The 57,671-nt window shown below is 42.1% G+C and carries 61 protein-coding genes (2 of these 61 only partly in view); 15 read left to right on the forward strand and 46 right to left on the reverse strand.

Annotated features, from left to right (window positions below):
• A protein-coding gene (locus NSU13_RS10860; protein WP_211043277.1) for a YqkE family protein crosses the window boundary here: on the reverse strand, positions 1-23 show its beginning. It extends 202 nt beyond the left edge of the window; only the first 23 of its 225 coding nucleotides appear in the window; it begins with the start codon at positions 21-23; its stop codon lies off the left edge, out of view.
• 123 nt (positions 24-146) lie between these two features.
• Between NSU13_RS10860 and NSU13_RS10865 the strand changes: the two genes are divergently transcribed.
• Entirely contained in the window at positions 147-1,073 is a 927-nt protein-coding gene (locus NSU13_RS10865; RefSeq protein ID WP_335371103.1) for an alpha/beta hydrolase, read from the forward strand.
• A gap of 26 nt (positions 1,074-1,099) precedes the next feature.
• Here the strand turns inward: NSU13_RS10865 and NSU13_RS10870 are convergent, their stop codons facing one another.
• From NSU13_RS10870 to NSU13_RS10890, 5 genes are all read right to left on the reverse strand, one after another.
• Positions 1,100-2,362: a tetratricopeptide repeat protein gene (locus NSU13_RS10870; protein ID WP_070326525.1), complete on the reverse strand. Its 1,263-nt coding sequence runs from the start codon at positions 2,360-2,362 to the stop codon at positions 1,100-1,102.
• 302 nt (positions 2,363-2,664) lie between these two features.
• Complete coding sequence (locus NSU13_RS10875; RefSeq protein WP_061109315.1) at positions 2,665-2,904, reverse strand: YqkC family protein; 240 nt, start codon at positions 2,902-2,904, stop codon at positions 2,665-2,667.
• 12 nt (positions 2,905-2,916) lie between these two features.
• Positions 2,917-3,243: an iron-sulfur cluster biosynthesis family protein gene (locus NSU13_RS10880; protein WP_024428050.1), complete on the reverse strand. Its 327-nt coding sequence runs from the start codon at positions 3,241-3,243 to the stop codon at positions 2,917-2,919.
• A gap of 79 nt (positions 3,244-3,322) precedes the next feature.
• The gene (locus tag NSU13_RS10885) at positions 3,323-4,297 is read right to left on the reverse strand and encodes a GNAT family N-acetyltransferase (protein ID WP_034280332.1); all 975 of its coding nucleotides are present in this window, start codon (positions 4,295-4,297) and stop codon (positions 3,323-3,325) included.
• Positions 4,294-4,773, reverse strand: a complete 480-nt coding sequence (locus tag NSU13_RS10890) for a GNAT family N-acetyltransferase (RefSeq protein WP_024428048.1) — start codon at positions 4,771-4,773, stop codon at positions 4,294-4,296. The genes NSU13_RS10885 and NSU13_RS10890 overlap by 4 nt, the downstream gene beginning before the upstream one ends.
• Positions 4,774-5,052: 279 nt before the next feature.
• Between NSU13_RS10890 and NSU13_RS10895 the strand changes: the two genes are divergently transcribed.
• The 4 genes from NSU13_RS10895 (at position 5,053) to NSU13_RS10910 (ending at position 8,682) form a co-directional block, all read left to right on the forward strand.
• Positions 5,053-5,502 carry a YfmQ family protein gene (locus NSU13_RS10895; RefSeq protein ID WP_024422888.1) on the forward strand — a complete coding sequence of 150 codons (450 nt, stop codon included), beginning with the start codon at positions 5,053-5,055 and terminating at the stop codon, positions 5,500-5,502.
• Between the two features lie 152 nt (positions 5,503-5,654).
• On the forward strand, positions 5,655-6,887 hold the full coding sequence (locus tag NSU13_RS10900) for a DNA polymerase IV (protein WP_211043274.1): 1,233 nt from the start codon (positions 5,655-5,657) through the stop codon (positions 6,885-6,887).
• 15 nt (positions 6,888-6,902) lie between these two features.
• Positions 6,903-7,247 carry a YolD-like family protein gene (locus NSU13_RS10905; RefSeq protein ID WP_034280328.1) on the forward strand — a complete coding sequence of 115 codons (345 nt, stop codon included), beginning with the start codon at positions 6,903-6,905 and terminating at the stop codon, positions 7,245-7,247.
• Between the two features lie 199 nt (positions 7,248-7,446).
• Positions 7,447-8,682, forward strand: a complete 1,236-nt coding sequence (locus tag NSU13_RS10910) for an MFS transporter (protein WP_024428045.1) — start codon at positions 7,447-7,449, stop codon at positions 8,680-8,682.
• Between the two features lie 33 nt (positions 8,683-8,715).
• On the opposite strand, the gene coaA is transcribed toward NSU13_RS10910, so the two are convergent.
• A complete protein-coding gene (coaA, locus tag NSU13_RS10915; protein ID WP_024428044.1) occupies positions 8,716-9,675 on the reverse strand; it encodes a type I pantothenate kinase in 960 nt (319 codons plus the stop codon).
• A gap of 188 nt (positions 9,676-9,863) precedes the next feature.
• Here coaA and NSU13_RS10920 point away from each other — a divergent pair, with 188 nt between their 5' ends.
• Complete coding sequence (locus tag NSU13_RS10920; protein ID WP_061109319.1) at positions 9,864-11,192, forward strand: CoA-disulfide reductase; 1,329 nt, start codon at positions 9,864-9,866, stop codon at positions 11,190-11,192.
• 63 nt (positions 11,193-11,255) lie between these two features.
• Here the strand turns inward: NSU13_RS10920 and NSU13_RS10925 are convergent, their stop codons facing one another.
• Positions 11,256-12,032: an SDR family oxidoreductase gene (locus tag NSU13_RS10925; RefSeq protein ID WP_061109320.1), complete on the reverse strand. Its 777-nt coding sequence runs from the start codon at positions 12,030-12,032 to the stop codon at positions 11,256-11,258.
• 12 nt (positions 12,033-12,044) lie between these two features.
• On the reverse strand, positions 12,045-12,995 hold the full coding sequence (locus NSU13_RS10930) for an MBL fold metallo-hydrolase (RefSeq protein ID WP_211043270.1): 951 nt from the start codon (positions 12,993-12,995) through the stop codon (positions 12,045-12,047).
• Between the two features lie 422 nt (positions 12,996-13,417).
• On the opposite strand from NSU13_RS10930, the gene proC reads away from it, so the two are divergent.
• The gene (gene proC, locus NSU13_RS10935) at positions 13,418-14,245 is read left to right on the forward strand and encodes a pyrroline-5-carboxylate reductase (RefSeq protein ID WP_065214657.1); all 828 of its coding nucleotides are present in this window, start codon (positions 13,418-13,420) and stop codon (positions 14,243-14,245) included.
• 50 nt (positions 14,246-14,295) lie between these two features.
• Here proC and NSU13_RS10940 read toward each other — a convergent pair whose 3' ends face one another.
• The 5 genes from NSU13_RS10940 to NSU13_RS10960 form a co-directional block, all read right to left on the reverse strand.
• Positions 14,296-14,439: a hypothetical protein gene (locus NSU13_RS10940; protein WP_155267113.1), complete on the reverse strand. Its 144-nt coding sequence runs from the start codon at positions 14,437-14,439 to the stop codon at positions 14,296-14,298.
• 12 nt (positions 14,440-14,451) lie between these two features.
• Positions 14,452-14,940 carry a DinB family protein gene (locus tag NSU13_RS10945; protein ID WP_046311693.1) on the reverse strand — a complete coding sequence of 163 codons (489 nt, stop codon included), beginning with the start codon at positions 14,938-14,940 and terminating at the stop codon, positions 14,452-14,454.
• Between the two features lie 19 nt (positions 14,941-14,959).
• Positions 14,960-16,216 carry an MFS transporter gene (locus tag NSU13_RS10950; protein ID WP_034280316.1) on the reverse strand — a complete coding sequence of 419 codons (1,257 nt, stop codon included), beginning with the start codon at positions 16,214-16,216 and terminating at the stop codon, positions 14,960-14,962.
• Entirely contained in the window at positions 16,216-17,565 is a 1,350-nt protein-coding gene (locus tag NSU13_RS10955) for a radical SAM protein (protein ID WP_034280314.1), read from the reverse strand. Before NSU13_RS10955 ends, NSU13_RS10950 begins: the two co-directional genes overlap by 1 nt.
• A gap of 365 nt (positions 17,566-17,930) precedes the next feature.
• The gene (locus tag NSU13_RS10960) at positions 17,931-19,547 is read right to left on the reverse strand and encodes a M20/M25/M40 family metallo-hydrolase (RefSeq protein ID WP_211043265.1); all 1,617 of its coding nucleotides are present in this window, start codon (positions 19,545-19,547) and stop codon (positions 17,931-17,933) included.
• A gap of 140 nt (positions 19,548-19,687) precedes the next feature.
• Between NSU13_RS10960 and namA the strand changes: the two genes are divergently transcribed.
• Positions 19,688-20,704 carry an NADPH dehydrogenase NamA gene (gene namA / locus NSU13_RS10965; protein WP_081124558.1) on the forward strand — a complete coding sequence of 339 codons (1,017 nt, stop codon included), beginning with the start codon at positions 19,688-19,690 and terminating at the stop codon, positions 20,702-20,704.
• Between the two features lie 120 nt (positions 20,705-20,824).
• Positions 20,825-21,589 carry an alpha/beta hydrolase gene (locus tag NSU13_RS10970; protein ID WP_342489514.1) on the forward strand — a complete coding sequence of 255 codons (765 nt, stop codon included), beginning with the start codon at positions 20,825-20,827 and terminating at the stop codon, positions 21,587-21,589.
• A 46-nt stretch (positions 21,590-21,635) separates the two neighbouring features.
• Here NSU13_RS10970 and NSU13_RS10975 read toward each other — a convergent pair whose 3' ends face one another.
• Together NSU13_RS10975 and rnz are read right to left on the reverse strand one after the other, a co-directional pair.
• Complete coding sequence (locus tag NSU13_RS10975; RefSeq protein WP_342489515.1) at positions 21,636-22,943, reverse strand: aminotransferase class I/II-fold pyridoxal phosphate-dependent enzyme; 1,308 nt, start codon at positions 22,941-22,943, stop codon at positions 21,636-21,638.
• Positions 22,944-23,082: 139 nt separating this feature from the next.
• Positions 23,083-24,012 (reverse strand): ribonuclease Z, encoded by a 930-nt coding sequence (rnz, locus tag NSU13_RS10980; RefSeq protein ID WP_041109723.1) that lies wholly within the window; start codon positions 24,010-24,012, stop codon positions 23,083-23,085.
• A 221-nt stretch (positions 24,013-24,233) separates the two neighbouring features.
• On the opposite strand from rnz, the gene zwf reads away from it, so the two are divergent.
• A complete protein-coding gene (gene zwf, locus NSU13_RS10985) occupies positions 24,234-25,709 on the forward strand; it encodes a glucose-6-phosphate dehydrogenase (protein ID WP_024428033.1) in 1,476 nt (491 codons plus the stop codon).
• 47 nt (positions 25,710-25,756) lie between these two features.
• Here the strand turns inward: zwf and NSU13_RS10990 are convergent, their stop codons facing one another.
• From NSU13_RS10990 to NSU13_RS11035, 10 genes are all read right to left on the reverse strand, one after another.
• Positions 25,757-26,479, reverse strand: a complete 723-nt coding sequence (locus NSU13_RS10990; protein ID WP_342489516.1) for a GntR family transcriptional regulator — start codon at positions 26,477-26,479, stop codon at positions 25,757-25,759.
• A 189-nt stretch (positions 26,480-26,668) separates the two neighbouring features.
• Entirely contained in the window at positions 26,669-28,075 is a 1,407-nt protein-coding gene (locus NSU13_RS10995; protein WP_254733929.1) for a glycoside hydrolase family 1 protein, read from the reverse strand.
• Positions 28,059-29,405, reverse strand: a complete 1,347-nt coding sequence (celB, locus tag NSU13_RS11000) for a PTS cellobiose transporter subunit IIC (RefSeq protein ID WP_024428031.1) — start codon at positions 29,403-29,405, stop codon at positions 28,059-28,061. The genes NSU13_RS10995 and celB overlap by 17 nt, the downstream gene beginning before the upstream one ends.
• 25 nt (positions 29,406-29,430) lie before the next feature.
• On the reverse strand, positions 29,431-29,763 hold the full coding sequence (locus tag NSU13_RS11005) for a PTS lactose/cellobiose transporter subunit IIA (RefSeq protein ID WP_024422904.1): 333 nt from the start codon (positions 29,761-29,763) through the stop codon (positions 29,431-29,433).
• 3 nt (positions 29,764-29,766) lie between these two features.
• Positions 29,767-30,078, reverse strand: coding sequence for a PTS sugar transporter subunit IIB (locus tag NSU13_RS11010; RefSeq protein ID WP_024422905.1), 312 nt, complete (start codon positions 30,076-30,078; stop codon positions 29,767-29,769).
• A gap of 337 nt (positions 30,079-30,415) precedes the next feature.
• Complete coding sequence (locus tag NSU13_RS11015; RefSeq protein WP_034280292.1) at positions 30,416-31,201, reverse strand: SDR family oxidoreductase; 786 nt, start codon at positions 31,199-31,201, stop codon at positions 30,416-30,418.
• Between the two features lie 12 nt (positions 31,202-31,213).
• Positions 31,214-32,062, reverse strand: coding sequence for a GRP family sugar transporter (locus NSU13_RS11020; RefSeq protein WP_034280777.1), 849 nt, complete (start codon positions 32,060-32,062; stop codon positions 31,214-31,216).
• Between the two features lie 116 nt (positions 32,063-32,178).
• Entirely contained in the window at positions 32,179-33,588 is a 1,410-nt protein-coding gene (gndA, locus tag NSU13_RS11025; RefSeq protein ID WP_034280291.1) for an NADP-dependent phosphogluconate dehydrogenase, read from the reverse strand.
• 98 nt (positions 33,589-33,686) lie between these two features.
• On the reverse strand, positions 33,687-34,931 hold the full coding sequence (locus NSU13_RS11030) for a DNA polymerase IV (protein WP_342490034.1): 1,245 nt from the start codon (positions 34,929-34,931) through the stop codon (positions 33,687-33,689).
• Positions 34,932-35,080: 149 nt separating this feature from the next.
• Positions 35,081-36,073 (reverse strand): carbon-nitrogen hydrolase family protein, encoded by a 993-nt coding sequence (locus tag NSU13_RS11035; RefSeq protein WP_342489517.1) that lies wholly within the window; start codon positions 36,071-36,073, stop codon positions 35,081-35,083.
• Between the two features lie 180 nt (positions 36,074-36,253).
• Between NSU13_RS11035 and NSU13_RS11040 the strand changes: the two genes are divergently transcribed.
• Positions 36,254-36,535 (forward strand): hypothetical protein, encoded by a 282-nt coding sequence (locus NSU13_RS11040; RefSeq protein WP_024422910.1) that lies wholly within the window; start codon positions 36,254-36,256, stop codon positions 36,533-36,535.
• Positions 36,536-36,601: 66 nt separating this feature from the next.
• Positions 36,602-37,381, forward strand: a complete 780-nt coding sequence (locus tag NSU13_RS11045) for a membrane protein insertase YidC (RefSeq protein ID WP_342490035.1) — start codon at positions 36,602-36,604, stop codon at positions 37,379-37,381.
• A 36-nt stretch (positions 37,382-37,417) separates the two neighbouring features.
• On the opposite strand, the gene NSU13_RS11050 is transcribed toward NSU13_RS11045, so the two are convergent.
• The 4 genes from NSU13_RS11050 to mce are packed head-to-tail and all read right to left on the reverse strand — an operon-like array spanning position 37,418 to position 40,913.
• Positions 37,418-37,882, reverse strand: a complete 465-nt coding sequence (locus tag NSU13_RS11050) for a chemotaxis protein CheW (RefSeq protein WP_034280289.1) — start codon at positions 37,880-37,882, stop codon at positions 37,418-37,420.
• A 14-nt stretch (positions 37,883-37,896) separates the two neighbouring features.
• Entirely contained in the window at positions 37,897-39,018 is a 1,122-nt protein-coding gene (locus tag NSU13_RS11055; RefSeq protein WP_034280287.1) for a tripeptidase T, read from the reverse strand.
• A 16-nt stretch (positions 39,019-39,034) separates the two neighbouring features.
• The gene (locus NSU13_RS11060; RefSeq protein WP_081338913.1) at positions 39,035-40,498 is read right to left on the reverse strand and encodes an acyl-CoA carboxylase subunit beta; all 1,464 of its coding nucleotides are present in this window, start codon (positions 40,496-40,498) and stop codon (positions 39,035-39,037) included.
• Entirely contained in the window at positions 40,491-40,913 is a 423-nt protein-coding gene (gene mce, locus NSU13_RS11065) for a methylmalonyl-CoA epimerase (protein WP_061109331.1), read from the reverse strand. The genes NSU13_RS11060 and mce overlap by 8 nt, the downstream gene beginning before the upstream one ends.
• A 101-nt stretch (positions 40,914-41,014) precedes the next feature.
• Here mce and prli42 point away from each other — a divergent pair, with 101 nt between their 5' ends.
• Positions 41,015-41,107 carry a stressosome-associated protein Prli42 gene (gene prli42, locus NSU13_RS11070; RefSeq protein ID WP_149126490.1) on the forward strand — a complete coding sequence of 31 codons (93 nt, stop codon included), beginning with the start codon at positions 41,015-41,017 and terminating at the stop codon, positions 41,105-41,107.
• 38 nt (positions 41,108-41,145) lie between these two features.
• Here prli42 and NSU13_RS11075 read toward each other — a convergent pair whose 3' ends face one another.
• The 6 genes from NSU13_RS11075 to NSU13_RS11100 all read right to left on the reverse strand — a co-directional run bounded on the left by NSU13_RS11075 (position 41,146) and on the right by NSU13_RS11100 (position 45,665).
• Positions 41,146-41,655 (reverse strand): L,D-transpeptidase, encoded by a 510-nt coding sequence (locus NSU13_RS11075; RefSeq protein WP_034280283.1) that lies wholly within the window; start codon positions 41,653-41,655, stop codon positions 41,146-41,148.
• Positions 41,656-41,707: 52 nt separating this feature from the next.
• Entirely contained in the window at positions 41,708-42,661 is a 954-nt protein-coding gene (locus NSU13_RS11080) for an aromatic acid exporter family protein (RefSeq protein WP_024422917.1), read from the reverse strand.
• A gap of 119 nt (positions 42,662-42,780) precedes the next feature.
• Positions 42,781-43,503 (reverse strand): amino acid ABC transporter ATP-binding protein, encoded by a 723-nt coding sequence (locus tag NSU13_RS11085; RefSeq protein WP_034280282.1) that lies wholly within the window; start codon positions 43,501-43,503, stop codon positions 42,781-42,783.
• Entirely contained in the window at positions 43,496-44,152 is a 657-nt protein-coding gene (locus NSU13_RS11090; RefSeq protein WP_024422919.1) for an amino acid ABC transporter permease, read from the reverse strand. Before NSU13_RS11090 ends, NSU13_RS11085 begins: the two co-directional genes overlap by 8 nt.
• A 115-nt stretch (positions 44,153-44,267) precedes the next feature.
• The gene (locus NSU13_RS11095) at positions 44,268-45,032 is read right to left on the reverse strand and encodes a transporter substrate-binding domain-containing protein (protein ID WP_041086095.1); all 765 of its coding nucleotides are present in this window, start codon (positions 45,030-45,032) and stop codon (positions 44,268-44,270) included.
• A gap of 195 nt (positions 45,033-45,227) precedes the next feature.
• Positions 45,228-45,665 carry a BrxA/BrxB family bacilliredoxin gene (locus NSU13_RS11100; RefSeq protein WP_024428021.1) on the reverse strand — a complete coding sequence of 146 codons (438 nt, stop codon included), beginning with the start codon at positions 45,663-45,665 and terminating at the stop codon, positions 45,228-45,230.
• A 169-nt stretch (positions 45,666-45,834) separates the two neighbouring features.
• Between NSU13_RS11100 and NSU13_RS11105 the strand changes: the two genes are divergently transcribed.
• A complete protein-coding gene (locus NSU13_RS11105; RefSeq protein ID WP_081124563.1) occupies positions 45,835-46,728 on the forward strand; it encodes a YegS/Rv2252/BmrU family lipid kinase in 894 nt (297 codons plus the stop codon).
• Positions 46,729-46,742: 14 nt separating this feature from the next.
• On the opposite strand, the gene NSU13_RS11110 is transcribed toward NSU13_RS11105, so the two are convergent.
• From NSU13_RS11110 to NSU13_RS11150, 9 genes are all read right to left on the reverse strand, one after another.
• Positions 46,743-47,036 carry a YesK-like family protein gene (locus tag NSU13_RS11110; protein WP_024428019.1) on the reverse strand — a complete coding sequence of 98 codons (294 nt, stop codon included), beginning with the start codon at positions 47,034-47,036 and terminating at the stop codon, positions 46,743-46,745.
• 65 nt (positions 47,037-47,101) lie between these two features.
• Complete coding sequence (locus tag NSU13_RS11115) at positions 47,102-48,358, reverse strand: dihydrolipoamide acetyltransferase family protein (protein WP_342489518.1); 1,257 nt, start codon at positions 48,356-48,358, stop codon at positions 47,102-47,104.
• Positions 48,359-48,377: 19 nt separating this feature from the next.
• Entirely contained in the window at positions 48,378-49,361 is a 984-nt protein-coding gene (locus NSU13_RS11120; RefSeq protein ID WP_024422925.1) for an alpha-ketoacid dehydrogenase subunit beta, read from the reverse strand.
• A 12-nt stretch (positions 49,362-49,373) separates the two neighbouring features.
• On the reverse strand, positions 49,374-50,366 hold the full coding sequence (locus NSU13_RS11125) for a thiamine pyrophosphate-dependent dehydrogenase E1 component subunit alpha (RefSeq protein ID WP_034280276.1): 993 nt from the start codon (positions 50,364-50,366) through the stop codon (positions 49,374-49,376).
• A 17-nt stretch (positions 50,367-50,383) separates the two neighbouring features.
• A complete protein-coding gene (lpdA, locus tag NSU13_RS11130) occupies positions 50,384-51,808 on the reverse strand; it encodes a dihydrolipoyl dehydrogenase (protein ID WP_342489519.1) in 1,425 nt (474 codons plus the stop codon).
• Positions 51,798-52,925 (reverse strand): butyrate kinase, encoded by a 1,128-nt coding sequence (gene buk, locus NSU13_RS11135; protein WP_087975822.1) that lies wholly within the window; start codon positions 52,923-52,925, stop codon positions 51,798-51,800. Before buk ends, lpdA begins: the two co-directional genes overlap by 11 nt.
• Before the next feature lie 27 nt (positions 52,926-52,952).
• Positions 52,953-54,047, reverse strand: coding sequence for a branched-chain amino acid dehydrogenase (gene bcd, locus NSU13_RS11140; RefSeq protein ID WP_003215658.1), 1,095 nt, complete (start codon positions 54,045-54,047; stop codon positions 52,953-52,955).
• 26 nt (positions 54,048-54,073) lie between these two features.
• On the reverse strand, positions 54,074-54,967 hold the full coding sequence (gene yqiS / locus NSU13_RS11145; protein WP_041117935.1) for a phosphate butyryltransferase: 894 nt from the start codon (positions 54,965-54,967) through the stop codon (positions 54,074-54,076).
• A gap of 124 nt (positions 54,968-55,091) precedes the next feature.
• On the reverse strand, positions 55,092-57,164 hold the full coding sequence (locus tag NSU13_RS11150; RefSeq protein ID WP_034280272.1) for a sigma-54-dependent Fis family transcriptional regulator: 2,073 nt from the start codon (positions 57,162-57,164) through the stop codon (positions 55,092-55,094).
• A gap of 149 nt (positions 57,165-57,313) precedes the next feature.
• Between NSU13_RS11150 and NSU13_RS11155 the strand changes: the two genes are divergently transcribed.
• Positions 57,314-57,550 (forward strand): DUF2627 domain-containing protein, encoded by a 237-nt coding sequence (locus NSU13_RS11155; protein WP_251232015.1) that lies wholly within the window; start codon positions 57,314-57,316, stop codon positions 57,548-57,550.
• Positions 57,551-57,586: 36 nt separating this feature from the next.
• Here NSU13_RS11155 and NSU13_RS11160 read toward each other — a convergent pair whose 3' ends face one another.
• On the reverse strand, positions 57,587-57,671 hold the 3' end of the coding sequence (locus NSU13_RS11160; protein ID WP_041117937.1) for a glycerophosphodiester phosphodiesterase. Its footprint extends 653 nt past the window's final position; 85 of the gene's 738 nt are visible here — the last part of the coding sequence; its start codon lies beyond the right edge, outside the window — the gene reads right to left on this strand; the stop codon is at positions 57,587-57,589.

The following is a 57,671-nucleotide window of genomic DNA, read 5'->3' on the forward strand; positions in this document are numbered from 1 at the left end:
TGATCTTGTTTGGTCTTTTTCATTGTGCCTCTCTCCTTTTGACTTAGTGTATCATCCGTTTTATTTTCTGAGCAAGAGGCACGCCAATCTCCCAAGATGTGGTATGATCGTCATAGAAAAAACTCCGGAAAGGAAGAATCGGCTAGATGAAGAAATGGATCGCTATATTTGCCTTCATATTATGTCCACTCGCTGCAATTGGTATTTTTTTCACCAATAAAATGATGTATATTCGAAAATTAACGGATAAAGAGCTCATCAAACGAGAATCAGATGGAGGCCATTATCACCACGAGGAATTTCAACAGCTTAAAAAAGAGAAAGTGTGTATTCCTTCAGCATTTGGTTATGATCTCCATGGCTATTTTGTGCCGTATCCCCATACAACACGAACAATCGTCCTTTGCCACGGTGTTACAGTCAGTTTGATTAACTCCGTTAAGTATATGAAATTATTCCAAAAGCTCGGATGGAATGTGATGCTTTATGATCATAGAAGACATGGAATGAGCGGCGGGAAAACCACAAGTTATGGATATTATGAAAAAGAAGATCTAGCAAAGATCGTAAAGTGGCTCAGACAAAAACTCGGAGAAAGTGCCATCATTGGGATACACGGAGAATCAATGGGTGCAGTCACGACCTTGTTATATGCTGCAAAGCCGGAAGCAAACGCCAATTTTTACATAACAGACTGCCCTTTTGCTTCTTTTGAGGACCAGCTTCTTTATCGATTAAAAACAGATTTTCGCCTTTCAGGAAAATGGATTCTTCCACTAAGTGATCAAGTGTTAAAATGGCGGGACGGATACCGCATCCGGCAAGTTTCCCCTCTTGATGTGATCGATCAGGTGAAAGAACCTGTACTTTTTATTCATAGCCGCCATGACGACTATATCCCCTGTGAGCAAAGTCAGCAGTTATATACTCGAAAAAAGGGTGACAAACAGTTATTTATTGCGCCACACGGTGCGCATGCAATGTCTTTTAGCGAAAATAAGGAAGCTTATGAGCAAGAAATTCAAGCATTTCTTCAAAGATTTGAATTGAATGAAAATAAAAGAGGAGAATGAACAGCAGTTCGTCCCCTCTTTTTGAGCTAACTTATGCGATAGTCACCACTGTTGTATGGTGTCTGCCCGCAAGCTCCATATGGCTCTCTTCCGATTGCTGCTGACTCATGACCGATAATCCTGCAGTTGCTGCCAATAAAAGAACTATCAAACTCGTTTTCATATAAATGACCCCCATTTTGGATTTTTGATATGGCTTGAATTTTCCTTTCGTAAAACCGGGTAGATACTTCAAACAGTCCAAGCTCATTGTAATAATGAGCCGCATCAAGTGCCAATTCCTCAATATCTGGGTATAAGCGCTTGTCCTCGAGCAGGTCTAATGTATCGTCTATGATTGTTATGTCTGCATCAACGTACAATGCTTTTAAGAATTGAAATTTGCAGATGTAAATTTCATCTTCTAATTCACAGGCCTTTATAATACCTTGTTGATAGAGGGTTAATGACTCTTCTATTTGTTTTTGTTTAAACAGGATTTGTGTCAGCATAAATAGTGGGTCTAGAGAGCGATTAAGATGGGTTAAATTCTCCTTTTCAAACACTTCAATAGAGTCTTTCAGATAACGCCTTGCTTCCGCAAGATCGTTCATTTGATAATAACAGTTACCTAAGTTGAAAAGGGCCGAACCTATGACTCGAGGGTTTCCAATTGAGCGTGCTCGCTTTAGAGCATTTTTAAAGTAGGGCAATGCATGTTCATAGCATTTCAAATCATCATAGTTTGCACCAATGACAAATTCACAGTGGATGATTCTCAGCGTGTACGTTCTGTAGGCAGAATACGTATCTAACGCTTGCAAGGCATAGTGCATCGAAAAGTGGGTTTGTTTCATGTGGTAGTAAATTTCTGCTAATTTAAAGTAAAATTCTGCTCTTTCTATATCATCTGATATGAGATTGAGCTTTTTTTCTGCTGAGCGGTAATAAGCAATGGCACTTAAATAGTTTCTCTGTTCAAATTCAAACATTCCTGTGAAAAAATGAACATAGTATTCAAGCATATCCGTTAATTTCGTTTGTGAATGTTCAATCGTTTCTAGCAAATTCTTAATCTCTTCATCATTCGAGGCTTTCTTTGCCGGTTCAAAATATTCAAGCATCACCTTGTGGCGAAAATCCATCAGCTGGTAAAACAATAATAAGTTTTGATCCTGCTCCATCTCCAGGATTTCCTGCTCGATCTCCGCCTTCAGCTTCTCTGCTTTCATCACATGAAATCCGCAAATCTGCCTATACCATTCGTTTATTTTGATTCCAACCTGAGGCGATGACAGCTTGAGCTTCAATTCACTTTAGCACCTCCCTTCTCATATACGATACATGTTGTATTCTATCACATTTCCTCGAATGGAAGAAATATGAAATGTCATTTTTCGCAAAGTTTTCGGTATCCCGCAATTAACGCTGCAAATGCCTATTTTTCGGCATTTACAGCCATTATTTTTTTATTTCCAGCTTGCTCATTTTGTCGAATTGTTTGTTAAAAAACGGCTTTTTCCGTTCCCAAAAGATCATTTTCCGGATTAGACAGCCATGCGGTGTGATGAGATGATGAACGCACGAAAAAAACCCTTTCGAAAAAGGGCTTTTATAATACATCTGTTACTTGGTCCATATTCTCTTTGATCCAATTGACAGCTAAATCGAGCGTTGGAAATTCTTCTGTTTCAAATGTGACTTCATCTTGAAGAAGCCAAACGTCCTTTTTCACCGAATCCATTCCACCTATTGACCAGTGCAAAAGGCTATAGGGATGATTGTTATTTAAAAACGACACCCATGTTTTATTTTGTGCCGTATTTTGTATTGCTTTTAGCTTTTGATCCACTACATTTCCACCTTACTTTACAAGTATACCCATTCTCGGGCTGAGTATTTGTTGAGGACTTTTCAACATGAGTGTGTTGGCTTTTTCGTTAAAATCAATCGTCATTTCCTCGTCAAAAAAGACCTTTTGTGCTGTGTGTATGTACAGCTTAAAGAGCTGATTATGCTTGAGTTCTTCCCATTCGCCTGTTCTTTCGCCTGTGAGCCAAATCATTGGGACACCGCTTACCGCACAGCCGCACCCATCTGAATCATATCGAAGGAGCAGTTCTTTTGTTTCATGCCCTGCTTGTTGTTTTGTAAGGAACGCTGCTGCTGGTTCTGTTATATGAATATACATGCCGAACATCCTTTTTTCGTTGATTGTTACATTGTAACATATCAGTCATCAATTAAACATGTTCACGCCCTGTCAGCTCTTATGTCTGATCATTTGTCTTTAACTGGTCTGACCAATTGTACGCTTCTTGTTCAATTTCTTTAATGAGCTCATCTTTTCCTTTGATATAACTTGCCATATCTTCAGGATAGGCTTTTGCCAATTGACGCTTTTTATCTGCATAGACTTTGGCACGGTCAGGTGCAGCTTTTAAATAATCTCGGAACACCAAATGCCTTTTTACATCATCATGTCCGGCTTCATAGGCGTGAACGTGATGTGTTCGGTTCAAGCCGCCTTTTCTAAAAAAACGTCTTCCCTTGAGTCCATTTTCTCCGAGCGGTTCATATCCAAGCTGGCGAAACAGATGGTTACACTCATCTAAGCTGCTGATATGCTTCACCTCTAGCAAGATATCAATAATTGGCTTAGCCGCCATTCCTATGACTGACGTACTGCCAATATGGTGGCCATATACCCAGTTGTCGCCAACTATCTTTTTCAGCTTGTCATGCTCATCTTGAAATTGTTTTGGCCAGCTCGATTGGTATTCAATCACTTCCACCTTTCGAAGCATCAAACGTTCCATCTTTGTTAACATCAGATTGTTTTCCACCTGCAAACGGGCCTTCTGTTTAAACCCTAATTTTTCATAAAGCTTGATTGCTGGTGTATTTGCCTCTGCTGTTGTGAGCTCGATTGTTTTTTGATGCTGGATAATGGATTGCAGGAGCGCTGTCCCGATTCCTTGATTGACATGATGTGGGTGCACAGCTAACCGGCTGAGGATGATCCGATCGTCATGTAGTTCATATGAAGCGATCCCTAACAAATGCCCCTCTTTTTCAAATCCTATGAAAATCTCATCTGTTTCTATTATGTCTTTAACCGTTTCTTTTAAGGGCGGTAAATCTTGATAGCCAATTTGTTCTGCCTCCCGCTGATATGCGGCTAATTGTATATGTAACAGCTCTTTTGCTATTTCTTTATTTTTTTGATCCAGTCTGATGATCATGCTTTCGCCTCCAGCTTTTTCACAAATAGCACCCGGTCTTCATGAATGCCGTCGTAATCTGAAAAAACTGAAATGCCATCCACTGTTTTATCTCCCTTTTCTATCTGAAAACCGAGCTTTGTATGGTAAGCAATCGAGACTTTATTGACAGGAGCTGTGATGGCCTTAATCGTCGTTCTTCCTTCCTTTTCAGCCGCTTCATAAAACGCTTGATAGAGAATTTTGCCAATCTTTAATTTCCGGTGGTCTGGATGTACCCCGACAAAGTGAATATACGCTTCATCTGAATGTGATTGCGATAAAAAACCGACTAAAAAGCCGATCAGTTCACCTTTTTCAACAACAACAAAACTTGTTTGCTGAAAATGTTCGAAAAATAGCTTTGGCAATTTTGCGCGCAAATCTCTGCCTCCCCACCAGCTTTGAATGACGGATGTGACCGCATAAAAATCTGACGGTTTTACTTGACGTATCATGATGACCTCGCCCCTTTTCGTTTTTAGCTGTACCGCTCTTTTTTCACAAAAAATCAACTGTTTCAATAGTCTACCTGTCTGATCAATTGTTTGTAAAGGTGATGTATCAGCCTTTTTTCCTTTCAGCTTTGTTGGTTCTTCGTTCTTTCGCTGTCATCTCCTTTTAAATCTTCACACTTATTTCAAAAAGTTCACTTTTTGTGCGAAAGTTTTATTCTTTTGTTATGTTAAGATGAATCATATAGGAAATGGAACAAACGTTTATTGGAGATGATGATATTGGTTTGGATTGTTACTTCACTTGTTGTGTTTAGTCTTTTAAAGCTGCTTGTCACTTCGCTGCCTTCGGGTGTTGTTGAACGCCTTTTTAGTCGTTATGCGGTGCATGCAAAAGTAACAAGTGATCAAACAACGATGACGTTTCAAGGACGTCCACTCGATGATCAGCAAACATCTGAAATTATTCAACATTTTAATGATGCGATCTTTATTGAACGCTACTATATTTACCCTGGTGATGAAGAGCGTTTTCTTCATCCACAGGAAGGACCGGCGCCGCTTACCATGCAAACAAAGCTTGGCAAGCATGATGTAACCCTTTATCTGTATCATTACGATGACCACGTGGATGTGGTGCGGCAGTTTACCCATAAGCCTAAGAAAAAACTAACGGCCTATCGTTTGCGTTCTGAGCCGCTCCAAACATCCAACAACTTGGCACATGCTTAAAATGACTCATTTTACCCAGATGAGACGAAGTGGAGACACTTCGTCTTTTTTGTATGGATTTACACTCTTCTCTTTGAATGATTTACCAGTATCAATTTCACCTTCTGGCGGTTAAAATGTATACAGAACATACGTTCTAAGAGGTGAAAATCATGAATGAACGAGCCATTCTGCTTGTGGATATGCAGTCGTTTTATGCGTCAGTCGAAAAAGTGGAGGCTCCCCATTTGAAGGATGTGCCGCTCATCGTTTCAGGAGATCCCGAGCGGCGGAGCGGGGTCGTACTTGCGGCCTGCCCGCTCGCTAAAAAACGGGGCGTACAAAATGCATCAAGATTATGGGAAGCAAAGGAGAAATGCCCTGAAGCCGTCGTTGTACGTCCACGTATGCAGCGCTACCTTGATGTCTCTGTCATGATGACAGAACTGCTTGAACAATACACAGATCTTGTCGAACCCTATTCAATTGATGAACAGTTTCTCGATATTACGGGGAGTGTGACACTACTCGGTTCACCCCGCGAGATCGCTCAAAATATACAAACGACCATTATGAACCAGACGGGCATTTACGCACGTGTTGGTATTGGTCCTAATAAAGTGCTCGCTAAAATGGCCTGTGACCATTTTGCTAAAAAAAACACATCTGGCATCTATGAACTTCGTGCAGACCGGGTTGCGGCTGATTTATGGCCGCTTCCGATTGGAAAATTATTTGGTGTCGGCAAACGGATGGAGCACCACTTAAAACGAATGGGCATCAGTACCATCGGGACACTTGCTGCTTATCCGTTAGACCGGCTAAAAAAACGCTGGGGAATCAACGGGGAGCTTCTGCAGCGAACTGCTTTAGGACACGACCCTTCCCCGGTCACTCTTCACACACATGATCAGCAAAAAGCGGTTGGGCATCATATGACCCTTCCCCATGATTATGCGTCCTTTGAGGACATCAAAGTCGCCCTTCTTGAATTGAGTGAAGAAGTGGCAAGACGTGCGCGCTTTAAGCATTATGTTGGGCAAACGGTGTCTGTTGGCGTAAGAGGTGCTGATTTTTCTCATCCGACTGGATTTCATCGACAAATCAAGCTCCATTCACCCACACAGTACGGGACAGATATTGCAGAAGCAGCTATTCAGCTATGCCAGCAGCACTGGGACGGCCAGCCCATTCGCAGTGTAGGTATTACTCTCTCGCAGCTGCAGCCTGACAGCCAATATCAGCTGAGTTTATTTGATCACCATTTTAAAAAAGACAGACTCAGCAAAGTATTTGATGCGATCCATATGAAGTATGGACCTGCTGCACTCTTGCACGCCTCGTCACTAACAAGCGCAGGGCAGGCGTATCACCGCGCCGAAAAAATTGGTGGACATTACAGATAACGGAGGCGAACATCCATGAATCCCAATAAATTAACACCTGGATACAACATCATGTGGGAATCAAGCCGAATGATGCTCCCAGAGCACCGTGAACAGCTGCTTGCTCAAAAACGGAAGAAAAAAGAATACACGCCTCCTCCGCTGAGCACTGATCAGCTAGAGGAAATGAATTTTTTGATCACACAGTCGATTACAGAGGATCAAGCGATTTGCGTGACATATGCTGCAGCAGGTATGAAACAGCAGTTTTGGGGCTGGGTGAAAGCCATTCATTATGAAACCCGGCGCATAAAAATCGTCAATGATGAAGATGTTCTCCACCTGTCCTTGCAGCAAATTGTCGCGATTGATCTTGATTAAATTGTCTTTAAGTGATCGTACGAATCAGCATACTAAAAGACATAGAAGCACCGTGAGAAAAAAACATGCTCTCCAAATTTGCGAGCTATTTGGGGCTCCTCTGTCCTATGGCGGATGTCTCCTCCATCAAATTGTGTATTTAATTTGCACAATTTTTCATGTATGATTGGAACATCTTAACACTCAGGGGAGAAACATCATGAAAAATAACTTACGTACTTTACATCCACTTAGTTGGACGATCATCATCGGCACCATATTCGGCCGAATGGCGACGTCCATGAGCATTCCTTTTTTAGCCGTTTATTTGACACAAGTCAAAGGGGCTTCAGCTTCTTCAGCTGGGTTAATCATTGCCGTCAGCTCCCTTATTGGGATCGTGGCGAGTTTTTACGGCGGCTATGTTTCTGACCGAATCGGCAGGAAAAAGGTCATGCTTCTATCCATCTTCGGCTGGACACTTGTCTTTGTTGGCTTTGCGTTTGCAGATGCCATTTGGGTCTTCTTTCTCATGAACGCTTTAAATGGACTGTGCCGGGCACTGTTTGAACCGACGTCTAAGGCACTCTTATCCGATGTCACCCCATCAAGTATTCGGTTGTTTGTTTTTAATTTACGGTATACGGCCATTAATATCGGGGTGATCTTCGGCCCGCTGCTTGGCTTATATCTAGGATCATCGAAAACAACATTTCCATTTCTTGTCGCTGCCTTCATTTATTTGTTATATGGATTAACACTGGCCTGGCAATTTCAGAAGCATCCAGTTGCTGCTCCAGAAAGTACGAAACAAATCAGCGTCAAAAAAGCCCTTTCCATTATCCAAAAAGATACGGTCTTTAGCATCATCCTCATCGGCGTTACCTTATGTTCGTTCGGGTATTCGCATTTAAGCTCAACGCTACCTCAATACTTATCAGCGTCACCTATGATTGAGGATGGTCCTAAGCTGTTTGGATATCTTTTATCTTTAAATGCAGTGGTTGTCATTGTTGTACAATATCCGCTCATCATGATTGCAAAGCGCTACTCCACCATTTTGTCGCTGACCACCGGGAATATTCTTCTTGCCGGCAGTTTGTTTGCCATTGCTTTTTCACAAAGTCTCGGCATGCTTGCTTTCATCATTGTCGTGTTTACGATTGGGGAGGTTCTGCTATTTGCGATGATGGATCTTTTTGTAGACAATATTGCAAAGCCTGAAGTGAAGGGATCGTACTTTGGGGCGATGGGATTTTCTCAGCTCGGCAGCGTCATCGGACCATTTGTCGGTGGACTGTGCATTGACTATTTTGGCGCAGCCCATCCCCTCTCCATTTTTACGGTCTTGTCAATGATCACCATCGCAGGCGTTCCATTTTTACTCATTGGATATTACCGTCTAAAAAAGCGATCGGCAGCAGCCATAGCTGTTAAAGTAAGTGGAGATCATTAAAAAAACCGCTCTTTCGTTTGAGCGGTTTTTTCTTTATACCCGGCGGATGGCGATCTCTTCCACCTTGTGCTGATCCCCTTTTTTCAAAATGAGATCAGCTCGATATTTTGTCGGTAAAATATTTTGATATAAATTTGGGCGGTTCACGGTATTCCAAATCGTGCTTGCCATTTGATCTGCCTCTTCATCCGTCAAATCTTTATATTGATGAAAGAAGGATTCTGGGTCTTGGAAGGCTGTTTCCCTAAGCAAACGAAATCGTTCTTTATACCATGATTGAATTTGCGTTTCAGCGGCGTCTACATAAATCGAAAAATCAAAGAAATCTGATACAAACACACGCGGTTCATCCTTCAGATCATCCAGCGCTGGTGATTGGAGCACATTGATTCCTTCAATAATGACAATATCCGCATCCTCTACTGTTTCATACACCCCTTCTAGCCGGTCATAGGTCAGATGCGAATATACCGGGGCATGCACAGTTTGTTTACCTGATTTTAATTCATTCAAAAAAGACAGCAGGGCTTTGACATCATAGCTTTCCGGGAAGCCCTTCTTTTCCATCAGCCCTCGATCCTTTAATTCTTTTTGAGGATATAAAAAGCCATCTGTTGTCACAAGACTCACCTTCAGCCCATCTCCAAGCCTCGATAAAAGCGTTTCAATGATACGAGCCGTTGTGCTTTTCCCGACAGCTACACTTCCAGCAATCCCAATTAAAAAGGGAATTTTGGCATGGTGCGGGTAGTTTAAAAAGGCATTCACATGCTGGTTTTTTTGTTTTTCTGCAAAGACATGTAATGTCAAAAAACGAATAAGCGGTATGTAAATATCTCGAACTTCTTCCAGCGATAAATAGTCATTTAACCCTTGCAGCGCTCTCGCTTCCTCTTCTGAAACAGATACCGGCATATATTCTCCAAGAGCTGCCCAAGCCTCTCTCGTATGGCGCGTGTATAGCGTATTAAAATCTAGTCTCGTGTCACTCAAAGTCTTTCCCACCAATCTTCACTAAACTCGTAACCCAAAAAGACGATAATCCGATTGTAGCTTAAAATGAAGGCGCTGTCTTTATTTTTCAACGAAAGTTTACTTCTTTTGCAAAAAAAAGCATTAAAAAAAGGAATATGAGGGTAAATAAGAGTATTCAGTACGATAGATAGAAGGGAGCAAACCAAATGAAATATGTGATGATTGGCGGAGACGCAGCAGGAATGAGCTGCGCTATGCAAATATATAGAGAGGATCCAGATGCACACATTGTTGCTTTTGAAAAAGGAGAGATTTTCTCATATGGACAGTGCGGACTCCCCTATTTGATCGGCGGTCTCATTGATCATCACAGAAAGCTGATCGCACGCAGTGCCGAAACCTTTCGCGAGAAATATGGAATTGACGCCAGATGCTTACACGAAGTGACCTCTATTGACCCAGAGCAAAAAACAGTGTCGGGTCATCATACGAAAACAAAAGAACCCTTTACAGAAAGCTATGACCGCCTCTTAATTGCGACAGGAGCAAGCCCTGTCACACTGGATTTAGACAGCCAGCCATTAGAAGGCGTACACGTATTAAAAACCATCCCGCATGCGCTGTCCATTTTAGACCATTTAAAAAAGGACGTCACACATGTCACGATCATTGGCGGTGGATATATCGGCCTTGAAATGGCTGAAAATTTAAAAGCGCTCGGAAAAAACGTACATATCATTCAGCGGGGAGCAGCACTCGGCCCGGGCTTTGACTCCGATATGGCAAAACACCTTAAAGAAGAGGCTGACGCCAAGGGCATTCACGTATCGCTCGGAGAAACGGTACAGCAATTAGAAGGCAAGTCACATGTCACAGCTGTTATCACAGACAAACAAACCATTCAAACAGATATGGTCATCATGGCCATCGGCGTCACTCCACAAACCTCCTTTTTACATCATACCGGAATCAAGCGCCTTCAAAATGGCGCTATTGCAGTAAATGAATACATGCAAACCAATATAAAAGACATTTATGCTGCCGGTGATTGCGCGGCGACCTACCACCGCATCAAAAAATCACTGGATTATATTCCGCTTGGCACAACTGCGAATAAACAAGGGAGAATCGCAGGATTTCATATGACAGGAACAAACCGGGCATTTCAAGGCGTGACTGGAACAGCCGTCATGAAATTTATGGACGTGACAGCGGGACGAACAGGCTTATCAGAAAAAGAAGCAAAAGAGGCAGACATTCCTTTCTCCGTCATCACCATTGATAGTACAGATCACGCGAAGTATTACCCAGAAGCGCAGAAAATGAAAGTGAAACTGATTTACAGAAGCGATGACCATACCTTGCTTGGTGCCCAAATCATCGGCAGAAACGGTGTAGATAAACGGATCGATATCGTGGCGGCTGCCCTTTACCAAGAGCTGACCATAACAGATCTTGAAGATTTAGATATTAGCTATGCACCGCCTTTTAACAGTGTATGGGACCCGCTTCAGCAAGCGGCAAGACGGATATAGAAAGTGTCACAATGAAGCCTTACCTCAAAAAAAGAAACCAGTTCAAAACCGGTTTCTTTTTTGTTACTTTTTCATCATCGCTTTTCGTGCTGCTTTTTCAAATAAAAATGGGAATAACTGATACAATTTGCTGCCAGCGTTCATCCAGCCGGGCAGATTAATCTCTCTCTTTTTCGTCATCATGGCAGATACGACCTTCCCTGCCACCTTGTCCGCACTCAGCATCATAAAATCAACGTTCTTCACATATTCACCGCTGCGGTCAGCGATGGTAAAGAAGTCTGTGGCAATTGGTCCTGGGTTGACTGTCGTCACGTGAATGCCTGAGTCTGCCAGCTCCATTCTGAGGCTGTTTGAAAATCCAAGAACGGCATGCTTTGATGCGGAATAAATAGCTGATTTGGGTGTCGCAATCTTTCCTGCCTGGGACGCGATATTGATAATATGTCCCTGCCCTCTTTGCTTCATCTCAGGGATGACCTTTTTCGTGCAGGCGATTAAGCCAAACACATTCACCTCAAACATCGACACCATTTCCTCTATGGAGGCATCTTCGACAAGATCGAATACGCCGAAGCCGGCATTGTTGACCAAAATATCGACCGGCCCCACTTCTTCATACGCGCGATCAATGTCCTCAAGCTGGCTGACATCAAGCTGAGCGATGTGACACACCCCGCCAGCACTCATAATTTTTTCTTTCACACTAGTAAGCTTTTCCACTCGTCTTGCTGAAATAATGACCTCTGCGCCTTCTTCTGCTGCCAAGTACGCCATTTTTTCACCAATGCCCCCAGATGCGCCAGTAATCCAAATCCTTTTTCCTGTCAATCGCCCCATGCATTTCACTCCTTAGTTTGCTCTGTAATAGACGATTCCGTCTTTTTGCATTTCTTTAATTTGCCCAGCCTCTAAGAGCACATCCAGCTGACCGACTGTCTCAGACATCGTTAAAAACAAGGCCTCTTCATACATCACAGGAAATAGCTTGCGGCAAAGATGAAAGGCCGTCATTTCTTTTTGTTTAAGCAGCTGATACATCGTATTTGCTCGTTTCTCTTGTTTCTTAAATCTTTCTTCAATCAACTCATGGTGGGACGTGATGAGCTGACCGTGTCCTGGATAAATCGTCTTGATTGGCAGACGCAATAACCGATTGAGTGATGCTTTATATTGAAGCAGTGATTTTTGACGTTCCTCGCCTTCATACGGTGCTTCCATTAACGGATTTGAAGAAATGGTTGTCAAAAGCAGGTCGCCGCCAATAAAATTCCCCGTTCTTTCATCTAAAAAAGAAAGATGAGATTGTGCGTGTCCGGGTGTTTCCATCACAAAGAAGTGTTCATGCCCGCTTAAACGATCACCTTCTTTTATGACCTCATCTACATGTGAAGTACAAGAATATGTATAAGATTGCTTCACCATTTTTTCACACTCATTTTGCCGAAGCGGGACACCTAACTGCTGAAAAAAAGGAATCATAAAGTCCACTTGGCGCTGCTTAAACACTGGATCCTGACTAATATACGGCTCATTTAGCTGGTGTCCGATCACACGGACATGAGGTTTCATCAGATTTAACAGACCGACATGATCTGCATGATGATGGGTCAGCACCACTTGATCAATATCGTCTATCGATAAACGATGTTCCTTTAATTGCGTGACAAAAGCATGCTCTGCCTCTTCTGTCATCGGACCGCAATCTACTAAGGTGACGGCCTCTCCTTTTAATACATATGCATGCACATCCCCAACGGCAAACGGCGTCGGGATGGATAATTGAATGATGTTTTCTTTCACTTTTATACGTCATCTCCTGCTTTTTGACTCATGATTGTGGGTACTTAAGCCTTCATACTTCATTGTATCTTGCAAAAGGCAGACTGTCATGCGGTTTAGATGGGCAATTTTTTAAACTGCCCTATTGACATAAACTTGTCCATCGTTGCATAATGAACAACAAATATATGATGCGCGGGTGATAAGGATTAGTAAGCAAAATAACGATGCAAGAGAGTGAGGTCCGCCGGCTGAAAGACTTCACCATCCTCTTATTTGCTGAACCTGCCCTTTGAGCTGTTAGGCAAACCTAAACGTTTCCCGCGTTAAGGGACTAGAGCTGAGTATGCAGGTTTGCATGCTAATTGAGGGTGGTACCGCGAAAAACCTTTCGTCCTTTTCAGGCGAGAGGTTTTTTTATTTTCTACAAGGAGGAGCAGCTTATGAGTAAAATTGGATTTATCGGTGCAGGCTCAATGGCAGAGTCTATGATCAAAGGTTTATTAAAAAGCGGAATGATGTCGAATGAAGATATCATTGTTACAAACAAAACGAATGAAAAACGATTAGAAGAATTACAGGTACGTTATGGGGTCAAAACGGATTTCGCTCGGTCCTTTATTTATGAAGAAGCGGATATTCTCGTTTTTGCCTTAAAACCGAAGGATGCAGAAAGCGGAATTTCTGAAGTCCAGCCTCATTTACATGGACAGCTGATCATTTCTATTTTAGCTGGTATTTCCATTGAAACGATTCAACACTATGCTGGCGGAAAGACAGCAGTCGTTCGTGCGATGCCAAATACATCAGCGGCGATTCAGCAGTCAGCAACAGGTATTGCCGTAAGTCATGAAGTGACAGAGGAGCAAAAGAAAAAAGCCGTCGAGCTGTTTGAAACAATCGGGCATGTCACAGTATTAGATGAATCGCAGCTAAATGCTGTGACAGCCATCGCAGGCAGCGGCCCAGCCTTCATTTATCATTTGATTGAAGGAATGGAGCGAGGAGCTTCGGAACTTGGAATGGACCAAGCAACTGCGAAATTACTCATTTGCCAAATGATTGCAGGCGCCGCCAATATGCTTCAAGACAGCGGAAAAGAGCCTGCCCAACTGCGCAAAGAAATTACAAGTGAAGGCGGTACAACAGAAGCCGGCCTGAACACACTGGCTGCCTATCAATTTGAAGAGGCCGTTGTCGATTGTGTCAAAACAGCCACTAAACGTGCAGCAGAATTAAACGAAATGTTTTCAGCAAGCACGTATAAATGAAATTGAAAAGCACCTGTTTTGATGACAGGTGCTTTTTCACATATGACCCTCTATTTTTTCTCGCTGGCCACTGGGTGTGAATTGCGTGATTCACACTTCGGTTCTTTCTGTTCTTTACTAGAAATGGCTTGTTCTAATAAAGAATCACGTGCCTGATAAAAATTCACATCAACTAATAATTCTTGATGCTTCACTTTAGCACCTCCTCATGTAGATGATTCACTCATTGACATGATGGCTTTGATTTGATCCAGATGATGTTGTTCATGTAAAGCGATAGTTTCAGCTAATATTTGGACGGTCATCACTCCTTCTTCCGGATGCAGGCCTGATTGTTCCCAAATATCTTTTTCTAATAGCCGAAGCGTGTTGTTTCTTCTCTCTTTCATCCGTTTGATCAATGCTTTGATATCGTCAGCGTTATACCATTCATACGCTCTTTCTTTCACGTATATTTCAGGATCATACGATTGAAAGGGCGTGTGATCATCTGATATCGCTTGCTCTATCCGCTCTGACCAGACTTCTTCTGTGTCATACAAATGCCCGGCGAGCTGCTTAATTGACCACTTCCCCTCCCCCAAAGATTGATCCAGTGTGTAATCATCACAAGCCTTCACTATTTTCTCTAGTTCACTCATACTTTCCTGAAGCGATGTGATGATGTCTGTTTTTGTTAATTTCCCAGTTTCCATTACGCAATCAACGTCTCCTTTACAGTGAATGCATTTCTACTTTTGATTTATCTTGATGCTTTCCTTTTAGTAGCAGTAAGCTGTTCATCAAACCTGCTACTATCACAAGCCCTGCCATCCCTATAGCGATGACATGTATAGGAATCAAATCTCCGATAAATGCCATGAGGATAAACCCACTAATATAAAATATGCGTGATAATGCAAGACCTGCTGAAAACACACGGGCTCTTAAATGACTGCTTGCATATGTCATAATATTAGTAGAATACAAAACTTCGATTGGGCTATATAATAGATTGGCTAATAAAACAACAATCAAAAATCCAATAAAAGTCGTTTGTTGATACGACAATGCATGTAATATCGCAAGCAATATAACCGCTAATGTAGACCACCTTTTATAAAATTGAAAGGAGAATTTCACTTTTTTGAAGTACGCTGCAAGTGTAAGTCCACCGATAATTTGCCCTAGTCCACTAATTGTATGACCAAGCCCCAAGCCAAAATTCCCTTCTCTTGCCACTTCTAAAATATACAGACTAAATAAAACATAAACGATGCTTAAAGCAAACTCTCTTGACATCAATATCCATATGGCGCTTTGAATTTTGGGTGATCCCTTGATTTCTTTAATTCCTTCTTTAAAACTTTGAACATATGACACATACTCTTTTTTTTCAGACGCTTCTTTCGCTTTAATTGGAATTAACAGCATAGCTGATAATAAAAATGTCAGCGCATCTACTAAATAAATTGTGGAAATTGACCAAATTTCTGTCACCAACCCGCCTAATCCTGTCGCAATGAGCATCGATGCGCTAAAAGATGTGGCCAGTATACTATTCCCCTTAGAAAGCTGCTCCTTATCAAGGATTTCAGGTATCATAGATGAACGAGCAGGCAGATATATACCAGAGAAAGCACCATTTAACGCTAATAATAAATAAAGGATAAACGGTGTAACATTCATTGTGACAACTAAAACAAACCCCAGTCCAATGATAAAACGTGCCACATCTGCGAATATCACAACTTTTTTGTAAGAAAACTTATCTATAATTGGGCTCAAAAGCATGGATGTTAAAATGAGAGGGAGCATGGAACAAATAAATAGAATGCTTAGATGGGTCGCTTTCCCAGTAAGTTCATAAATTAAACCAATCGTCGCTATCGTTCTAAACCAATCTCCAAAAGCAGATAAGTTTTGCCCAATAAAGAAACAGACAAAATTTTGATCTTTGAATAGCGATGTCGTTTCTTTCTTTGAAATCATTAGAGGAGCACCTCAGTCGACTCGTACCAACCTAACTCTTTTTGCATAAACTCCACGGCTTGATCATAATTTTCTCTCTCTTTTTCTGGGATAAGATCAACTAAGATCGCTGGATACCATGGCTTCGCTTCTTCTTTGATTACAAAATATTGCTCCGCTTCTTCAACTACTCCTTTCATTATGAGCAGTTGTAGTTTACGATAGATTTCCTCACGCTTTGGCATTCGATTGAGATGCGTTTTTTCTATTTTCATTGTTTTAGGGAAGAAGACGAGTCTTCTATCAAAAGCATGATATTCTCTAGATTTAACAATAGGTAATTCTTGATTCGTCAGGCTTTCGATATACTTTTGCGTATTTCCTTCATTTGACCATATCATGCCTTGCATGTAGGAGATCGCTCCTGTTCCCAAACCAATATATTGATCTTCATATCCCCCGTAAATCACTTCGCCATATTGAAAACGTTTATTCTGATGCTCTGGAGCCATAAACGTATACACATAATTTTGATGCCAGCCATTCTTTTTTAAATGACGATATAATGTATCACTAAACTCAAATTTTTCTTTAGGATTTGGCGGCATTGGCACCTTGCCTTTGTTAATTTTTGATAACCATCCCTTCGAACAAGCAATATATTCTAGTGGATACGTATCAATACTTGTGCTTCCTAATGACATCACTCCATTTATGTCCTCTATCATCTCTTCTTTCGTTTGTCCAGGCAGCTGATAAAGCAAATCAATGTTATAAGATTGGAAATGACGTTTCATTAAGTCCACAGTCTGAGAGATTTGATCAAAACTAGCCGTTAAGTTGAACATTTTCCGATAGTGTTCATTTAATGTTTGGACACCAAAGCTCCCTCTGTTGGCTCCACCTTCAGCCATAGCAGCCACTCTTTCTGGTGTAGCTGTTTTTGCTTCACATTCAAATGTCCATTCATAATCAGCAGATAATGAGAAATTTTCTTTTATAGCGGTCGAAAGTCGATAGATTAGTTCTGGGGGCATTATGGAAGGAGTACCTCCACCAACGAACACCACATCAAACGTCATTTTTTGGATATTAGGGGATTGGGATAAGATACGCATCTCATTGATTAAAGCATCTATATACTTTCCGATAATGGGCTCATATTTCGTAGATTTAATAAAAGGACAAAACGAACAGATCGTATCGCAGAAAGGGATATGTAAATATAAAGCGTTTTTCCCTTTTTGAAATGTTCGTTCTTTCTGAATGAATTCTGTCACACGAGATTGTGCTCCTTCTTGGCTCGCTTGGCCAAAAAAAGGATAAAGAAAATTCCATAAAGACGGATGCTCATCATAATAACTTTTCATATTTGACAATTCTCTCACCCAACTCTCGTCTATTTTTATCCCACATACAAATTCACAGAGAAGCTAAGAAAATCACTTCTCTGTGAAACACTCTTTACAGTAAGTATTGATTCTATTCATTAGATTGCAATCCACTCGTTACGCTTCATTTTCATCACCTCCTTTCAATTAGATAAATTGTAACTTAATTACATAATTGATTATAATAGACTTTTCTGAATATTTCAATCATTTTCACTATTTTTTGTAAGGACTATTGTTTTATATACAATTTACGTATGAAACTTTTGGTATAACCATGAAAATATAGACTGAAACATTCACAACCAAAAGCCCTATCATTAAGATAGGGCTCTTCATTACATCTACTTACTTTTCTCTAATAAAGCATGAATCGTTGATTCTAATAATTCTGGCAAAATGCCAAAAGAGAACGGGACGTGCAGCCGCTCTGTCCATTTGTGCGGGTCCTTTCCTAGTGGACCTACGTTGATGACTGGAACGTAAAGGGCTTCCTTTTCTCCTTGCGGTAAAGAATAGCCTTTTTGGTAAAGCGGCATATTGGTTGTATAATGACCTACTTCCTGCTTTTCGAGCTGTAAGTAACTTAAATCAGACAATCCCGGGAAATATTTCACTTCCTCTACTTCAAGTCCATATACCTCTTTTGCCTCTTTTTGAATCTTCTTGAATGTCTTCTGAATATGCGTATCTTCTGTTGAGGACACCGAAGGGTAAAATGGCGGACTATAAAATAGAACAATCAGCGGTCCTTCTTCCTTACATAGTGTCGTCAGCTCCGAGACAATTTTCGTTGAAAAATCACGATCTCCAAGTTCACCTCGGTTGGCGAATGCATAGTTGACAATGCGCTCGACTTCCTGTTCACCAGAGCGATCTGCGGCTTTTTGATACAGCTCGTGATATGTGAGAACCGTCACCTGAGTGTCTATTGGTGTAAAGTGTTTAAAGCGCCGAAAGTCAGCTGTTTTCTGCCGAAGATTTGCCTCGATTTGGTCTGCTGCTTGTTTCGCAGTTTCATAGAGAAGTCCGTGCAGTTCTTCACTTGAACGTTTCATCATGAGCACATTAAATAAAGATACGGCTGTGTGAGGTGTTTGAACGGAATAGGCTTCTTTCAAATCCTTTTGCATTAAGTTCGTTGGAGGCGGCGTTACTTCACCATCTACTTCCTCACAATAGTCACTATTGAGCTCTAACAGCCGGTTTAGTTCAGATACCATAAAATTCGCATTTAAGCCTGAGAAAGGCTCTCCTACATGCGTTTCGATCCCTTTACAGAAAAATCCGGCTAATACCTTTCCTATACTGCCTGTATACATATAATGATGTTCATCCCCTGGATACTTTTCAAACATCGGCTCACTGTTTAAACACGCGGTATAGTCAAGATCATATTTTTCTTTAAGCTCTTTTAGCTTCGGCACAGCCTCAAGCATTCCTTGTGAATTTACTTCCTCATCAGGAACTGTGACGAGCAGGACATTTCCATCAAATGTTTCTGTCATCGCTCTTTCCAGCATAGAAAGCTGTACGGTGAGACCTGCTTTCATATCCATGGCCCCTCTTCCAAACAGCCAGTCGCCTGAAGCAAGGTCCTCTCTTGCCCTCTTTGGAAGAAGCTCACTTTTTTGCGAAAAGGAAGTCATTAACTCTTCAGGCTTGCATGCCATGTTTTGAAATTCGCCGTAATCTTCTGTATCGACTACATCAAAGTGACTAAGAAGCAGCACGGTACGCTGCAGCGTACTTCGCTTCACAAGTGCCGTTAAATAATACCGGCCATCTTTCATCGGATGCAAAGCCAAATGATCAGGGTTCTGCTCAAAATAAGGCCGCTCCCTCAGCAAATAATATAAATATTCCGCTAACGCGACTTCTCCTGTTGTACCTGATATGCTTTCATACTGCATAAGAGCTGTCAGGAGCTCCTTTAGTTCACTCTCTTTTTGCCATTTCATCCGTTCTCCCCCTTTGATGTCTCTATCTCTCCATTATACAAAAACGTGTATAAAAGCTATATTCTTTGAGCACCTTTTATGACGAAAGTTTGAATGGCTGTTATAATCGGCTATACAATTCCATGAGGAGGCGAAGGTATTTGGAAACAAAACTCTTTTCACCTTGGACATTAAAAGGTGTTACACTGAAAAACCGCATCGTGATGTCCCCGATGTGTATGTATTCATCCTATGACCGTGATGGGAAATTACAGCCTTTCCACTTCACACATTATATTTCCCGTGCACAAGGTCAGGCTGGTCTCATCATGGTGGAAGCCAGTGCTGTATCTCCCGAGGGAAGAATTAGTGATCAAGACCTCGGGATTTGGAGCGATGAGCACATTGAAGGTTTCGCTTCATTAAACGAACAAATCAAAGCATACGGAACGAAGACAGCCATCCAGCTAGCCCATGCAGGACGTAAGGCTGAACTTGATGGAGACATTCTTGCACCATCAAGCATCCCATTTGATGAAACATCTAAAACCCCTGTCGAGATGTCTGTTGACCAAATCAAAGATACCGTTCAGGCGTTTCAGGATGCAGCTGTACGGGCAAAAAAAGCGGGTTTTGACATCATTGAAATTCATGGTGCACATGGCTATTTGATCAATGAATTTCTTTCACCGCTGGCGAACCACCGAACAGACGACTATGGCGGTTCACCAGAGAACCGTTATCGTTTCTTAAGAGAAGTCGTAGATGCAGTCAATACCGTATGGGACGGACCTTTATTTGTCCGTGTGTCGGCTTCTGATTACACGACAAAAGGACTTGATATTGCAGATTATATTGGGATTGCCACTTGGCTCAAAGAGCAAGGTGTCGACTTAATCGATGTCAGCTCAGGTGCTGTCGTACAGGCGAAAATCAATACATTCCCCGGCTACCAAGTCACATTCGCAGAGAAAATAAAAGAAGGTGCCGGCATTCAAACAGCTGCTGTCGGTCTCATCACATCTGGTGTACAGGCAGAGGAGATTTTACAAAATCAGCGTGCGGATTTGATCTTTATTGGCAGAGAGTTTTTACGGGATCCATACTTCCCAAAAACAGCTGCTCAAGAACTCCGTACATCCATCGAAAGCCCGCGTCAATATGATCGCGCTTGGTAAAAGCTCTTAGGAAAAAAGGTGTCTATTTTTCGAAATAGGCATCTTTTTTGTTTTTAAGAGAAACATATCTGCCTTTTGTGCCGTCTTTTAGCTAAAGAACTGCTTAGAGGAGATGGAAGAATGAATTCGGTAATGATTGAAAAAATGTATCATATAGATGGACACCACTTTTATACAAAACATCGTCAAGGCAAAAGGCAAGCCACGATTATCTTTGAAGCAGGCTACGGCATTTCTAGTGATACGTGGTCGAATATGGCATGTGATATTGACCCAGAGCTTGGGGTTTTCTTATACGACCGTTTAGGAAATGGAAAGAGCAGTGAGAGTGGTGAAGGAAGAACCTTGCATGACCTCGCTGATGATTTAGATGCGCTGCTGAAAGAAGCCAATATTCAGCCGCCATTTCTTATTGTCGCTCACTCATTTGGCTCTCTTGTCAGCCGGTTATGGGCAAGCCGCAGAGGAGATGATGTCATTGGCATGGTGCTGTTAGACCCAGCAAGCGAGGAGCAAGAGCAGATGATCCTGCCGCTTTTATCAAAGGAAGAACGCACTTCATATATGGCGCAGTTTACAGCAGAATGTACGCATGAGGACTTTCAGCAAATGTTAAGCACAATGAAAGAGGAGCAAACTCATTTTGGAATGATGCCGCTTCTTGTCATTTCATCAGGTAAGAGCCGATTGTTTCACCCAGCTCATGAAGCTTGGCTCAGACTTCATAAACGCATGCTGTCTTTGTCATCCCAAAGCGGATGGATTCAGGCGCAAAACAGCTCGCACTATATTCATCATGATGAACCGCATATTGTACAGCTTGCTATCTATGATGTATGGTGCGCAGCCAAACAACCTGTCTCCTATTACCAAACTGCTAATTAAAATAAAAAACTCCTTGACCCGTTATGAGTCAAGGAGTTTCTTCTATTTATGCCGTTGGAGCAGATTGACTTTTTTGAGAAAGCAGCTTTTCAATGCTGACAAGCTGAACACATAATGTAAAGATGTCAATCGCTTGCTCTAGTTCTTCAAGAGCCGGGAATGTTGGTGCAATGCGAATGTTGCGATCAAGCGGATCTTTTCCATATGGATATGTTGCACCTGCACCTGTCATTGTGACACCTGCTTCTTTTGCTTTTTGCACAACAGCTTTTGCACAATGATCAAGTGTATTTAAACTAATGAAATATCCGCCATTTGGCTTGTGCCATTCAGCGATGTCTTTCCCGCCAAGTTTTTCGTCAAGAATGGAAAGAACGAGGTCAAATTTTGGCTTAATGATCGCCGCATGCTTTTTCATATGTTCCTTCAAACCTTCTGGATTTTGGAAGAAACGAAGATGTCTTAGTTGATTGATTTTGTCTGGTCCGATCGTTTGAATCGATAATTGCTTTTGAGTGAAGCTCACATTGTCAGGGCTAGACGCCATCAGTGCAACACCTGAGCCTGGGAATGTAATTTTAGACGTAGACGCAAACATAAACACACGGTTCGGGTATCCTGCCTCTTCAATTGCTTGAAAAATATCTTTTAACGTATCAGGTGTATCCGTTAGATGGTGGACTGCATATGCATCATCCCAAAAAATGCGGAAGTCGTCTGCTTTTGTTTTCATTGAAGCTAGGCGGTCAACGACTTCATCTGAATACGTAATGCCGTCTGGATTGCTATATTTCGGTACACACCAAATGCCTTTAATCGCTTCATCTTCTGCGACCAATTTTTCTACCTGATCCATATCAGGTCCATCAGCCTTCATATCGACCGTGATCATCTCTATGTTAAATAGCTCACAAATGGCAAAATGACGGTCATACCCTGGGCTTGGTGCAAGGAATTTTACCTTTGGCAGCTCTCCCCAAGGAGTTTTGCTGTCACATACGCCGTGAGTCATCGCACGTGCAATGGTATCATGCATCATATTCAGGCTAGAATTACCGCCGATGATGATTTGTTCTGGCTTTAAATTGAGTACTTCTGCAAAAAATGTCTTCGTTTCAGGAAGGCCTGTCAAGCCGCCATAGTTTCGCACATCTGTGCCATCTTCAGCTGTCATTGCATCCTTTGATGTCACAACATCGAGCATGCCCATAGACAAATCGAGCTGTTTTGGTGAAGGCTTCCCTCTAGACATGTCTAAGTGCAAGTTTTTACTTTTGTAAGTTTCATACTCATTTTGTAGTGCCACATATAGGTCATTCAATTCTGCTTCACTTAATGCTGTAAAACCGCTCATCTTTGATTGTGCCTCCCGTATTCTTCATAGTTTAATTCGTCATTTGTTTTTTCTTCACCATTTTACCACTACCTGAAAAAGAGCGTCATCATAAATATCAAAAAAATCACACAACTTTTTTTGACGATTCATCCAATTTTTACAGGGTGCGTTCAATGGGGAAAGAAGAGAAATCATGTGCAGCTTCTGTCAGCGGGAATATATCGCGGGCTTCTTTCAACAGTTGTTTCAGTGCCTCTTCTCCTTGGTAACGTGCACTTATATGGGTCAAAATGAGCCTTTTTGCGCCTGCTTCCTGTGCTGTTTTCGCTGCTTGTTCTGTTGTACTGTGATAATAATTGTAGGCTAAATCTGCATCTTCTTTACCGAATGTTGCTTCATGGACTAACACATCCGCATTTTTGGCAAGCCTTGTTATATTCTCGCACAAACGGGTATCTCCTGAAAATGCAACGATTCTCCCTTTTTTAGGGGGTTCCAAATAATCGGTTCCATCAATGGTTCTTCCATCTTCGAGTGTCACGGTTTCCCCATTTTTCAACTTCTGATACAATGGTCCAGGTTTTACACCGATTTCTTTTAGGTCTTCGGCTTTTAATGAACCAGGCATATCTTTTTCCACAACCCGATAGCCGTAAGCTGGAATCCCGTGAGAGACTCTTCTTGCTTCTACTTGAAAGGTATCGTCTTCAAACACGACCCCTTCATCTATTTCTATGATATGCAGCGGATATGTCAAATGCGTTTGTGTAGCTGAAAGTGCTGCGTTCACAAAGGCCTTAATGCCCTTTGGTCCATAGATCGTCAATTCCCCCTCCCCGCCTTGAAAGGATCTGCTGCCAAGGAGTCCCGGAAGGCCATATACATGATCACCGTGCATATGTGTGATAAATATTTTCTCAATCTTTCTCGGTTTAATCGTTGTATGTAAGATTTGGTGCTGCGTTGCTTCTCCGCAATCAAATAGCCACACTGCATTTCTTTCTTCTAAAAGCTTTAGCGCTGTGCAAGTGACGTTTCTTGTTTTTGCAGGAATGCCTGCACCTGTTCCTAAAAAGAGCAGTTCCATTACTTTTCCTCCTAAAGCCGGTATACAATATCTTCATTCATATAGAATACATGAAGACAAGGTAAATGTGAATTCAGCGGAATTTTTGAAAAAAGTGAAACGAGAGCAGAAAAAGTCGAATCAAATGTTTGCTTTACGAACAATGAAGCTTTAAAATAAAGAAAATGTACATACATTCTCGGTTTTTACAACAATGCTACGAATAAAGTGAGGTACTTCTCGTGAATACAGAAACTAACAACCCTAAAGCAGTCATTGTCATTTTTGGCGCAACAGGAGACCTTGCCAAACGCAAGCTCTACCCTTCTATACATAGACTTTATCATAGCGGAAAGCTAGGTGATCAATTCGCTGTTGTCGGAGTTGGACGCCGCCCGTGGTCTCATGAGGACCTCAGAGCTGTGGTAAAGGAATCTGTTTCTTCTGATGATGCAGAAGCGAAAACAGAAGAATTCATTTCACATTTCTATTATCACGATTTTGACGTATCAAGCCCTGCCTCCTATCAATCGCTTAACACGCTTCTAACAGGTCTTGAAGATACGTACAGTATTCCAAATAACCGCATGTTCTATTTAGCTATGGCACCGGAATTCTTCGGAACGATTGCGAAGTTCCTAAAGAGTGAGGGCGTATCAGAAACAACCGGCTGGTCACGACTTGTCATTGAAAAGCCATTTGGGCATGATCTGCCAAGTGCCAAAACATTAAATGAAGAAATTCGTGATGCATTCACAGAAGATCAAATTTATCGTATTGACCACTACCTTGGTAAACAAATGGTTCAAAACATTGAAGTCATCCGCTTTGCGAATGCCATCTTTGAACCGCTTTGGACAAACCGCTATATCTCAAACATTCAGATTACATCCAGTGAATCATTAGGGGTTGAAGACCGGGCTCGATATTACGAAAATTCTGGTGCACTAAGAGATATGGTCCAAAACCATATGCTTCAAATGGTTGCCCTTTTAGCAATGGAGCCGCCAATTAAACTCAATACAGAGGAAATCCGCAGCGAAAAACGGAAAGTATTGCGCGCTCTTCGTCCTTTTTCTAAAGATGAGGTCGATCAATTCTTTGTCCGCGGACAGTATGATACTGGTACGATTGATGGCAGCGAGGTTCCTTCTTATCTGAAAGAGCAAAATGTTGACCCGAACTCAAACACAGAAACATTTGTGGCAGGGAAACTGCTGATTGATAACTTTAGATGGGCCGGGGTGCCATTTTACATTCGGACAGGAAAACGGTTAGAAAAGAAATCTACTCAAATCGTAGTTCAATTTAAAGACATTCCAATGAACCTGTACTATGGAAACGGGAATGCCATGCATCCAAACTTACTTGTCATTCACATTCAGCCAGATGAAGGCATCACCCTTCACCTGAATGCTCGCAAGCTGGATGGCGGAACGTATGCGAAACCGATTAAGCTCGACTACCAAACAAACTATAACGACATCATGAATACACCAGAAGCATATGAAAAGCTGATTCACGACTGCTTGCTAGGCGATGCGACAAACTTTGCTCACTGGGACGAGGTGGCACTTTCTTGGAACTTCGTTGATCCGATTTCTGAGAAATGGGCAGAAAGCAAAACATTAAAACCAAACTATCCTGCTGGTTCTATGGGACCGAAAGAAGCTGATGAGCTTCTAGAAAAAGATGGATACCATTGGTGGAATATATAAAATCATATGAAAAAAGAGCAGTCTCCCTTGGGGGTTCTGCTCTTTTTTTAACGTCCTGTTTTCGTGATTTCAACCGTTGAAAAGTCAAATTTATCATAGCGATGATGGCTAAATGAGTATTCAAACGGCTGCCCTGCGTTTAAATAAGCAACCTGCTCGACTTCAAGCACAGGATCTGTTGGGTCACACCCTAAATACTGCTGATCCAGCCGATCTGATTTAGCCGCTCTAATTTTCTTGTGCGCTCCTGCTATTTTTAAATGAAGCTGATTTGAAATGTAGCCATAGATAGAACCCAGTAGAACTTCTTCATCTATACCCTTAATGAGATTGACAGGCATAAACGTTTTTTCTAATACATAAGGCTCTTCATCCACGAGACGGAGCCGGATGATATCATAAACAGGTGTGGTTGAGTCAATAGATAGATGGGCTGCCACCTCTTCGCTTGGAAAATGGACATCAAAATGAATGATTTGAGTCGTGACGTTTTTATCCGCCATGACTTTTGTGAACCCTTTATTTTCATGGCCCGATACATTGATTGCCCCTTGATTGAGCGCTGCCTTTACAATAAATGTACCGTGGCCTCTTTTTCTAAAGAGCAGACCTTCTGCAACGAGAAGATCAAGCGCACGTTTCATTGTCATTCTGCTGCATTGAAATTCGGCGGCAAGCGAGTTTTCATCTGGAATGGGTTGATCTTCTGGATAATAGGCTGTTCCTATTCGTTTTCTGATTTCTTCTGAAATGAGTTCGTACTTCTTCATCTCACACCACCAACTGACTTGTTTTTTCATAGCGCTTTATTCTAGAAGGAAATTTGGCGTTTTTTAGCCTTCCTCTCATTTTACACTAAGGGATGTGAGCTTAAAAGGTGCCAGCCATTTTTGTTTCATCCACTTACCGTCACATAAGAAAAATACTTGCTCTTTTCAAGGAAAGAGCAAGTATTTGGATTAAAAACCGTTATTCTTTGAAACGGATTGAAACCAGTATCCGCTTTTCTTAATCGTTCGTTTCCCGTCTTTTTGAAGATCAACTGAGACAAATCCATAACGATTTTTATATGCATTCGACCAGGACCAGTTGTCCATAAAGGTCCATAGATGATAGCCTTTCACATTGCTTCCTTCTTGAATGGCTTGATGCACCCATTTGAGATGCTCAGAAATAAAGTCAATGCGGTAATCGTCATGAATCATTCCTTCTTCATCCTTAAACCGCTCTTCTCCTTCGACGCCCATTCCATTTTCAGATATAAAGCATTCAATATTATCATAGTCTGTTTGAACTTTTTTCAGTATGTCGTAAATGCCCTTTTCATAGATTTCCCAGCCTCGGTACACATTCATTTTTCTTCCCGGCATCTCAAAAGAATCAAAATAATGGTTCGGCATAAATGGTGCTTGAGGATGCGGCATATGCTCTTTCGCTTTCACTCTTCTTGGCTGATAATAGTTGATGCCTAGAAGATCAATCGTATTCTCTCGAATGAGCTCAAGGTCCTCTTCTTCCATACTTGGCATAAAGCCTTCTTTCTTTAAGACTTCTACTAGCTTTTCCGGGAAATGCCCCTTCACCGCAGGATCTAAGAAAGAACGGTTAAAGAAAGCATCGGCCATCTCTGCTGCTTCTACATCGCGCGGATGCTGGCTTCGCGGGTACGAAGGAGTCAGGTTTAGGATAATGCCAATCTTACCGCCTTGCTGCAGCTTTTTATAAGCCGCAATCGCCTTCGCATTTGATAAAAGTTCATGAAAACCGACCTGTACAGCCTTTTGGAAATCGACTTCGTTTGGATAATGAAAGCTATACATATATCCGCCTTCTACAGGAACAATCGGTTCGTTATGGGTAAACCATTTTTTCACCCGGTCGCCAAATAATTGGAAGCATAATGTTGCATAGCTCACATAATCATCGACCACCTGTCTGTTCACCCAGCCGCCTTTCTCCTGCAACGCCATTGGCATATCGAAATGGTATAGGTTCACAAATGGCTCGATATCATGTGCAATCAGTTCATTGATCACATCATTATAAAAAGACACCGCTTCTTCATTCACAGCACCTGTTCCTTCAGGTAAAAGGCGTGACCATGAAATCGACAGCCGAAATGAATTGTGGCCAATTTCTTTCATGAGACGGATATCCTCTTTATATTTTCGATAAAATTGAGATGTCACGTTCGGCCCTACGCCATCAAAAAAACGAGTCGGCTCTTGTTCAAACCAATGATCCCAAATGTTCGGTCCCTTTCCATCGCCGGGGACGCTGCCTTCTGTTTGCGTCGCAGAAGCAGAAGATCCCCACCAGAACCCTTCTGGAAATGTGTATGATTGCTTATTAGTTTCCATCGACATGTATTGAGTCTCCTTCACCTTTGATGTTTGCTGCCTTCGTTTTTTCTGTTGTCGTTATTTTTTCATTTTTCACATTCATACGGTCAATAAATTTCAGGAACGGGAACCAAATGACAAACACAATCATCAGGTTAAACAACTGAAGCAGACCGCCCGCTAGTGAATTTGTTGCCATCATTCCGCTAATAAAGATCGGCACTGTCCATGGGATATTCACGCCTGTCGGCGGCGGTACAATCCCTGATGCCATCGCAAAATAAGTAATACATGTAATGACCATTGGCGCCAAAATCCACGGAATGAGAATAAGCGGATTCATGACAATCGGTAAACCGAAGATAATCGGTTCATTGACGTTAAATAATCCTGGTCCTAAGCCAAGCTTGGCTACTTGTTTTAATTGCTTACTTTTCAGGAAAATTAAAATCGTAAACACAACAGCAAGCGTCATACCGGTTCCACCCATTCCAACCGTATAGATTTCAATAAACTGCTTGCTGATAATATTAGGAACCTCACCTGTTTTTGTGTAGCTCTCTAGGTTTTGAATGGATAATGTATTCCAAATCGGATCCATGACAGAGTTGATAATAATTTGGCCGTGGAGCCCAAAGAACCAAAGAATTTGTATAAAGAAAACCGCGATCAAGGTCGGAATGATACCGCTTCCAAGACCAACAAGCGGCGCCTGAATGGCATGATAAATCAAATCATGCATATTTGTTTTGAAGCCTTGTGTAATGATGATATTAATGAGCAAAAAGGTTGTAAGTGTCAAAGTAGCCGGGATCAGTGCAGCAAAAGACTTGGAAACAGCTGGCGGAACCCCTTGCGGCATATTGATCACAAATTTCTTTTGGACAAAATAACGATAAATTTCAGCAGACAAAAAGCCTGTGATCATTCCTAGGAACATCCCCTTTGCACCTAAACGATCAACTGGGATAACGCCTGCAATCGTTGCACCGCCTTCTTGTTCTAGTAAAAACGGAGTTAGAAGCAAGAAAGAGGCTAAAGCAATCACGCCGCCAAAGACAGCTTCTACATCATAGCTTTTTGATAAATAGTAGCCAATCCCAAATACAACAAACACACTCATAATGCTGATGGTCGCACTTGGTGCGATATTCAGTGCAGACTGGACGCCCTCCAGTACGGTTTTACTCATGATTCTATCTAAAAATGGCAAATTCATCAGCACAACCATAATGGAACCAAAGATGGTGAGCGGGAACGCAAGCATAAAGGCATCACGTAATACGCCTAAATATCGGTTGTTGTTCAATCTCCCAGCAATCGGAACCAAAATGGCACTTATTTTATCAAACATTGGTTTCCCCCCTTGTTTACACCCTTTATTGTTTAAGCGATTGGAATATCGGCAGAAGCTCTCCCACAAGCTCCTTGATGGTAATGGTCGACATTAAATGATCTTCAGCGTGCATGAGCAATAAGGAAAAGGATGTTGTTTCTCCGCCTGCCTCTTTCTGCACGAGTTGAAAATGGATGTCATGTGCAAGCCGTAAATCTTCTTCCGCTTCTTTCATATGACTAAAAGCTTCTTCTTCTAGACCTTCTCGATATTGTTTCAGAGCCTGAAGCAATTTGCTGCGTGCATTCCCGCTGTGTAAGATCAATTGAAAGCTCACTTGTTCCTCCGTGAGCCCTTCGAGTGTTTTCTTTTCCATCCTTTAAGATTCCCCCATCAATGTAAGTGCCTGTTCATATGCTTTTTGTCCATCGGCAAGCCCGTATGCCTGCATATCAATGACCTCTACCTCAATCCCGTATTTTGTTGCTTCTTTTTGGAGGTCTCCTTTTAAAAAGCTCATTTGCGGTCCGATTAACACAACATCTGCATTCGCCATTTCTTTTTTTGCTTGATCTTGACCAACTGCCCAAATTTCTGCTTCGTCCCCAATTGAATCGGCATGTGCTTTCATTTTTGTCACTAGTAAACTCGTAGACATTCCCGAACTGCATGCTAATAAAATACGTTTCATTTCTCTCACCCCATCGTTGTAATAAAAGCGCTTCCAATTAATATTATATATTTTTATTTTTAAATGTCTAGACATTTAATTTCATTTGTCTGTATTTAATATAAAAAAGAGCGTATTTTACGCTCGTTCAGATTGTTGACAAAGGGCTAAAATGCTTGATTTTAGCCCTTTGTCTTCTTTTCAGCCTGATAGAAAACCTTTGCAGCCCTAGGAAGGACGAGCACAGGAGCGGAGCGAATTTGACATTCGTGAGCACCGGAGCGCAGACCTGACACCGAATGCGAGGGTTTGTCTACACGCTGAAAGAGCGTATTTTATGCTCTTTGTCTTCATTGTCTTATCCTTTTCCTGCCTGGAACCCAGGATACTTTGTCATGCCGCCGTCTACATATAACGTCAAGCCGGTAACATAGCTTGCTTCTTTTGATGCCAGCCAGACAGCACATGCTGCAACTTCTTCCGGCTTTCCAATATAGCCGATTGGAATCAGCTCAATCACGCCTTTTTTCAATGCTGGATCATCGAATTTCTCCGCATTAATCGGGGTATCAATAGCGCCTGGTGCAATGCTGTTTACACGGATTTTTTTAGGGGCATATTCAAGCGCCAATGTTTCTGTCAAAAGCTTGGCGCCTCCTTTACTGGCTGCATAATGCACGAAATGAGGCCAAGGAATTTGCTGATGAACCGACGACATATTAATGATCGAGCCTTCTATCCCATGATCTGTCATATACTTCAGTGCATCACGGCACCCTAGAAACATGCCTGTTAAATTGGTAGACATTACTTTGTTCCAATTATCCAGCGTCATTTCTGTAGAGGGTACTTCATTTTCAATGCCTGCGTTATTGATCATCACATCAAGACTGCCGAATGTATCAACGGCTTTATCAATCATCGCCTGCATATCCTCTTCCTTTGATACGTCTCCCTTGATTTTCACAGCCTGTCCGCCATGTTTTTGAATATCTGCAATGGTTTCATCCGGATTTTCTTTATCGGAGAAGTAATTGATCACCACATTGGCTTTTTCTTGTCCAAATCGGCGGGCCATCGCTTGACCAATCCCTGTACCTGCACCTGTAATCAGAACTGTTTTTCCTTCTAAATCTGGATACATTCGTGTAACCTCCTATTTTGTAAAGCCTAGCAGCACACCGCCTGCAATAATCATCAAGCAGCCTGCAATGACAAAGCTTGTTCTAGATGCTTTCTCTTTTAATAAGTAAATGCCGCCTAGTGTTGAGATAACAATCCCTGTTTGTGACATCGAAAAGCTTACGGCTACGCCGATTAATGGAATGGCCAAAAGCAGACCAAGATTTCCTGTTGACCAAACAAGACCGGCAATGATATTTCTAAACGTATATTTACTAAATGGATCCTGCTTTAAACTAATCGCTAAGGATGAAAGCAGCATGCCGACGGATTGCGGGACAAGTGCAGACCAGCCATCAATATCAAACCATCTTAAAATGACGACATATCCGACGTAGCCAACGGTTGAGATGAGCAGAATAATAATCCCTTTTTTAAAATTGCCTCTGCCATCCCCGCCGCCATTCTTTTTTTGACCGAGCGATGTCATCACAACACCTGCAATGATCAGTAAAATGGCGCAAGAACCAATGAGTATGACCGTCATCGTCTGCCATTCTTTGAAGACCATGACACCAAATAGCGTTGTGCTCACAAGCTGCATGCCCGTTGATAAAGGAACCGCTTTAGATACACCGAGAAAAGCAACACTTGAAAGCTGATTCATTTGTCCAATACTCCAGAAGATGCCTGAAATGACGGAAACCGCAAAAATAAGCGGTGTCAGCTCTGGCATTTTGATGAAAAACGCTGCAATCGAAAATAAAAATGCGCCGAGCGTAATGCCGAGGGTTTGCTGATACGCATTCCCGCCTAGTTTGACACTGATGAGAACAATACTTCCCCAAAATATCGCTGGGAGAAGTGCATATAAAATGCCCACTTCTATCCCTACTTTCTTGTCTTTTTTACATAGCATCCCTCTTTTTCACATTTTTAGCCGAAAAGATACAAACAAAAAAACCTTACCAAAGGTAAGGTTTTTCAGTCGTTCTCTATTTATTTCATCCATTCAGTATGGAATACGCCTTCTTTATCTGTGCGCTCATACGTATGTGCACCGAAATAGTCACGCTGTGCTTGAATTAAATTCGCTGGAAGGACAGCTGTGCGATAGCTATCAAAGTAAGCAAGTGCACTTGAGAATGAAGGAACAGGAACTCCTTGTTCCACTGCAAGTGAAATGACTTTACGAAGTGATGACTGATAGTTTTGAGCAATATCCTTAAAGTATGGATCAAGCAATAGGTTTTTCAGTTCAGGATTACGGTCATATGCTTCTTTAATTTGTTGTAAGAAGGCTGCACGAATGATACATCCGCCGCGGAAGATCATCGCAATTTCACCGTATTTTAAATCCCAGTTATATTCATCAGACGCTGCTTTCATTTGCGCAAAGCCTTGTGCGTAAGAGCAGATTTTACTCATGAATAGGGCTTTTCTAACCGCTTCGATCAGCTCTTGTTTATTCTCAGCTGATTGCGCTGGCTCAGGACCTTCGATCAATTGACTTGCTTCCACACGCTCATCTTTCATTGCAGAAATGTAGCGCGCAAAAACAGACTCAGTAATGATTGGAAGCGGGACACCTAGATCAAGTGAGCTTTTGCTTGTCCATTTTCCAGTTCCTTTTTGACCAGCTTTATCTAAGATAACATCCACAAGCGGCTGGTTTGTTTCTTCATCCACTTTTGTGAAAATGTCAGCTGTAATTTCGATTAAATAGCTGTCAAGCTCGCCTTTATTCCACTCTGAGAATACTTCATGAAGCTCCGCTGCTGACAAACCAGCAACATGCTTCAAGATAAAGTATGATTCAGAGATCAATTGCATATCCCCATACTCGATACCGTTATGAACCATTTTGACATAATGTCCTGCTCCATCTGGGCCGATATACGTTGTACAAGGCTCGCCATCTACTTTCGCAGAGATCGCTTCTAAGATTGGTTTCACTAGCTCATGCGCTTCTTTTTGACCGCCTGGCATGATGGAAGGGCCTTTTAGCGCGCCTTCTTCACCGCCGGAAACACCTGTACCAATGAAGTGAATACCACTCTCTGCAAGCTCTTGGTTACGTCTTTGTGTATCCTTGTAATATGTATTTCCACCATCAATTAAAATGTCACCTTTCTCTAGGTGAGGAAGTAATGATTGAATGGTTGCATCTGTTGCTGCACCAGCTTTTACCATTAAAAGAATTTTACGCGGTGTTTCAAGCGACTGAACAAATTCTTCGATGCTGTATGTGCCAACAACGTTTTTTCCTTCTGCTTCTTGAAGAAACTCTTCTGTTTTGCTGCTAGATCTGTTATAAACGGATACGGAGAAACCGCGGCTTTCAATATTGAGGGCAAGGTTTTTCCCCATAACGGCTAGTCCAACCACACCGATTTGTTGTTTTGACATAATTCTGACGTCCCTTCTAACACACTATATTGATTACTGCTGAAATGATGTACCCTTTGAAATTACCACAACATCACCTCTTTTATCAAGTTTTCAGGCTAGTCATTTCCTCTTTCGTCCTGAAAAAAATCTTTATTAAAACTTGTCCCGCTTGTTTTGCTCTCTTTTTCCTTAATGGTGATCCCTCTTTGCACCAATGACTTTCCATATTTTTTCTTCAGTCCATCTAAAATGGTTTGGAGGGGCTCTTCTTTTGCATCTTCTGTATATGAAAATAAATCAAGCTGTTTAACAGCTGCTTTTCGTTCGACAAGGTCTGTCCCCGTCACACCTAAGAGCCTCACTGGCTGGTCATTCCAATGTTTAAGGAATAACTGCTTTGCCGCTTCAAATATATCTTCCTTTCGATCCGTTGGATTCGTGAGCATGACACTTCGCGTGATATTTTTCCAGCTTGCATACCGAATCATGATGAGCAGACGATTTGCCATCACTTCTTTTCTCCTTAACCTTGCACTCACAGATTGTGACAGCTTATCAATTAACGTGACAAGTTCATCTGAATCATCCGAATCATGAGGCAGAGTGGATGAATTGCCGACGGATTTAAATTCGTATATTCTTTCTGGATCCACGATGCCGTCATGTTCACCATTCGCCTTTTGCTTTAATCTCGGTCCATTAATGCCAAGCAATTCTTTTAGCGTATACTCATTCGCTTTCGCTAAGTCTTCAATAGTATGAATTCCGATTTTCTTTAATTTATCTGCCGTTTTTTGTCCAACCCCGTGCATGTCACCAGCAGGGAGCGGCCAGAGCATGTTCGGAACATCTCGTTTACGCAATATGGTGATGCCCATTGGCTTTTTCCAATTAGACGCCATTTTCGCTAAAAATTTATTCGGTGCAATGCCGATACTTGAAGGTAGCATCAGCTCCTCTACAAGCCTTGTTTGAATATCATGAGCCGTTTTTACCGCATGCTCGGCATATGGTGTATGCGTTAAATCAATATAGCCCTCATCAATTGATACAGGTTCGACTAAATCACTGTATTCTCTTAGTATTGTAAACATCTCTTGTGAGGAGCTGCGGTATCGGTCAAAGTTCGGTGTGCGGACAATGAGTCCCGGACATAGCCGCTTCGCCTCCCATAAGGGCATCGGGGGCTTCACACCTAGTGCTCTTGCCTCGTAGCTGCAAGTCACAACAATCCCTTTACGCTCTTTTGCATTTCCGCTGATGGCTAAAGGTTTCCCCCGCAAAGAAGGATCATACGCCATTTCTACATTGGCATAAAAAGCATTCATGTCTATATGAAAAATAATATTTGACATTGGCATAACCCCATTTTCTTGTCTACCTGTATTTTGATCAGCTGTTTCCTCATATATCAAACATGATGGATCTCTTTTATGCTCAATTATACATTGATTTATTTCATCTTTCCTCAAAAAAACCTTCTCTAAAACAGAGAAGGTTCCACTTTCATTTACACTTTTTCTTCAAGTATACCATGTTGATATTGAATGTCCTCATATGTGAATACTTCATTTTTTTGATGATATAATTGTTTCACAACCGGAGTGGGCTGTTGATTAAAATTCATACTCAAACTTTGATTGGAGTAGTGTCCAGCCGGATCAATATAATACTTGTAATCAATGACTCTTTCTACATCAATTTCAGCGTACGCAATTCCCTCTGTTTCAGCTGGAACCATATCACTGATCGGTTCCCCATCCGGCCCGTAAATGCACGTATGCCCGCTCTTAAATGTTTCAAAGTAATCTCTTTGGTCCTGCGTTAAGCAAATCATCTCTTTCATTTCTTCCGTATATATAGATGAAGTCATCAGCACAAATGTCTGTGTCGCGATGGCATAATATCTGCTTGAAATTTCATCGTCAAAATAACCTGGCCAAGAGGCTACATGTACCTGCTCATTTTGGGCATTCATCGCCATAAGATCAAGTGGAACTTGATGCTCCCAGCACATCAATCCGCCAAGGTTTCCAATGTCAGTTTGAAACACCGGCATCATACTTCCACTTCCGTCCCCCCAAATGAGTCTTTCTGCTACAGAAGCTCTCATTTTCCGATGTTTTCCAATTAAATCCCCATTCGGATTAAACCAAAGCTGAGCTAAATAGAGAGAGCCGCCATCTTTTTCACTGCATGATATACAAACGTACGTTTCATTTCTTTTTGCTGCCTCACTGATTTTTTGAATGGCTAAGCTAGGGATTTCAACTGCATTTTTATATAATTCATGATAGAACTTTCTTGTGTATTCTGGATGACCAATAAAAGCAAACCAAGGATAACCAGGTAAAAATGCTTCTGGGAATGCCACAAGCTTTGCACCATTTGAAGCTGCCTCGTCGATCAGTTCACATGATTTCTCAACGGTTGCTTCCAAATTTAAGTAGACAGGTGCTGCTTGTACCGCAGCTGCTCGAAACTTTGGGTAAATACTTATCATATTCAAAACCTCCATTTCTTTTCATCCCCCTCATTATAGGATAGGAAATATGAAGTTTGGATGACATTTACTATTTTGTACAAAATAAGGAATTTTATTTAATAGAGAAAACACGTGGTTCTGTTAGACATTTAACCATGTGTATAGTACACTGTGAGTAATGAAATGGATGTGATAATCATGATTATTGATACATTCAATGAAGTCTTTTTCCTTGTTGAATTCTTTACGATTATTCTTCCAGCGCTGACGGCCATCGGCATTGCGTTTTTACTAAAAGACTGCCGTATGAACGAACACCTTGGTGGACATCGTTTGGAAGAGTTGGACGCATCTTGCTTGAATCGAACAGACTTTCTGTTTATCATATATGATCGCATTACAACTTGGATTAGTAAAGTCATTCGAATGAAAAGATCATCTAATGATGATGAAGACCATTCGCTTCCTCTCACTAATTAAATTTTTTAATCATGAGGAGGAAACGAATTGAAACGTTTATTGACTGTTTTTACGACTTTATGTTTGATGATGATTGCGTCACCTGCATTTGCAGCGAGTGCGCAAACGAATACGAGCTCTGATGGGTTTTTCCATCATTATTTTGTTCAGCCTTTTTCTGAGCTGATCATTTGGCTTGCGAACTTTTTCCATGATGATTATGGTTTATCCATTATGTTCGTCACCTTGATTGTCCGCCTGCTGATTTTCCCGCTTTTTGCGAATCAATTTAAGAAGCAAAGAGTCATGCAGGAAAAAATGGCACTGGTGAAACCTCAGATTGACCAAATACAAAGCAAATTGAAGAAAACGAAAGATCCTGAAAAACAAAAAGAACTGCAAATGGAAATGATGAAAGTATATAAAGAGAACAATGTGAACCCGCTGGCAATGGGCTGTCTGCCTATGCTGATTCAAATTCCAATTGTTCTTGGCTTTTACTCAGCGATCCGCTCAACACCTGAGATCGCAACTCATACGTTCTTATGGTTTAACTTAGGACAAACCGATTTATTGGTAGCGATTTTTGCAGGGGCTATGTATTTCTTGCAATTTTATGTGACGCAAAAATATGCGAAGCAATCAGGCACCCAGACAGAGGCTGCGCTGAAGCAAGCGAAAGTAATGGGCATGATTTTCCCAATCATGATGCTGTTTCTTTCAATTAATGCACCCGCTGCTCTTCCTTTATACTGGATGACAAGCGGACTACTACTCACGATTCAAACGATTATTTTAAATGTCATGTACCAAAAATCAAAAACGAAAGCTGCGGCTAACGAACAAGCCAAACCAGCTGCTGAATAAAAATAAACCCCTTATCTAAAGATAAGGGGCTCTTCATTATGCCAACTCTTCTTTCAACCGGTCTGGCAATTGATCGAGGTCCTCAATTTTCCCAAGGAACTTATTTGGGTCCACTTGTAAAATCATTTTGTTTTCTCTCTCCACAACGCCGAAGAAATATTCAGAGGCCTTCGTGTTCATATGAAATGGCTTGATCTCGCTCTGCTCGATATCGATGATATCTTTTGCATCTGAGACAAGACAGCCAATCATTTGATCGTTAACTTCAAATAACAGCACCTTTGACTGCTCGTTCACATCAAGAGGCTTTCCGTGAAGCATCACACCTGTATCACTGACAGGAATGACCTCTCCTCTTAATGACATCAGCCCTTTAATTTCTTTTGGAAGGTTCGATACTTCTTGTAAGTAAGGGACCTTTTCAATCGAACGAATATGCTCTACACTGATGCCAAAATCCTCTTGTCCCACCTGAAAAATAATAATCTTTTGCGTGCTCACAGAGTCTCCTGCCTTTACGATGGATTTGTCGTTTCTTCGATAATGGCGAGAACCATTTCAGCTGTTTTGACTAATTCTTCAATCGGCATTTTCTCATTTTTCGTATGAATATCTTCATATCCAACAGCTAGGTTGACAGTTGGGACGCCGTTGCCAGCAATGACGTTTGCATCACTGCCTCCGCCGCTCGTCTGCAGTTCTGAAGGACGGCCAATTTTTTCTGCCGCTTTTTTCGCCACTTCTACGACTTGATCGCCGTGTGAGAATTTGAAGCCTGGATACATGATGTCAATTTGTACATCGGCACTTCCGCCCATTTCTTTAGCGGTTTTTTCAAAGGCTTCTTTCATCTTCGCTACTTGAGCTTCCATTTTTGCTGGTTCTAAAGAGCGTGCTTCCGCCAAAATATCAACTTGATCGCACACAATATTCGTTTGTGTTCCGCCTTCAAAACGTCCGATATTCGCCGTTGTTTCTTCATCAATCCGGCCAAGCGGCATACTGGCAATTGCTTTAGATGCAATGGTAATCGCAGACACACCTTTTTCAGGCGCGACACCTGCGTGAGCTGTTTTTCCGTAAATCGTTGCGCGTACTTTTGCCTGTGTTGGTGCAGCTACGATAATCGTACCGACCTTACCATCTGAATCAAGGGCATAGCCGTATTTCGCTGTCATCAAATTCGGATCTAACGCTTTTGCTCCAACAAGTCCTGATTCCTCACCTGCTGTGATAACAAATTCAATCGTCCCGTGCGGTAAATTTTTCTCTTTCAGCACGCGAATCGCTTCAAACATAGCAGCAAGTCCTGTTTTATCGTCAGCGCCAAGAATGGTTGTTCCATCTGTTTTCACATAGCCGTCCTCAATGACTGGTTTTACGCCATTCCCCGGTACAACTGTATCCATATGAGAAGTGAAATAAATCGTATCTGCCTCTTGATTTCCTTCTAATGTGCAGACAAGGTTGCCTGCGCCGTGGCCTGTTACCGCTTTTGAATCGTCTTCAACCACTTTTAGACCAAGCTGCGAGAATTTTTCTTTTAGGACTTCAACAATTTTCTCTTCGTGTTTTGTTTCTGAATCAATCTGAACTAATTCTAAAAATTCGTCTAGTAAGCGTTTTTCATTGATCATAATGATGCTCCTCCTCTTATAGCGGCATGTTGCCATGCTTTTTTAACGGTCTATCTTCTTCCTTACTGCGAAGCACATCAAATGAGCGGATCAATCGCTCTCTCGTTTCAGCCGGCATGAAAATATCGTCTATCAGACCTGCCTGAGCCGCTTTCCATACACTTGGTTTGTTCTCAGTCTCGCGCGAAGCAGGATGAACGATTTCGTCTGCGAACGTTTTCCCCATGACATCAATTTCGGCCTCTGGCCATGCATAAACAAAGTCAGCGCCTAAGCCCTTGCTATTCATCGCGACATATGCACCGCCAAACGCCTTTCTTAAAATCACAGTGATTTTTGGAACGGTTGCTTCAGCGTACGCATATAAAAGCTTTGCACCGTGGCGGATAATTCCCGCATGCTCGGCTTTCTCCCCTGGTAAAAAACCAGGAACGTCCACAAGGGTTAAGATCGGAATATGAAATGCATCGCAAAATCGAATAAACCTGGCCGCTTTATCGGCCGCGTCAAGATCAAGGCTGCCTGCCAGCACCTTTGGCTGATTGGCAACAACACCAATGGAAGCTCCTTGTAGTCTGGCAAAACCAGTGACAATATTTTTTGAGAAACAAGGCTGCGTTTCAAAGAATGAGTCTGGATCGGTTATCGCTGTCACCACTTGTTTGACATCATAGGTGCGTGATGGATCCTTTGGCAAAATGCTGCCTGGATCAGCGGTATCTTGCTTTCGTGCTTCAGCCTGCATGACAGCCTGCTGTTTCGTTGGTATGTACGTTAAAAGAGTTCGAACCGCTTTTAACACTTCCTTCTCATCTTCCCCAGTATAGTGCACATTTCCGCTTGTCTGATGCTGAACACTTGCACCGCCAAGACGGTCAGGACAGACCGTTTCTCCTGTTGCCTTTTCTATTACTTTCGGACCAGTTAAAAACATATGAGCTGTTTGGTCTGTCATGAAGACAAAATCAGTCAATGCAGGAGAATAGACTGCACCTCCAGCACATGAACCTAAAATAACAGATATTTGCGGGATTAGACCAGAGTACAGCACATTCCGTTTAAAAATCTGTCCGTATCCTTCTAATGATACCACACCCTCTTGAATTCTCGCACCACCTGAGTCTTTTAGACCGATGACCGGCATCTGATTCTTAGCTGCCAGATCCATTAAAGAGGTAATTTTTTTCGCATGCATTTCGCCTAATGAGCCCCCATATACGGTTGCATCTTGTGCATAAACACAGACAGGCTTACCATGAATGAGTCCCGTTCCAATGACGACACCGTCACCAACATGCTCTGACAGACCGCCTGTTGCAAATGACTGAATTTCCATCAGGCTGCCCTCGTCAAGAAGTTCATGCAGCCGCTCTCGAACCGTCAGCTTTCCTTTGCTTCTGTGAGCGGCTGCTCGTTTTTCGCCGCCGCCCATTAACGCTTTATTCCGCCATTCAGTCAAGTCATTGAACGATTCATTCATCGCAATGTTTCTCTCCTTTCAAGGACCCGCACAATTCAAATAACACACCTGACGTTTCTTTAGGTGAAATAAAGGCAATCTGCTTTCCGCTGGCGCCCATCTGTGCTGTTTTTTGGAGAAGCTGCACGCCAAGGTGATCGAGACGGCTAAGATCCATTTGAATGTCATCTGACTTTAACGCAATATGATGGAGCCCCTCTCCTCTTTTTGTTAAAAAGGTATGTAGTTTACTGCGGGCTGAGATGGGCTCAATTAATTCAATGTGCAGATCATCAAGTAAAGCGAAGGACGCTTTAATCTCCTGCTCAGGAATCTCTTGTATGTCTGAAAAATGCCAGTTAAATAGCTGATGAAGCGTTTGAGATGTTTCTTTAATAGAAAAGACGGCAATGGCAATATGATCGATTTGGTTCATCCGTTCACTTCCTTTGCTGATCACTTGTCGCATATGAAAAAACCAGATAAAATAAAGACAAGTGCGCTTGTCGCAAAAATCTTCGGTTATAGGGGTGCGATATGTCTCAAAAATTCATGAAATTTATGGTATTGCTTATGATTAGCCTGCTGTTAGTTTCTTCACTTTTAGCAGGAGCAGCAGCCTTTTTATAAGGTTTGAATAAAAGCAGACAAGCAGGTGATTCGCGATATCAACGAATGGCCTGTTTGTCTTTGGCAAGCTTTTCAAAGGAATCGCTTGAGGTTGTAATCCATACCTTTGTACCAATTGGAAGCTGATCAAACAATCGCTCTACATCTTGATTATGAAGCCTTACACAGCCTGCTGTGATAAATTTCCCAATCGAAGTTTCGTCACTCGTTCCGTGAATTCCGTAGGTTCTGCCATCTGTTCCTCGTGCATCAAATCCAATCCATCTTCGCCCAAGAGGATTATTTTTTGCACCCCCTTCAATATTCTTTCTTCTATAATAGGGATCTTTCGCTTTGATCATAATCGTAAATTCACCTTCTGGCGTTAAATCTGCTGTTTTTCCTGTAGAGGCAGGATATACTTTTTGAATTTTCCCTTGATCAATAAAGGCAAGTTCATTTGTTTGTTTATTAATAATGACAAATGGGTCACCTGGAAGCGGGTTTTGTCCAAGCGGCCAGATTGGTGAAAGGGACATGGTCAGTACGGTATAAAATAAAAGACGCATAGGCTCCTCCTTTTTCATTAGATTGACCAATGAAGGAGGAACTCATGCGTCTCTATTCTTTCATCCCTTTAAAATAGCTTTTCAGTACTAAATATTGTTCCATTTCACCAAGGAAATGAAAGAGTGCCGCTCTTGCCTCAAATTCTTCTCGTGTTTGCGGGAGCGGAAGTGCATCGAACTCTTCTTTCATATCAATGAGACGTCTTAAAAACTTATGCGCTGTGTTCCCTGGGTGAATATGTTCGCGTAAGTCTCTAATGTATTCTGCAATGATTTGTCCATGCTCCGTTGTGACGGAAATCGACGTAATTTTAGGCAGCACACGCTCAATGATTTCAAATTGCTTTTGTCTCATGTTGAAATAATGATAGTACAGGTTTTCATGTCTTAATACATGGTTTTCAACATCACGATATGCAAGAGCTTTTGCTTCTTTAATCAATTGATGTGTCTCTGGTATTTCTTTTCCTGTCCAGTCTTGTTTCCCTGTCATTAAGTATTGCTCGATTTCCTCAAAGATTTTAGCAAAGTTGGCTTCAATCTGTTCGCTGTAGCGTTTGAGCTTTTTATCAACACTTGGCATATAGAGGTTCATAATCAGCGCTACCCCAACACCAATGGTAATCAGCAGCAGTTCATTCCAAATGAGATGCAGGGTAATCCCGCCAGACATGTATAAATGGAGGATAATGACTGAACTTGTGACAATCCCTTCTTTAATTCGAAGCAGAACCGTTGTCGGAATAAAGACAAGCAGCATCAAACCGATCACAAAAGGATGATACCCAATCAGATCAAAAAATAAATAAGAAAATAAAATGGCAAGACTGCATGCTGCAAAGCGGGCTCCCGATGCTAACAGGGATCTTTTCTTTGTCACCTGAATACACAGGATCGTAATAATCCCGGCAGCTGAATAATTTTGCAAGCCAAGCAATTGAGCAATATAAATAGCGATCGCTGTTCCTAATGCTGTTTTCAGCGTTCGGTAGCCGATTTTAAACATGATGTGATTCACTCTTTTCTGTCTTGTTTCCATTCACTTTTGTGAAATGATGAACTTTTTTTACTTTCCCCATTATAATCAAAAAAAGAAGGAGATGTTAAGTCTCCTTCTCTTTTTCTTTATAATATTTTTTGTAAGAAGTCTTGCGCACGCTGTGAAGACGGTGATTCAAAAAATTGTACAGGGTTTGCATCCTCTACAATTTTCCCATCATCCATAAAGATCACGCGGTCAGCCACTTCTTTTGCAAAGCCCATTTCATGTGTGACGATGACGAGTGTCATTCCAGATTGAGCCAGCTCTTTCATGACCTCTAATACTTCCTTGACCATTTCTGGATCTAGGGCTGACGTTGGTTCGTCAAACAGCATAATGTCTGGTGTCATCGCAAGCGCACGCGCAATCGCCACACGCTGCTTTTGACCGCCGGACAAACGGTTCGGGAAATCATCTTTTTTCTCTAAAAGCCCTACCTTTTTGAGCAGGTCTTCAGCTTGTTTGATGCTGTCTTCCTTCGATTGATTCTTCACATTCATTGGCGCATACGTGATATTTTCCAGCACCGTTTTATGCGGGAACAGATGGAAATGCTGAAATACCATTCCGATGTTCTCACGCACTTTTAGTGCATTCGTTTTTGGGTTGGTGATTTCGGTGTCCTTAATCGTAATGACACCAGAAGTCGGCTTTTCAAGTAAATTGATGCAGCGAAGGAACGTCGATTTTCCTGAACCAGATGGTCCAATGACCGCAACAACTTCCCCTTCTTTAATGGTGGTGTCGATCCCCTTTAAAACTTCATTTTTACCAAAAGATTTTGTGAGTTTCTCTATTTTAATCATTTGATTTTAACTTCCTTTCCACCGATTTGCCGACAAAGGTGAGAACAAGCACGATGACATAATAGATAAGACCCGCAAAAATAAGCGGTTCAAGATAATTATACGTAACGGCCCCTGCTTGATAGGCTCGTCTCATGACATCACCCAGTCCGATGACTGTTACAATCGCTGATTCTTTTGTCAGTGTAATCGTCTCATTCACAAGTGCAGGTGAAATATTTTTAAACGCCTGCGGAAGCAATAAGTCCTTCATCATTTTAGCATAAGGGATGCCTAAAGCAACGGCTGCTTCTTTTTGACCTTTATCAATGGCATTAATACCCGCACGAATAATTTCAGATACGTATGCCGCCGAGTTGAGTGAAAATGCCGCTACAGCAGCCCAGTATTGGTCGATTTGAAACCCAAGAAGCTGAGGCAGACCAAAATAAATAATGAGCAATTGAAGCACAAGCGGTGTGCCTCGGAAAATTGACGTATAAAAATCTGCAAGCCAAATGAGCGGTTTAAACACACTAATTTTACAAAGCGTTAATAAAATTCCTAAGATAAATCCAAGTAAAAGGGATACCACTACTATAGAAAGCGTGACCTTAAGTCCTTCTAGAATAAAGGGCATCTGAGGTATTACATCTTTAAAATCAAACATGACATTCTCCTTTTTTCTGCCTTCATACAAAACAGGAAAAAAGTTCAACATGAGTTGAACTTTTCAGCGCTTTTCTACTTGATTTTCTTGAATGACGCTGATCCTTTTTCCTGACTTACTTTTCATCAGCAAACCATTTTTTAATTAATTTATCAAGTTCGCCATTATCTTTCATTTCATTTAATGATTTATTGAATTTCGCTGTTAAGTCGCTATTTTTCTTGAATGCAATGGCTGAACCTTCGTTTGAGCTGTTCAATCCAAATGCTTGGAAGTCTTTTTCCTTTTTCAAGTAACCAGCAGCTACTTTATCTTCAATTATGGCTGCATCAAAACGGCCTGCTTTAATCTCTTGAATGATATCAGAAATTTTATTACGGTCTTCAACTGTTAGGTTATATTTCTTTTGCAGTCCATTTGCTTCATCCTGTTGAATAGAACCTAATTGAACGCCGACTGTTTTGTCTTTTAAATCTTTCTCTGCCTTAATACCGCTAGATTTCTTTGATACAACCAAGTTTTTAGCATTGTAATAAACATCAGAGAAATCAACTTGCTTTTTACGTTTTTCTGTAGGTGTCATTCCTGCAAGGACAATATCAGCTTTGTTTGTTTTGAGGGCTGATACAAGGCTAGCAAAGTCCATATCTTGAATTTCTAGCTTGTAGCCGTTCTTTTTCGCTAGTGCTGTTGCAAGATCTACATCAAAACCGACAATTTTATCTCCGTCTTTTGATTCAAATGGCGGATAATCTGCTGATGTCGCCATCACGAGTGTCTTGTCATCTCCTGATGCGTTTGAATTATTAGAAGAAGTTCCGCATGCCGCGAGTGCAGCTGCAAGACCAGCTGTCATAAGTAATAATAACCACTTTTTCATATGATGATGCCTCCCAGTATTTAAAATCATGTATTGATTTGAATATTTATTCACTATAATGTATTTTAAACACTTTCTTTTTAAGATGCAATAGTATTTTGCTAAAATTATTTTGATTCTATTGTCTTATAAAACAAAAAGCAGACCGATCTAAAGACCGGACTGCTTTATATTTATTCATTCAAAAGTCATATGTTAGATTTCTTCGCAATGCTCATCAAAAGCGGCTTGTAGTTTTGACACGACTTCCATTGGCTCATGCCCTTCAATTTCATGACGCTCGACCATTTTGATGATTTTTCCATCTTTTAATAAGGCAAAGGATGGTGAAGATGGCGGGAAGCCTTCAAAGTATTCACGAGCTCTTGCTGTTGCCTCTTTGTCCTGCCCAGCAAACACTGTCAGCAATTGATCTGGACGCTTATCATAATGAACAGAATAGCCGGCAGCTGGTCTTGCAATACCGCCTGCACAGCCGCATACTGAATTCACCATGACAAGTGCCGTCCCTTTTTTAGTCAGTGCTTCGTCTACTTCTTCAGCTGACGTGAGCTCAGTGTAGCCTGCCTGCTTAATTTCTTCTCTCGCTTGTTTTACAATATCATTCATAAATAAATTAAAATCAATATTCATGTCCGTCCACTCCTTTTGCGTACCATAACCATTTTAACTCCATCATATCAAGGAAAACGCCTGCGGGCAAATGTGTTGTCTTATCCGCCGCCTCTTTTTCCGAACCTCGTTTATGAGCTGTCAAATTGGGGAAAAGTGATGATAAAGAGATGAAAGGGAGAACTGCGTGATGGCACAATTCAAAAAAGCGATGCTCATTTATAATGGAAATGCTGGACAAAAAAACATGGAAAAAACACTCGGTCAAACAGTGCCTCTTCTTTCACTACATATTGATGAACTCATTTTGAAACCAACAAAACAGCCAAATGATGCTTATGATTTCTGCCGTCATATTGATGAGACGGTGGAATTGCTCATCATATTAGGCGGAGATGGTACCGTGCATGAATGTATGAACGGTATTGGCGGCTTAGAAAAAAGGCCCGCTGTAGCGATATTACCAGGCGGGACATGCAATGATTTTTCTAGAACACTAGGTATTCCTCAACAAATACAAAAAGCCGCTCAAATGATTGTAGACGGCAAAGAGAAAAAGGTCGACTTAATCAAAGCAGAAGATCGATACGTGTTAAACTTTTGGGGAATTGGGCTGATCGCAGACACGTCCAACAATATTAATGACAAGGAAAAAGCCGTACTTGGCAAAATCAGCTACTTCACAAGTGCCCTGCGCACCCTGCAGCAAACAGATCCTTTTCACGTACGCATTGAGACAGAAAAGGAAAGCTGGGAAGAGGAAGCTGTCATCGTTCTTGTCATGAATGGACATTTTATCGGTACAAATAAAATTGATTTGCCTCATGCAGCCATTGATGATGGAAAAGCTGAAATCTTAATTTGCAGAAATACGAGTTTCTCTGCTTTAAAAGAAATCTTCTCAATGAACCGGGAAGAGCTGGAGGATTTCACCGGCGATCTGTCTCTCATTCAAGCGTCCAGTATTCATATCCACACAAAAGAGGAAATGGATGCTGATACAGATGGTGAGGTTTATATGACGGCTCCCTCTTCTTTAGAAGTGTTAAAACACCATTTGACCTTTATTGTTCCAGCAGAATAAAAAAACGCCCGATATCATTTTGATTCGGGCGTTTTTTTGATATAGCGTCTGTATAAATATTCAAGTGCATATCCGAGCAGCGTCCCGGCGAGAAGTGATATTCCTAAAAAGCTATTGGCTGCTCCTTTAAACCCGCCGACAATCAGCAGACAGTACACGATTTGAATAATTGAAACGATCGATATGATAAGCAGTAATCGTTCAGGATGATTGCGCGATTTAGAAATGTACCGCAGAAAAGCGAAGGCAATCGCTGTGATAAACATGAGACCAATCGTGAGAAAAGCAAAAAAATCTAGTCCAGACATATCATCGCTCCTTTCTCCTAGATGTGGAAATCCCCCTCTCATGCCGGGAGGGGGAAAATAATGTTTTAATAAACAGATGTCTGCTCGTCGATACCTTCAAGGATTTGTTTAATTCGTTGAAGAAATCTGCCGCATACAAGACCATCTAGTACTCTGTGATCTAATGAGAGACAAAGATTGACCATGTCTCTTGCCGCAATCATTCCGTTTACGATCATTGGACGCTTCACGATCGATTCTACTTGTAAAATCGCCGCTTGCGGATAATTAATGATTCCCATAGATTGTACCGAACCAAATGATCCCGTGTTGTTGACAGTGAAAGTACCGCCTTCCATATCACTTTGCTTGAGCGTTCCTTGTCTCACCTTAAACGCCAGCTCATGAATTTCTTTGGCAATGCCCTTAATGGTCTTTTCATCCGCATCCTTAATGACTGGAACAAAAAGCGCGTCATCTGTAGCGACAGCAATCGAAACATTGATTGCTTTCTTCTGAACAATCTTATCTCCGGCCCACATACTGTTCATTTCAGGGAATTCCTTTAAGGCCTGAGCCACTGCTTTGACAAAGAACGCAAAGAACGTCAAGTTAAAGCCTTCTTTTGCTTTAAACTGATCCTTCAGCTGATTTCTTCTTGTCACTAGATTTGTAACATCGACTTCCATCATTGTCCATGCATGCGGAATTTCATGTTTGCTTCTCAGCATATTGGCGGCAATTGCCTGGCGGATCGGCGTGACTGGCAGCTCAACATCACCAGGCATAGAAGGGACAGCAGGCACCGCTTTTGCTTTAGATGGCTGCGCAGGCTCCGGTTGAACGGCACGTTCATTGACAGGTGCTGTCTTCTCTTTGACGCCGCCGTTTTCAATAAGCTGCAGCAAATCTTTTCTAGTAATTCGCCCGCCTGCTCCTGTACCTTGAACAGCCGCTAAATCAATGCCATGCTCATCTGCTAAACGAAGAACGGCTGGAGAATAACGTTTCTTTTGACTTTGATTCTCATTTGTTTGATCTGCTTCAGGCGTTTCGCTTAGCTCAGGTGCTTCTTCTTCTTTCACGCTCTGCTGCTCGCTTCCTTCGACTTCAATTTCACAGAACACTTCTCCTACTTGCAGCGTTTCGCCTTCCTCAGCCGATAGCTTTGTAATCGTTCCTGTAAAAGATGACGGGACTTCTGCGTTCACTTTATCCGTCATGACTTCCGCAATCGGATCGTATTTATTCACATGATCGCCAGGTGAAACGAGCCATTTGCTAATGGTTCCTTCTGTTACACTTTCACCTAGCTGAGGCATTTTCATTTGTTCAATTGCCACTTTGAAACCCTCCTCTTTCTTAAAACGCCGCCAGCTCTCTCATTTCAGCTTCTACCTTATCCGGGTTGACCATGAAGAATTTCTCCATTGTCGGCGCATAAGGCATTGCCGGAATATCTGGTCCTGCCAGGCGTTTGATTGGTGCGTCTAAATCAAATAAGCAATGCTCCGAAATGATCGCCGCAACCTCACTCATGATGCTGCCTTCTTTTGTATCTTCCGTTAATAGAAGCACTTTCCCTGTTTTAGAAGCCGCTTCTATAATCGCTTCCTGATCAAGCGGGTACACTGTTCTCAAATCGAGAATATGAGCGGAAATGCCGTCTTTTGCAAGGCGGTCTGCTGCTTGCAGCGCAAAATGGACACAAAGGCCATATGTAATGACCGTGATATCATCGCCTTCACGCTTCACATCTGCTTTTCCAATCGGAAGAGTGTAATCCTCTTCAGGCACTTCTCCTTTAATCAGGCGGTATGCACGTTTATGTTCAAAGAACAATACAGGATCTGGATCACGCACTGCAGCCTTTAGAAGACCTTTGACATCATAAGGTGTAGAAGGCATCACAATCTTCAAACCTGGCTGGTTAGCAAAAATGGCTTCGACCGATTGTGAATGATAAAGCGCCCCGTGTACTCCGCCCCCATAAGGTGCGCGGATGACCATTGGACAGCTCCAATCATTATTAGAACGGTATCTAATTTTTGCAGCCTCTGAAATGATTTGGTTGATTGCAGGCATAATGAAATCCGCAAATTGCATTTCTGCAATTGGGCGCATTCCATACATCGCTGCCCCAATACCTACACCCGCAATGGCTGATTCTGCAAGAGGTGTATCCATGACGCGCGCTTCTCCAAATTGCTCGTAAAGACCCGCTGTCGCTTTAAATACGCCGCCTTTTTTCCCGACATCCTCTCCGAGCACAAACACTTTCGGATCTCGCTCCATTTCTTCTTTCATCGCCAGTGTAATGGCGTCTATATATGACATAACAGGCATTTTTCTTCCCCCTTACTCCGCATACACGTAACGAAGTGCGCTTTCTGCCTCAGCATAAGCTGCGTTTTCCGCTTCATCAGTAGCTTCGTTTACGATTTGCATAATTTCTTTTGTCATCTCTTCTTTCATTTCAGAAGTCATGACCTTTCCTTCGATTAAATACGTTTCATATTGGATGAGCGGATCTTTCTTTCTTGCTTCGAGCACTTCTTCTTTTTCTCGATAGCTTGAATCATCGTCATCACTTGAATGCGCAGTTAAACGGTAAGAGATTGTTTCAATCAATGTCGGACCTTCACCTCTAGCCGCACGGTCTCTCGCTTCTTTGACAGCGGCATATACTTCAAGCGGATCATTTCCATCAACAGTTACGCCAGGCATCCCATATCCAACCGCACGATCTGAAATGCGTTCACAGGCTACTTGTTTGTCATATGGCACGGAAATCGCATACTTATTGTTTTCACACATGAAAATAACAGGCAGTTTATGCACAGCAGCAAAGTTTGCGCCTTCATGGAAATCACCTTGGTTTGATGAGCCTTCACCGAACGTAACAAAGCTGACAAAGTTTTTCTGCTCTAATCGTCCAGCAAGGGCAATTCCCACCGCGTGAGGAACCTGCGTTGTGACAGGTGAAGACCCAGTCACAATCCGATTTGCTCTTTGCCCAAAATGCCCTGGCATTTGTCTTCCGCCTGAGTTTGGATCGTCTTGTTTTGCGAAACCAGACATCATTAAATCTTTTGCTGTCATCCCAAAAGCAAGGACAACCCCCATATCACGATAGTAAGGTAAGACGTAATCTTCTTCTCTATTAAGAGCAAATGCAGCGCCGACTTGCTGCGCTTCCTGCCCTTGACAAGAAATGACGAATGGAATTTTCCCGGAACGGTTTAAAAGCCACATCCGTTCATCGATTTTTCTTGCTAGAAGCATTGTTCTGTATATATCAATTGCTTGTTCATCTGATAATCCTAATTCCTGATGACGCATGTTACTCATCATGTTTCCCTCCTTGATTAAAAATGGATCGCCTTCCCGTCAACAGCAAGGGCTGCCTCGCCAATCGCCTCTGATAAGGTCGGATGCGGGTGTATCGTCTGCCCCACTTCCCACGGGGTTGCATCAAGTACTTTGGCTAATCCAGCTTCAGATATCATATCTGTTACATGAGGACCAATCATATGAATTCCTAAAATATCATCTGTCTTTTGATCGGCAATGATTTTGACGAATCCATCAGACTCCCCGTACACAAGCGCTTTTCCAATCGCCATAAATGGAAATTTCCCTATTTTGACTTCAAAGCCCTGCTCTTTTGCCGCCTGTTCAGTGAGTCCAACACTAGCGGTTTCTGGGTGAGAGTAAACACATTTAGATACGAGCGTTTCATCGAGCGGCTTTGGATCTTTCCCAGCCATATGTTCAACAGCAATCATACCTTCGTGAGAAGCCACATGTGCCAGCTGAAGTCCGCCGATGACATCTCCTATTGCGTAAATATGCGATTCTTTCGTTTGATAATGTTCATTCACGACAATGCCTTGTTTTTCGGTTTGGATGTCCGTGTTTTCAAGACCTATGCCTTCGATATTAGGTACTCTGCCGACTGAAAGAAGGAGTTTTTCCGCTTCAAACGTCTGAATGTCTCCATCCTTTTCCGCTTGAATTGTCACGAGATTTTCCTGCTTTTCTACGCTATCTGGCAGTACCTTCGCATTTGTCACAAAAGTGATGCCTTTTTTAGATAACAGTTTTTCCATTTCTTTAGAAATGTCATGATCCTCTGTAGGCAAAATGCGGTCTGCAAACTCAATCACAGTGACGTTCACACCAAAATCATTGAGCATAGACGCCCACTCGATTCCGATCACTCCGCCCCCCACAATCAGCATCGACTGCGGAAGCTCTGGCAGTTCAAGTGCATCATCTGAAGTGAGGATGTGTGTTCCATCTGCTTCAAGCCCTGGCAGCACACGCGGTCTTGATCCTGTCGCGATGATGACCTGCTTTGGAATGAGCATTTCATTTTCCTCTCCATTTGCCATTTCTACGGAGATCGTTCCTGGCATTGGCGAAAAGATAGACGGGCCAAGAATACGGCCGATCCCTTCATATACATCAATTTTTCCTTGTTTCATTAAATGTTTGACGCCGCCTGCTAGTTTTTCGACGATCTCTGTTTTTCTTTTCTGCACATTGGCAAATTGCAAGGCAACGCCTCCTGTCTCAACACCAAAATCAGCTGCGCGTTTGACGGTTTGATAAACTTCTGCACTTCTGAGCAGCGCTTTAGACGGGATGCAGCCTTTATGAAGACATGTTCCGCCGAGCTTTTCTTTTTCTACAACTGCTGTTTTCAATCCAAGCTGCGAGGCACGGATGGCCGCTACATAGCCGCCTGTGCCTCCACCCAGAATGACGAGGTCATATTCAGTTGCCATGACTTGTCACTCCTTTCTTTTCCTGTTGATCATTTGGGTATTCTTTCGGTGATTCTTCTTCTTTTAAAATACGAAGCGCACCTTCTGCTAACGATTGCAGCTCATTTTCACCTGGATACACGACAACATCTGAAATCCAGTCAATATAGCCGCGAATACTTGACGTAATTTGTTTGCTGTACGCAAGTCCGCCTGTTAATACAATGACGTCAACTGCTCCTTTTAAGACAGCGCTAGCCGCACCGATTTCCTTGGCAATCTGATAGCACATTGCTTCATAAATGAGCGCTGCCCGCTCATCACCCGCTTCAATCATGCGTTCCACTTTCACAGCGTCTGTCGTGCCAAGATAGCCCGCAAGTCCGCCTTCACCAATAATGCGTTTGAGCATTTCTTCTTGGGTATACTCCCCCGAAAAACAAAGATTCACAAGATCACCTGTCGGCAAGGTTCCCGCACGCTCTGGGCTGAAAGGACCTTCGCCATGCAGACCGTTATTCACATCGATGACTTTTCCTTTTTCATGAACACCAATGGTGATACCGCCGCCCATATGAGTAATAATCATGTTCAAATCTTCGTAACTTTTTCCAAAAGAAGCCGCTGTTTTTCTTGCGACTGCTTTTTGATTTAATGCATGAAAGATGCTTTTTCTTTCGATCGTTGGCAGCCCTGAAATACGAGCAATTGGTTTTAGTTCATCCACTACAACTGGATCGACAATAAAGGCTGGGATATTCAGGCCAAGTGCAATTTCCCTCGCGATGATTCCACCGAGATTGGATGCGTGCTGGCCGGCATATCCTTCTTTTAGGTCTTCCACCATTTGCTCATTGACTTCATATGTGCCTCCTTCAATCGGACGAAGGAGGCCGCCGCGCGCGCAAACTGCATCAAACTTTGAGATGTTCATCCCCTGTTCATGCAGTGTTTTCAAAATGGTTTCTTTACGGAATGAAAATTGATCAATGATATGAGGAAACTGCTTTAATTCCTCATCTGTATGTCTTAGTGTCGTTTCAAAAATAGAACGTTCATTATGAAACACACCGATTTTTGTTGAAGTAGAGCCAGGATTAATCGTGAGAATACGCCATTCTTTTGTCAGCAAAAACAAAACCTCCGTTTCAACTCATTCTTCAATTTAGCGACGGCTTAAAATATGTTGACCATTTTGCAAGAATTGACTTCTTGATTTGCGCATTCTTTCAATTCGCTCTTCAGCCAATCTGTCTGCCGCTTTATAAGTTGGAATGGCATCACGGTTTGAAATTTCAATTACACGTTCAATATTTTGATAAATGCCTTCGACTTTTTTCATCGCACGATCTGCATTATAGCCATAAAGCTCATCAGCAACGTTAATCACACCGCCTGCATTGATCACATAATCAGGAGCATATACAATCCCCATTTCATGGATAAGGTCACCGTGATGTGTTTCTCTTAGCTGGTTATTTGCAGCACCTGCAATCACCTTTGCTTTTAACTTAGGAATGGTCACATCGTTAATGGTTGCACCAAGTGCGCACGGTGCATAAATATCACATGCTTGATCATAAATATCGTCAGGGTCGACTGCTTTTGCGCCGAAGTCTTCAACAGCTCGCTTGACAGAGTCTTTGTTGATATCTGTGACAATGAGCTGCGCGCCTTCTTCATGCAGATGTTTACACAGGTTGTAAGCGACATTTCCAACACCTTGGACGGCAATTGTTTTTCCTTCTAATGAATCGGTCCCAAATGCAGCTTTGGCAGCGGCTTTCATCCCTTTGTATACACCGTAAGCAGTGACTGGAGACGGATTTCCAGAAGAACCAAATGCAGGAGAAATCCCTGTGACAAAATCGGTTTCTTCATGAATGAGATCCATGTCTTCTACCGTTGTACCGACATCTTCTGCCGTAATATAGCGGCCATTCAGCCCTTGAATGTAACGTCCAAATGCACGGAACATTTCTTCATTTTTGTCTTTTCTCGGATCGCCGATGATGACCGTTTTTCCGCCGCCAAGATTAAGTCCTGCTGCCGCGTTTTTATAAGTCATTCCTCTTGCTAGACGCAGTGCATCCTCAATGGCTGCTTCTTCGTTTTCATACGTCCACATTCTCGTTCCGCCTAGTGCCGGCCCAAGTGTTGTATCATGAATCGCAATAATCGCTTTTAAGCCAGACTGCTCATCCTGACAAAATACAAGCTGTTCATAATCGTATCGTTCCATATATTTAAAAAGTTCCATCGTGTTATTCCTCCTATTACTTCCGCTTAATTTGATGTACAGATGGCAAGCGCAATTGAATAAAGCTTACTTTCGGCTGAATCAGATCGGCTTGTTAAAGCAATCGGCGCCTTCGCTCCTGCCACCACAGCTCCCACCTTTGCATGTGCAAAGTAGATGAGAGATTTATAAAGAATGTTCCCTGCCTCAATTGTTGGCACAAGCAAAATATCTGCATGGCCGGCTACATCACTCGTAATATTTTTATGAGAAGCTGCCGTTTGAGAAATGGCATTGTCTAAAGCAAGAGGCCCATCAATCAGGCAGCCAGAAATTTGCCCCCGCCGATTCATTTGTGCAAGACTTGCCGCAGTCAAAGTTGAATCCATTGCCGGATTTACGACCTCCACCGCAGACAATACTGCAACCTTCGGCATGTCGTTTCCGACAGCTTTTGCTACTTGAACAGAATTGATCGTAATCTCTTTCAGCATATTTAAATCGGGCGCGATGTTCATCGCAGAATCTGTGACATAAATAAAGCGGTCAAAGCCCGGCACTTCAAATGCCGCGACATGTGATAGGACACTCGCTGTCCTGAGCCCATATTCTTTATTCAGTACCGCTTTTAAAAGAACGGCTGTCGGGACATGCCCCTTCATCAAAATATCTGCATGCTTCTCGCTCACTGCCTGCACGGCAATTTTGGCCGATTCTTCGGGAGTATCTGAATGAATAATATCTATCCAGTCCTCATTGATTTCATGCTGCTTCACTAGCTCCTTCAGGTTGCGTTTGTTCCCAACCAGGAGAAAGCGAGCGACCTTTCGCTTAATTGCCATTTTGATGGCATGAAGCACTTCTTCGTCTTCTGCATGAGCCACAGCCGCCGTTTTATTCTGCAGCTGGGCGGCTTTCATAATCAGATCGTCAAGCTTCATATATGCCCACCTTTCCTTGTGCTCGGTTCATGTTTTATATGCAAGTTCCGTGCCAGTTTGAAATGCAGTGAAAATGAGGCAATTTGCATGACATTCGTGCAATCTTTTGCAGGTTACATGCATTTTATTGCATGCTATCTTTTGCAAGTTGATATTTATCCATTTTATAGTAAAGGTTCCGAATGCTGATCCCTAACGTTTTCGCTGTTTTCGTGCGATTGAATTGATGCTTTTCAAGGGTTTGTTTAATCAGCTGCGCTTCAAATGCCTCAACAGCATCAGAAAGCGTCTCTCCCTCAAATTGACTGACAGCCAGTTCCTGCTGCTCTTTTTCTTCCTGATCTTCTGACTCCATAAAAGAAATATGCCCTTCATCAATCCACTCTTCTTGCGGGTTCAAAAAGATCATGGCTCGTCCAAGTACATTTTCAAGCTCTCTTACGTTTCCAGGCCACTTATATGATCGCAGTCTTTTGAGTGCCTGTTCCGTTAACCCGCTCACGTTCCGTCCATAGTCTAAATTGATCTTTTGGATGAGACGTTTGCTTAACGAGTCAATATCCTCAAGACGCTGCCTTAGAGGCGGGATGGAGATCGGGTATCTGTTCATTCGATAATATAAATCTTCTCTGAACTTTCCTTCCGCCATCGCTTTTTCAATATTGACATTTGTCGCCGTGATCACACGAACATCGACTGGTATGGCCTTTGTTCCGCCTACTCTTACAATTTCTTTCTCCTGCATCACACGAAGCAGTTTCGCCTGTGTACTTGGCGTCATTTCACCAATTTCATCTAAAAAAATGCTGCCTTGGTTTGCCTCTTCAAACAGCCCTTTTTTCCCGCCCCGCCTTGCACCAGAGAACGCTCCTTCTTCATAGCCAAAAAGCTCTGACTCTAAAAGGGTCTCAGATAAGGCCGCACAGTTGACCCGTACAAAGCGATTATATTTCCGGTCACTTTCATTGTGAATGGCGTGCGCAAACAGCTCTTTTCCAGTACCTGATTCTCCCCGGAGTAAAATCGTGGCTGGCGTTTTCGCGCCTAGCTTTGCCTGCTCAAGTGCCACAAGCATTTGCTCACTTTCTCCAATGATGTCTTCAAAAGTGTACTTTGCTTCAAGTGTCCGGATGAGCTGCCTTGCTTTATTTAATTCATTCGTGAGTGATTGAATTTCTGATACGTCATGAATGACCCCGACACTGCCTTTTAAAATGCCATCAACGATGACTGGCGCTACGTTGACAATCACATCTTTTTTATTCGGTCCGACTTTCATTCTGACGCCTCGAACTGGTCTCCTTGTTTCCAGTACCTTCAAATGCATGCTTTCTCCTTCAGAAATATCTGCACCTGCTGGTTTCCCCACAACTTCTTTATCTGTTAATCCAGTCATTTTCGTGTATGCCCGGTTGATTAAGATCCCTTTTCCCTGCTCATCAACAACCGATATGGCTTCATCCGACGATTGAATGATCGCCTCCAGCATCGTTCGTACTTCTTTAAGATTGGTCACTTCCTCAGCAAGCTCAACGGCATCTGTAATATCTTTAAAAATGGATAAAGCACCTAGCATTCTCCCCGCGTCATCAATAATTGGCAAACGCGTTGTCACAATTTGTATTTGCTGATTCAGAAATTGTTTTTGATTAAATTCTGGCTCTCTCGATCTTAAAATGTCGGGAAGCTTTGTATTTGGGATCACTTCTCGTATATGACGGCCAATCGCATCTTTTTGCGAGCATCCAACCATTTTGGCCGCTGATCGATTAAACAGGACGACTTCTTCATCCATGTTTATAAAAATCATCCCGTCGTTCGTTGCATTAAAAATGCGGTCATGCTTATAGGTTTGTTCCTTTAATATTTGAATCAGCTGCTGTTTTTCTGACATTAATTCTGATATGACGTAAGCCATTGAACTTGGCACAATGACTGCGTGCTCTGGCTTTTTTTCAATCAGTTCTTTCAGCACTGCTGAACTGCCTGTTGTTTCAATGATGATATCAATGTCATCTTTTATGTATTCTTTCCAATCCGTTGTCGTCTCAATTCCATTCTTTTTCGCTTCTACCATCCCCGGTGCCTCAAGATCAAGGTCGGCGATCGCAATGATTTGAATCGTATTTGTTTTCAGCAATGTTTCAAGCAATGCTGATCCACCTTGTCCTGCACCGACAATCAAGACTCTCTGCATCCCGTTACCCCTTTATATGAAAAAATTTGCACACCATATTTTTCCGTTGCAAAAAATTGCACAACTCTTATATTACCACGTTTTCCTTTCTTGACAAAATATTTTTTGAATTAGACAATGGAAGTAAATGACGTTTAAGGGGACATTTGATGGGGAGAATACTTGCACTAGTGATTATTTTAATACCTGGCGTGCTTGCAGCACTTGGGATTAAGCTGCTGCGTGACACTGTTTTCGGCATCATCATTGCACCATTTCCATATTTATGGCTGCAAGGAATTGCAGGGTTGTTATTTTTAGGGGGAGGTCTTTATGTAGTGGCTGGCTTTATTTTATATAGAGACCGTAAACGAAATAAAGTGACTGCTCGCTTTAAGCAGAGATAAAACGTGAAAAAAGACCCGCTGATTTAGAGCAGGTCTTTATTTCATTTCTTCTCTTATTTTCACGGCTCGATCAGGAAAATCAGTGAAAATGCCATCGACACCTAAGGAAAACATGTTTTTC

It is taken from the genome of Bacillus sp. FSL M8-0049 (genome assembly GCF_038593355.1).
In the GTDB taxonomy this organism is placed as follows: Bacteria; Bacillota; Bacilli; order Bacillales; family Bacillaceae; genus Bacillus; species Bacillus safensis.

What these genes read in the sequence shown, in the direction of transcription:
- NSU13_RS10955 (WP_034280314.1), bottom strand. Translation starts at nt 17,565, where the DNA reads ATGAAAAGTTATTATGATGAGCATCCGTCTTTATGGAATTTTCTTTAT.
- NSU13_RS11095 (WP_041086095.1), bottom strand. Translation starts at nt 45,032, where the DNA reads ATGAAAAAGTGGTTATTATTACTTATGACAGCTGGTCTTGCAGCTGCA.
- gndA (WP_034280291.1), bottom strand. Translation starts at nt 33,588, where the DNA reads ATGTCAAAACAACAAATCGGTGTGGTTGGACTAGCCGTTATGGGGAAA.
- NSU13_RS11005 (WP_024422904.1), bottom strand. Translation starts at nt 29,763, where the DNA reads ATGGAAAAGAAAACACTCGAAGGGCTCACGGAGGAACAAGTGAGCTTT.
- NSU13_RS10890 (WP_024428048.1), bottom strand. Translation starts at nt 4,773, where the DNA reads ATGATACGTCAAGTAAAACCGTCAGATTTTTATGCGGTCACATCCGTC.
- NSU13_RS11055 (WP_034280287.1), bottom strand. Translation starts at nt 39,018, where the DNA reads ATGATCAATGAAAAACGCTTACTAGACGAATTTTTAGAATTAGTTCAG.
- NSU13_RS11150 (WP_034280272.1), bottom strand. Translation starts at nt 57,164, where the DNA reads ATGCAGAGAGTCTTGATTGTCGGTGCAGGACAAGGTGGATCAGCATTG.
- NSU13_RS11040 (WP_024422910.1), top strand. Translation starts at nt 36,254, where the DNA reads ATGATTATTGATACATTCAATGAAGTCTTTTTCCTTGTTGAATTCTTT.
- NSU13_RS10995 (WP_254733929.1), bottom strand. Translation starts at nt 28,075, where the DNA reads ATGTCGATGGAAACTAATAAGCAATCATACACATTTCCAGAAGGGTTC.
- NSU13_RS11030 (WP_342490034.1), bottom strand. Translation starts at nt 34,931, where the DNA reads ATGCCAATGTCAAATATTATTTTTCATATAGACATGAATGCTTTTTAT.
- NSU13_RS10920 (WP_061109319.1), top strand. Translation starts at nt 9,864, where the DNA reads ATGAAATATGTGATGATTGGCGGAGACGCAGCAGGAATGAGCTGCGCT.
- NSU13_RS10975 (WP_342489515.1), bottom strand. Translation starts at nt 22,943, where the DNA reads ATGAGCGGTTTTACAGCATTAAGTGAAGCAGAATTGAATGACCTATAT.
- NSU13_RS10900 (WP_211043274.1), top strand. Translation starts at nt 5,655, where the DNA reads ATGAATGAACGAGCCATTCTGCTTGTGGATATGCAGTCGTTTTATGCG.
- prli42 (WP_149126490.1), top strand. Translation starts at nt 41,015, where the DNA reads ATGTCTCAAAAATTCATGAAATTTATGGTATTGCTTATGATTAGCCTG.
- bcd (WP_003215658.1), bottom strand. Translation starts at nt 54,047, where the DNA reads ATGGAACTTTTTAAATATATGGAACGATACGATTATGAACAGCTTGTA.
- NSU13_RS10925 (WP_061109320.1), bottom strand. Translation starts at nt 12,032, where the DNA reads ATGGGGCGATTGACAGGAAAAAGGATTTGGATTACTGGCGCATCTGGG.
- NSU13_RS11060 (WP_081338913.1), bottom strand. Translation starts at nt 40,498, where the DNA reads ATGAATGAATCGTTCAATGACTTGACTGAATGGCGGAATAAAGCGTTA.
- NSU13_RS11155 (WP_251232015.1), top strand. Translation starts at nt 57,314, where the DNA reads ATGGGGAGAATACTTGCACTAGTGATTATTTTAATACCTGGCGTGCTT.
- NSU13_RS11100 (WP_024428021.1), bottom strand. Translation starts at nt 45,665, where the DNA reads ATGAATATTGATTTTAATTTATTTATGAATGATATTGTAAAACAAGCG.
- NSU13_RS11075 (WP_034280283.1), bottom strand. Translation starts at nt 41,655, where the DNA reads ATGCGTCTTTTATTTTATACCGTACTGACCATGTCCCTTTCACCAATC.
- NSU13_RS11080 (WP_024422917.1), bottom strand. Translation starts at nt 42,661, where the DNA reads ATGTTTAAAATCGGCTACCGAACGCTGAAAACAGCATTAGGAACAGCG.
- NSU13_RS11045 (WP_342490035.1), top strand. Translation starts at nt 36,602, where the DNA reads ATGATGATTGCGTCACCTGCATTTGCAGCGAGTGCGCAAACGAATACG.
- NSU13_RS11010 (WP_024422905.1), bottom strand. Translation starts at nt 30,078, where the DNA reads ATGAAACGTATTTTATTAGCATGCAGTTCGGGAATGTCTACGAGTTTA.
- NSU13_RS10945 (WP_046311693.1), bottom strand. Translation starts at nt 14,940, where the DNA reads ATGGAAACTGGGAAATTAACAAAAACAGACATCATCACATCGCTTCAG.
- NSU13_RS11090 (WP_024422919.1), bottom strand. Translation starts at nt 44,152, where the DNA reads ATGTTTGATTTTAAAGATGTAATACCTCAGATGCCCTTTATTCTAGAA.
- NSU13_RS10865 (WP_335371103.1), top strand. Translation starts at nt 147, where the DNA reads ATGAAGAAATGGATCGCTATATTTGCCTTCATATTATGTCCACTCGCT.
- celB (WP_024428031.1), bottom strand. Translation starts at nt 29,405, where the DNA reads ATGTTTGATAAAATAAGTGCCATTTTGGTTCCGATTGCTGGGAGATTG.
- NSU13_RS11015 (WP_034280292.1), bottom strand. Translation starts at nt 31,201, where the DNA reads ATGTATCCAGATTTAGAAGGAAAAACAGTTCTGATTACAGGTGCAGGT.
- NSU13_RS10950 (WP_034280316.1), bottom strand. Translation starts at nt 16,216, where the DNA reads ATGATTTCAAAGAAAGAAACGACATCGCTATTCAAAGATCAAAATTTT.
- NSU13_RS10970 (WP_342489514.1), top strand. Translation starts at nt 20,825, where the DNA reads ATGAATTCGGTAATGATTGAAAAAATGTATCATATAGATGGACACCAC.
- yqiS (WP_041117935.1), bottom strand. Translation starts at nt 54,967, where the DNA reads ATGAAGCTTGACGATCTGATTATGAAAGCCGCCCAGCTGCAGAATAAA.
- NSU13_RS10990 (WP_342489516.1), bottom strand. Translation starts at nt 26,479, where the DNA reads ATGAAGAAGTACGAACTCATTTCAGAAGAAATCAGAAAACGAATAGGA.
- NSU13_RS10880 (WP_024428050.1), bottom strand. Translation starts at nt 3,243, where the DNA reads ATGTATATTCATATAACAGAACCAGCAGCAGCGTTCCTTACAAAACAA.
- mce (WP_061109331.1), bottom strand. Translation starts at nt 40,913, where the DNA reads ATGAACCAAATCGATCATATTGCCATTGCCGTCTTTTCTATTAAAGAA.
- NSU13_RS11125 (WP_034280276.1), bottom strand. Translation starts at nt 50,366, where the DNA reads ATGAGTAACATGCGTCATCAGGAATTAGGATTATCAGATGAACAAGCA.
- proC (WP_065214657.1), top strand. Translation starts at nt 13,418, where the DNA reads ATGAGTAAAATTGGATTTATCGGTGCAGGCTCAATGGCAGAGTCTATG.
- NSU13_RS10910 (WP_024428045.1), top strand. Translation starts at nt 7,447, where the DNA reads ATGAAAAATAACTTACGTACTTTACATCCACTTAGTTGGACGATCATC.
- NSU13_RS11085 (WP_034280282.1), bottom strand. Translation starts at nt 43,503, where the DNA reads ATGATTAAAATAGAGAAACTCACAAAATCTTTTGGTAAAAATGAAGTT.
- NSU13_RS10885 (WP_034280332.1), bottom strand. Translation starts at nt 4,297, where the DNA reads ATGATCATCAGACTGGATCAAAAAAATAAAGAAATAGCAAAAGAGCTG.
- NSU13_RS10960 (WP_211043265.1), bottom strand. Translation starts at nt 19,547, where the DNA reads ATGAAATGGCAAAAAGAGAGTGAACTAAAGGAGCTCCTGACAGCTCTT.
- NSU13_RS11105 (WP_081124563.1), top strand. Translation starts at nt 45,835, where the DNA reads ATGGCACAATTCAAAAAAGCGATGCTCATTTATAATGGAAATGCTGGA.
- rnz (WP_041109723.1), bottom strand. Translation starts at nt 24,012, where the DNA reads ATGGAACTGCTCTTTTTAGGAACAGGTGCAGGCATTCCTGCAAAAACA.
- lpdA (WP_342489519.1), bottom strand. Translation starts at nt 51,808, where the DNA reads ATGGCAACTGAATATGACCTCGTCATTCTGGGTGGAGGCACAGGCGGC.
- NSU13_RS10905 (WP_034280328.1), top strand. Translation starts at nt 6,903, where the DNA reads ATGAATCCCAATAAATTAACACCTGGATACAACATCATGTGGGAATCA.
- NSU13_RS11120 (WP_024422925.1), bottom strand. Translation starts at nt 49,361, where the DNA reads ATGCCTGTTATGTCATATATAGACGCCATTACACTGGCGATGAAAGAA.
- NSU13_RS11110 (WP_024428019.1), bottom strand. Translation starts at nt 47,036, where the DNA reads ATGTCTGGACTAGATTTTTTTGCTTTTCTCACGATTGGTCTCATGTTT.
- NSU13_RS11035 (WP_342489517.1), bottom strand. Translation starts at nt 36,073, where the DNA reads ATGATAAGTATTTACCCAAAGTTTCGAGCAGCTGCGGTACAAGCAGCA.